Annotated in this window: 35 protein-coding genes and 1 pseudogene (1 of these 36 only partly in view); 14 read left to right on the plus strand and 22 right to left on the minus strand. The window is 60.9% G+C overall.

Features of this window, described 5'->3' with window-relative positions:
* The 3 genes in view from HQ912_RS00260 to HQ912_RS00270 are tightly spaced (at most 1 nt apart) and all read right to left on the minus strand, a layout consistent with a single transcriptional unit that may run on beyond the window.
* Positions 1-1,061, minus strand: the 5' portion of a protein-coding gene (locus tag HQ912_RS00260; protein ID WP_047230438.1) for a biotin/lipoyl-binding protein. It extends 1,036 nt beyond the left edge of the window; 1,061 of the gene's 2,097 nt are visible here — the first part of the coding sequence; the start codon lies at positions 1,059-1,061; its stop codon lies beyond the left edge, outside the window.
* A gap of 1 nt (position 1,062) precedes the next feature.
* Positions 1,063-2,382 carry an efflux RND transporter periplasmic adaptor subunit gene (locus HQ912_RS00265; RefSeq protein WP_076383242.1) on the minus strand — a complete coding sequence of 440 codons (1,320 nt, stop codon included), beginning with the start codon at positions 2,380-2,382 and terminating at the stop codon, positions 1,063-1,065.
* Positions 2,379-3,158, minus strand: a complete 780-nt coding sequence (locus HQ912_RS00270; protein ID WP_047230440.1) for an efflux RND transporter periplasmic adaptor subunit — start codon at positions 3,156-3,158, stop codon at positions 2,379-2,381. The genes HQ912_RS00265 and HQ912_RS00270 overlap by 4 nt, the downstream gene beginning before the upstream one ends.
* Positions 3,159-3,623: 465 nt before the next feature.
* Here HQ912_RS00270 and HQ912_RS00275 point away from each other — a divergent pair, with 465 nt between their 5' ends.
* Complete coding sequence (locus HQ912_RS00275; protein ID WP_076383241.1) at positions 3,624-4,313, plus strand: NYN domain-containing protein; 690 nt, start codon at positions 3,624-3,626, stop codon at positions 4,311-4,313.
* 162 nt (positions 4,314-4,475) lie between these two features.
* On the opposite strand, the gene HQ912_RS00280 is transcribed toward HQ912_RS00275, so the two are convergent.
* From HQ912_RS00280 to HQ912_RS00290, 3 genes are read right to left on the minus strand one after another with little or no spacing between them, the layout of a single operon-like run.
* Positions 4,476-5,843 carry an HlyD family type I secretion periplasmic adaptor subunit gene (locus tag HQ912_RS00280; protein WP_047230443.1) on the minus strand — a complete coding sequence of 456 codons (1,368 nt, stop codon included), beginning with the start codon at positions 5,841-5,843 and terminating at the stop codon, positions 4,476-4,478.
* Positions 5,833-7,989: a type I secretion system permease/ATPase gene (locus HQ912_RS00285; protein ID WP_076383240.1), complete on the minus strand. Its 2,157-nt coding sequence runs from the start codon at positions 7,987-7,989 to the stop codon at positions 5,833-5,835. The genes HQ912_RS00280 and HQ912_RS00285 overlap by 11 nt, the downstream gene beginning before the upstream one ends.
* Positions 7,990-8,027: 38 nt before the next feature.
* Positions 8,028-9,377, minus strand: a complete 1,350-nt coding sequence (locus tag HQ912_RS00290) for a TolC family outer membrane protein (protein WP_047230445.1) — start codon at positions 9,375-9,377, stop codon at positions 8,028-8,030.
* A 359-nt stretch (positions 9,378-9,736) separates the two neighbouring features.
* Here HQ912_RS00290 and HQ912_RS00295 point away from each other — a divergent pair, with 359 nt between their 5' ends.
* Positions 9,737-22,375: a retention module-containing protein gene (locus tag HQ912_RS00295; RefSeq protein WP_173406323.1), complete on the plus strand. Its 12,639-nt coding sequence runs from the start codon at positions 9,737-9,739 to the stop codon at positions 22,373-22,375.
* A gap of 139 nt (positions 22,376-22,514) precedes the next feature.
* Positions 22,515-22,853: a hypothetical protein gene (locus HQ912_RS00300; RefSeq protein WP_047230543.1), complete on the plus strand. Its 339-nt coding sequence runs from the start codon at positions 22,515-22,517 to the stop codon at positions 22,851-22,853.
* A gap of 286 nt (positions 22,854-23,139) precedes the next feature.
* Here the strand turns inward: HQ912_RS00300 and HQ912_RS00305 are convergent, their stop codons facing one another.
* The 3 genes from HQ912_RS00305 to lapG all read right to left on the minus strand — a co-directional run bounded on the left by HQ912_RS00305 (position 23,140) and on the right by lapG (position 27,296).
* On the minus strand, positions 23,140-23,499 hold the full coding sequence (locus HQ912_RS00305; protein WP_047230544.1) for a DUF6124 family protein: 360 nt from the start codon (positions 23,497-23,499) through the stop codon (positions 23,140-23,142).
* A 1,212-nt stretch (positions 23,500-24,711) separates the two neighbouring features.
* On the minus strand, positions 24,712-26,658 hold the full coding sequence (gene lapD, locus HQ912_RS00310; RefSeq protein ID WP_047230504.1) for a cyclic di-GMP receptor LapD: 1,947 nt from the start codon (positions 26,656-26,658) through the stop codon (positions 24,712-24,714).
* A 14-nt stretch (positions 26,659-26,672) separates the two neighbouring features.
* The gene (lapG, locus tag HQ912_RS00315; RefSeq protein ID WP_370695181.1) at positions 26,673-27,296 is read right to left on the minus strand and encodes a cysteine protease LapG; all 624 of its coding nucleotides are present in this window, start codon (positions 27,294-27,296) and stop codon (positions 26,673-26,675) included.
* 273 nt (positions 27,297-27,569) lie between these two features.
* Here lapG and HQ912_RS00320 point away from each other — a divergent pair, with 273 nt between their 5' ends.
* The 5 genes from HQ912_RS00320 to HQ912_RS00340 all read left to right on the plus strand — a co-directional run bounded on the left by HQ912_RS00320 (position 27,570) and on the right by HQ912_RS00340 (position 34,585).
* Positions 27,570-28,262 carry a GntR family transcriptional regulator gene (locus tag HQ912_RS00320; RefSeq protein WP_107321456.1) on the plus strand — a complete coding sequence of 231 codons (693 nt, stop codon included), beginning with the start codon at positions 27,570-27,572 and terminating at the stop codon, positions 28,260-28,262.
* 688 nt (positions 28,263-28,950) lie between these two features.
* Positions 28,951-29,727 (plus strand): DUF3050 domain-containing protein, encoded by a 777-nt coding sequence (locus tag HQ912_RS00325; protein WP_076383235.1) that lies wholly within the window; start codon positions 28,951-28,953, stop codon positions 29,725-29,727.
* A complete protein-coding gene (locus tag HQ912_RS00330) occupies positions 29,724-30,656 on the plus strand; it encodes a diiron oxygenase (protein WP_173406324.1) in 933 nt (310 codons plus the stop codon). Before HQ912_RS00325 ends, HQ912_RS00330 begins: the two co-directional genes overlap by 4 nt.
* Positions 30,657-30,666: 10 nt before the next feature.
* Positions 30,667-34,086 carry a non-ribosomal peptide synthetase gene (locus HQ912_RS00335; RefSeq protein WP_173406325.1) on the plus strand — a complete coding sequence of 1,140 codons (3,420 nt, stop codon included), beginning with the start codon at positions 30,667-30,669 and terminating at the stop codon, positions 34,084-34,086.
* 34 nt (positions 34,087-34,120) lie between these two features.
* Positions 34,121-34,585, plus strand: coding sequence for an SRPBCC family protein (locus HQ912_RS00340; RefSeq protein WP_047230510.1), 465 nt, complete (start codon positions 34,121-34,123; stop codon positions 34,583-34,585).
* An 872-nt stretch (positions 34,586-35,457) separates the two neighbouring features.
* Here the strand turns inward: HQ912_RS00340 and HQ912_RS28025 are convergent.
* Together HQ912_RS28025 and HQ912_RS28030 are read right to left on the minus strand one after the other, a co-directional pair.
* Positions 35,458-36,243 (minus strand): methyl-accepting chemotaxis protein, encoded by a 786-nt coding sequence (locus HQ912_RS28025; protein WP_371517439.1) that lies wholly within the window; start codon positions 36,241-36,243, stop codon positions 35,458-35,460.
* Positions 36,244-36,360: 117 nt separating this feature from the next.
* Positions 36,361-37,386, minus strand: a pseudogene (locus HQ912_RS28030) (cache domain-containing protein); the annotation flags it as partial.
* A 203-nt stretch (positions 37,387-37,589) separates the two neighbouring features.
* Between HQ912_RS28030 and HQ912_RS00350 the strand changes: the two are divergent.
* The 3 genes from HQ912_RS00350 (at position 37,590) to HQ912_RS00360 (ending at position 41,672) form a co-directional block, all read left to right on the plus strand.
* Positions 37,590-38,090 carry a sigma-70 family RNA polymerase sigma factor gene (locus HQ912_RS00350; RefSeq protein ID WP_047230328.1) on the plus strand — a complete coding sequence of 167 codons (501 nt, stop codon included), beginning with the start codon at positions 37,590-37,592 and terminating at the stop codon, positions 38,088-38,090.
* Positions 38,080-39,081 (plus strand): FecR domain-containing protein, encoded by a 1,002-nt coding sequence (locus tag HQ912_RS00355; protein ID WP_173406326.1) that lies wholly within the window; start codon positions 38,080-38,082, stop codon positions 39,079-39,081. The genes HQ912_RS00350 and HQ912_RS00355 overlap by 11 nt, the downstream gene beginning before the upstream one ends.
* Before the next feature lie 86 nt (positions 39,082-39,167).
* Complete coding sequence (locus tag HQ912_RS00360) at positions 39,168-41,672, plus strand: TonB-dependent siderophore receptor (RefSeq protein ID WP_076383229.1); 2,505 nt, start codon at positions 39,168-39,170, stop codon at positions 41,670-41,672.
* Positions 41,673-41,825: 153 nt separating this feature from the next.
* Here HQ912_RS00360 and HQ912_RS00365 read toward each other — a convergent pair whose 3' ends face one another.
* Positions 41,826-42,899: a fatty acid desaturase gene (locus HQ912_RS00365; RefSeq protein ID WP_047230302.1), complete on the minus strand. Its 1,074-nt coding sequence runs from the start codon at positions 42,897-42,899 to the stop codon at positions 41,826-41,828.
* A gap of 100 nt (positions 42,900-42,999) precedes the next feature.
* On the opposite strand from HQ912_RS00365, the gene HQ912_RS00370 reads away from it, so the two are divergent.
* Entirely contained in the window at positions 43,000-44,004 is a 1,005-nt protein-coding gene (locus tag HQ912_RS00370; RefSeq protein ID WP_047230303.1) for an AraC family transcriptional regulator, read from the plus strand.
* A 142-nt stretch (positions 44,005-44,146) separates the two neighbouring features.
* Here HQ912_RS00370 and HQ912_RS00375 read toward each other — a convergent pair whose 3' ends face one another.
* The gene (locus HQ912_RS00375) at positions 44,147-44,833 is read right to left on the minus strand and encodes a Crp/Fnr family transcriptional regulator (protein WP_047230304.1); all 687 of its coding nucleotides are present in this window, start codon (positions 44,831-44,833) and stop codon (positions 44,147-44,149) included.
* Positions 44,834-44,920: 87 nt separating this feature from the next.
* Here HQ912_RS00375 and HQ912_RS00380 point away from each other — a divergent pair, with 87 nt between their 5' ends.
* Positions 44,921-45,445: a DUF962 domain-containing protein gene (locus HQ912_RS00380; RefSeq protein WP_076383226.1), complete on the plus strand. Its 525-nt coding sequence runs from the start codon at positions 44,921-44,923 to the stop codon at positions 45,443-45,445.
* A gap of 130 nt (positions 45,446-45,575) precedes the next feature.
* Here HQ912_RS00380 and HQ912_RS00385 read toward each other — a convergent pair whose 3' ends face one another.
* The 9 genes from HQ912_RS00385 to dibA all read right to left on the minus strand — a co-directional run bounded on the left by HQ912_RS00385 (position 45,576) and on the right by dibA (position 56,204).
* Complete coding sequence (locus tag HQ912_RS00385) at positions 45,576-47,798, minus strand: GMC oxidoreductase (RefSeq protein ID WP_173406327.1); 2,223 nt, start codon at positions 47,796-47,798, stop codon at positions 45,576-45,578.
* Positions 47,795-48,307, minus strand: a complete 513-nt coding sequence (locus HQ912_RS00390; protein WP_173406328.1) for a sorbitol dehydrogenase — start codon at positions 48,305-48,307, stop codon at positions 47,795-47,797. The genes HQ912_RS00385 and HQ912_RS00390 overlap by 4 nt, the downstream gene beginning before the upstream one ends.
* Positions 48,297-49,667: a cytochrome C gene (locus tag HQ912_RS00395; RefSeq protein WP_173406329.1), complete on the minus strand. Its 1,371-nt coding sequence runs from the start codon at positions 49,665-49,667 to the stop codon at positions 48,297-48,299. The genes HQ912_RS00390 and HQ912_RS00395 overlap by 11 nt, the downstream gene beginning before the upstream one ends.
* Before the next feature lie 333 nt (positions 49,668-50,000).
* Positions 50,001-50,990: a sulfate/molybdate ABC transporter ATP-binding protein gene (locus tag HQ912_RS00400; protein ID WP_076383223.1), complete on the minus strand. Its 990-nt coding sequence runs from the start codon at positions 50,988-50,990 to the stop codon at positions 50,001-50,003.
* Positions 50,991-50,993: 3 nt separating this feature from the next.
* Positions 50,994-51,863 carry a sulfate ABC transporter permease subunit CysW gene (gene cysW / locus HQ912_RS00405; RefSeq protein WP_047230310.1) on the minus strand — a complete coding sequence of 290 codons (870 nt, stop codon included), beginning with the start codon at positions 51,861-51,863 and terminating at the stop codon, positions 50,994-50,996.
* 12 nt (positions 51,864-51,875) lie between these two features.
* Positions 51,876-52,694: a sulfate ABC transporter permease subunit CysT gene (gene cysT / locus HQ912_RS00410; RefSeq protein WP_047230311.1), complete on the minus strand. Its 819-nt coding sequence runs from the start codon at positions 52,692-52,694 to the stop codon at positions 51,876-51,878.
* A gap of 213 nt (positions 52,695-52,907) precedes the next feature.
* Entirely contained in the window at positions 52,908-53,921 is a 1,014-nt protein-coding gene (locus HQ912_RS00415) for a sulfate ABC transporter substrate-binding protein (protein ID WP_047230312.1), read from the minus strand.
* A 50-nt stretch (positions 53,922-53,971) separates the two neighbouring features.
* Positions 53,972-54,154: a sulfur starvation response protein OscA gene (oscA, locus tag HQ912_RS00420; protein ID WP_047230313.1), complete on the minus strand. Its 183-nt coding sequence runs from the start codon at positions 54,152-54,154 to the stop codon at positions 53,972-53,974.
* 142 nt (positions 54,155-54,296) lie between these two features.
* Complete coding sequence (gene dibA, locus HQ912_RS00425; protein WP_173406330.1) at positions 54,297-56,204, minus strand: phosphodiesterase DibA; 1,908 nt, start codon at positions 56,202-56,204, stop codon at positions 54,297-54,299.
* Between the two features lie 146 nt (positions 56,205-56,350).
* Here dibA and desA point away from each other — a divergent pair, with 146 nt between their 5' ends.
* Positions 56,351-57,535, plus strand: coding sequence for a delta-9 fatty acid desaturase DesA (desA, locus tag HQ912_RS00430; protein WP_076383221.1), 1,185 nt, complete (start codon positions 56,351-56,353; stop codon positions 57,533-57,535).
* Positions 57,536-57,671 lie beyond the last annotated feature (136 nt).

The raw sequence follows: 57,671 nt of genomic DNA on the forward strand, positions 1-57,671 counted from the left end.
CAGGCGCCGTATCCCCACACCAGCAAGCGACGACGCATTGTCGGCGTCCAGGGTTCCGGAGCCGGCGCGCCATAACCGAACAAGGCTTCACGCAAACGCCAGCGGCACAACGCAAACGCTCGCCCCTGGAGGTTATCCACTGCCCAGAAATCACTGAGAAGAAAATAACCGTCGAAGCGCATGAAGGGGTTCAGGTTGATGATCAACGTGGTGATCCAGGTGGCGCTGGCCAACATGAACGCGGCAGTGCGGGCCGGTCCGTCGGGCAACAGCGACCAGGCCAGCAACGCGATGCACGCCAGCAGCAATTCGGCCAGTACACCGCCGGCGCCGATCAGCAGCCGGGCACGACGATCATTGACCCGCCAGGCGTCGCTGACGTCGGTATAGAACATCGGCAACAGCACCATGAATGCCACGCCCATGCTCTGCACACGGCAACCGGCGCGCTTGGCCATGAAGGCATGACCGAACTCGTGGCACAACTTGGCGAAGAACAACGCCACCGCGAATGCCAGCGCGCCACCCAGGCTGAACAGGTGCGGAAACGTCGCCACGAAGCGCTGCCAGTCCCGCGACACCAGAAAAATGCCCACGCCCAGGGTCAGCGGCATGCCATACCGCAGGATGGCGGGCCCGTACCGCGCGAGAAAAGGCCAGGCGCGGTTGAGAAAAGCATCCGGGCGCCACAACGGAATGCGAAAAAACAGATACTGGTGCAGCAGGATCTGCCACAGGCTCTGACGCTGGGCGGCCGTCTTGAACTGATAGCTGTCGCGCTGTTGCGGGTCCATGGCGCTGATCAGATCGTGACCTCGCAAAAAGCCCAGCAATTGCTCCAGCGATTCATTATTGAGCGGAAGGCCCGGCTCACGGTTCGCGGCTTGCAGCACCTGTTCCGGCTCACCAAGGGACCAGTGCCGCAGCATGCGCATCGCCGCCGCGCCAAGCTTGAAATAGCGCCCGCGTACCGGATCGGCCAGGGTCCATTGAGGGGAGCCGTCCGGGTCCGGGGCGGCAGGGGACAATTGCAGGTCTGGCCGCAGGCTCGGCAGTCCCATGCTACAGACCCACGCTCTGGCGCAAGCCGGCCAGTGGTCGACGCAACAGGTACAGCGCCAGCGGGGCGCGATCGCCGAAAATTTTCGCCGTGCCCCGCAGACCGATGCGCGGCGCCGCGTCATCAAAACGCGCGTCCAGGCGATACGCCAGTTGCCCCGCAGCGGTGGGTTGCGCCTCGTAGGCCGAACGTTCGAGCCTGGCCAGGTGTCGCTGCAACGGATCACTGTCGAGGAACAACGCCACCTGGGCACCGGGGGCCAGGTCAATCGCGTCGCCCACCGCCAGCTCAATACGCAATTCGGCCTGGTTCGGGTCGGCGATTTCCATCAACCGCTCCCCCGTCTGCACCGGCTTGCCGAGCCAACGTTCTGCATCGGCAAATACCGCAATACCGTCCCGTTCAGCGCGCACTTCACTGCGTTTGAGCAACTCGATTGCATAGTCGCGTTCGGCGCGTTTCTGCTCGACGCGAGCGGCCAACAGATCAATCTTCGAGCTCGACTCGGCATCGGCAAACGCGCGCTGAGCGTTAGCCTTGAGTTCCGCCTCGGCCACGCCCAACACGCGCTCGGCCACATCGGCCTGGGCCTTGAGACTGGTGCTTTCGAAGCGCAACAGCAAGTCGCCGCTCTTGACGCTCTGGTTGGGTTTGACCAGGAATTGGGCGATCACCCCGTCCAAAGGTGCCGCCACCACCTGCCCGCCCAGCGGCACCACTTCGGCCGGGGCCAATACCGACTGTCGGACAGGAACCAGCAAGCCCAACAGCAGCACCGCCACCAAGGCGACCTGACGCTTGCGGGTCCAGCGCAAGCGCCACGGTTTGCGCGGTTGCAGCGCCAACCAGGCGTGGCTATAGGTGTCGCCCAGTTGCGACAGCAGCACTTGTTCAGAGGGGGGCCATGGCAGGTCACGGGCCAGCCACAAACCGCCGAACACCTGCCCCTGATGATCGATCAACGGCAGCCAGAACACCTGCCCCGCCGACAGGCTTCGCCAGTCCGCCTGAATGGAGTCGCTCACCCCATCGGCGGCAATTACCCGGGCCTGGTTCAGCAAGCCTTTTTTGAATAGCTGCGCCACCGCCTGCTCGACAAACGCCACGAACGGTGCGTTCGGATCCACGGCACTGACGCCGGTCACCGCCTGGACCTTGCCGGCGATCAACAGCGCGGCATGGCGGAACCCGAACAGGGCCTGACCATCGTTGACCAGGCTGTAACTCAGTTGCGCCGGGGTACGCGCAGCCCGCGTCTGGCGCTCCAGGTCGAGGAATCGGGCAAATACCTGTTCGGCGCTGCCCGTGATCGGCGCGTTCACTTGAACTCCGCGAAACGCGCCGTACCGCTCATGCCGGACAACAGCCCCTTGGCGTCAGGCAGCGTCGCCACCAGCAGCAAAGTCTGGCTGCCCTCGTCGATGCGCGCGCCAAGGCGTTTGACCGTCGCTTGCAGCGGCTGGCCGGTTTCATCGGGGACAAAGGTGAAGGACTGGCCCGGCTTGAGCCTGCCCATCCAGCGCGAAGGCACCAGCAGATGGATTTCCAGGGTGCGGTTGTCCACCACGTCCAGCAACGGCGCGCCGGCGGCCACGCTTTCATAGCGCTGGACCTCGCGCGCCACCACCTGTCCATCGAACGGCGCGATCACGCTGCAGCGCTTGACCTGGACCTGATAAACCTGGGACTGCGCCTGCGCTTCGCTGAGCCTGGCCTCGGCGCGTGCCACTTCGAAACGCCCGACCGATTTCAACGCCGCCAATTGCTTGTTATGGGCCAGTTCTTCACTGGCACCACGGCTCGCGGCCCGAGCTGCATTGAGCTGAGCCTGGTACGCTGAACAATCGAAACGCGCCAGGGTATCGCCCTGCTTGAACGACTCCCCCTCACTGAACGGCAACTCGACAATTCGTCCAGCCAACTCACTGGCAAGCACCGCCTGATCCCGTGCCCGAAGCACGCCACGCGCCTCATTGCCGCTCGGTGCACTGGCCCTGACGCCGCTCTCGAGCAGCGGATCATCGGAAACAGGCGTCTGCGCCTGCACCCAGCACGTTACAAAGACCAACCCCCAAACCCAACTACCTGAACGCCGCATAACCGTTACTCCCTGACGGATGGGCGGAGTCTACGACAGCGGTGGGGGGCGTCAAGGGAGTAGCAGGGAGGAGGAAGCAATCTCTTGTTTCAAAAAGACCAAAGAGGAGATCAAAAAGCGCTCGGTTTTTGCTGGGATGAGTCGGTATCAAATCCCACAGAATCTTGAGAGCTTCCACTCATACAAAACGGCTTTCGGTGATGGATCTCTCGTATTCTCCGCAGGAGCCCTCAATTTCGTAACAAACGCTGACAGATCAAACAAAGAATAAGTTTGACCTCCCACCGCACATACGCTCAACACTGATCTGCCGGTGAAAAAAGGTAAACCAAACAGCAGTTGACGCCATGTCACGCTCAACTTAGGATGGCTTTACTCAACCCCGTACGCAGAGATTCAATTTTCTGGCCGTTGGGGTGAAAAAACCGGCTTAGGCCGGTTTTTTCGTTTCTGGGGATTGAGCTTGTGCGAACCGCATTTTTTGTAGATGGCTACAACCTGTTCTATGGGCTGCTCGCGGACACACCTTACAAGTGGCTGGATCTGCGAAGTCTGTTGTCGCATATCGCGCATATCGAAAATCCGCAGAGCACCACTTCCTCGGTTGATTACTTCACCTCCTCGGTCAAACCGTCATTGGCCACCCGGGGTCAAGCATCAAAAGAAGCGCAAGACACTTATATTCGCGCCCTGAAGAGCACCCATATCTGTGTCCATTACGGTCACCATCAACTTGAACCTGCCAAGGCCCCTCGCTTTATTGATAGAAAGACGAAAGCGTCTCGCAACGACAAAGTCGACATCTGGAAGCTGGAGGAGAAAGAAACGGACGTTCACATAGCAATCAGCATGTATCGAACCGCTGCCAAGCAAACGAAACTGAAGCATCATGAACGGTTGGAGCAGTTGGTGCTTGTATCCAGCGACACCGACATGACGCCGGCCTTGAGAGCCGTACGAGAAGACTTTCCTGCAATAACCGTCGGCGTCATTCTTCCCCACAGAGCCGAGCTGAATCGCCCGTCTCCAGGTTCGCTAAAGCAGCACGCCCACTGGACACGCCGCGTTGTCACCTGTGAGGAACTCCAATCCCACCAGTTCCCCACCCGAGTACCCACCCACAAAGCCCCCGCTATCAAACCGGATTACTGGTAAACCCCTGCAGCCGGATATACCGACGCCCAGCTCCGATACCTCTAGTCCTACCGTGGCAAAGCACTATCGCGACACAGCCAGTCACCCTGTGGGAGCGAGCCTGCTCGCGACGACGTCAGCCCAGACAACTCAGCATTTGTGACGAGGAGGCCCGCTCAAACACTACCGCTCGTGCAACGCCTCGGCCCGCGCCTTGATGATGGGTTTGAGCAGGTAACTGAGTACGGTTTTCTTGCCGGTGATGATGTCCACCGAAGCCACCATGCCCGGGATGATCAACAGGGGTTTTTCAGGGGTGCCCAGATGACTGCGCTCGGTGCGCAGCTTGATGATGTAGTAAGTGGTTTTCTTGTCTTCGTCGGTGATGGTGTCGGCGCCGATCTGCTCCAGCTTGGCTTTCAGCCCACCGTAAATGGTGTAGTCGTACGCGGTGAATTTCACCGTGGCGTCCTGGCCGGGGTGCAGGAAGGCGATGTCCTGGGGACGGATTTTCGCTTCCACCAGAAGGGTGTCGTCCAGGGGCACGATTTCCACCAGGTCACTGCCGGGCTGGATGACCCCGCCGATGGTGTTCACCAGCAACTTGTTGACGATACCCCGCACCGGCGAGGTGACCAGTGTACGGCTTACCCGATCCTCCAAAGCCTTGCCGGTGGCCTGGGCCTTGTTCAGGTCGGTACGCGCCTCATTGAGTTGGGTCAGGGCTTCGCTGCGGAACTTGCCGCGCGTCTCATCGATCTTGCGCTGCACTTCCTTGATCGCCGATTCAGCGCGGGGAATCGCCAGTGTCGTGGCGTCGAGTTGCCCACGGGTTTCGACTTCAGCCCGCTTGAGCCGCAGCACTTCCACCGGTGACACCGCACCCTGGGCTACCAGCGGTTCGGACATGTTGATCTCCTGGCGTTGCAACGACAGGGCGGAGCGGTACTGCGACTGCTTGGAAACAAACTCGCGCAACTCCTGCTGACGCTGGATCAACTGCTCCTGCAACCCGCCGATTTCATCGTGCAGTTGCTGGCGGCGGCTGATGTACAGCGACTCTTCGCTGGCGGCCTGGCGCGGAACCGCCTTGAGCACGTCCTCCGGGAAGTTCAGCGGCCGGTCATCGACTTCGGCACTCAGCCGCTCGACCCGCAACAACATGGACAACCGATCAGCCTCGGTCTCCCCAACGTTGGAGACAAACCGAGTGTCATCCAGACGAATCAACGGCGCGCCGGCCTCGACGATCTGCCCTTCGCTGACAAACAGCTCGGCAACGATCCCGCCTTCCAGGTTCTGGATCTTCTGGATCTTGGACGACGGAATCGCCTTGCCGTCGCCCTTGGTCACTTCGTCGACCTGCGCGAAGTTGGCCCACAGCAACAGGAAGACAAAGAAGCCGATGATCCCCCAGATCGTCAGCCGCACCACTCGCGGAGCGTCTTCGATCAGGGCTTTGTTGACCTCAGGCAGAGGCTGGCCATGCAGCGAGTCCGAGCCCTTGAAATAGCGGCCCACGGCATTTTTCAAACCCGACTTAAGCAACACTGATCTGCCCCTTCTTCAACGCTTCCATCACCGCGGCTTTCGGGCCGTCGGCGAGGATCTGCCCACGGTCGATCACCAACAGGCGGTCCACCAGCGACAGCAAGGATGCCCGATGCGTCACCAGCAGCACGGTCTTGTTTTCCACCACGGCGGCCAGGCGCTGTTTCAAGCGTTCCTCACCGGTGTTGTCCATGGCGCTGGTGGGTTCATCCAACAGCAGGATGGGCGGGTTGAGCAGCAGCGCGCGGGCCAGGGCGACGTTCTGTCGCTGGCCGCCGGACAGGTTCTGCCCGCGCTCGCCAACTTGCAGTTCATAGCCTTGCGGGTGCAAGCGCGCGAACTCATGCACACCGGCAAGTTCGGCGGCCTGGAGCACCAGTTCGTCCTCGACGTAACGGGCGCCGGAGGTCAGGTTGTCCCGCAGGGTACCGGCCAGCAGCTGGATATCCTGCGGCACATAACCGATGTTGTAGCGCAGCTCGCTGACGTCGATCTGGCGAATGTCCACGCCATCCACCAACAGCGCTCCGTCGTCCGGTTGATACAGACCCACCAGCAACTTGGCCAGGGAGCTCTTGCCCGAGCCGCTACGACCGATGATGCCGATTTTTTCCCCGGGCTTGATCACCAGGTTGATGTTCTTCAGCGCAGCGTTCTGCTGGTTCGGGTAGGTGAAATTCAACTGACGGCATTCGATGGCACCCTGCAAGACCTTACGGCTCAACGGGCGCTCTTCGAAGTTGCGCTCCTGGGGCAGCTCCATCATCTGATCGACCGAAACCATGGTCACCCGCGCCTGCTGATAGCGAGTCAACAGACCCGACAGCGACGCCAATGGGCTGAGGGCGCGGCCACTGAGCATGTAGCAAGCGATCAACCCACCCATGCTCAGGTTGCCGGCAATGATCTGATAGACGCCGAAGACAATCATGATCACCCCGGCCAACTGCTGGATCAGCAAGGTGATGTTCATCGCCAGGCCGGACAGCATCTTGACCCGCAGCTCGAGGCGGCTGAGGGTGCCGATGGTTTGTTCCCACTGATACTGGCGCTCGCTCTCGGCGTTGTTGACCTTCACCGCATCCAGACCGGCCAGGGTTTCGATCAGGCTGGATTGACGCTCGGCGCCCAGGGCCATGGTTCGCTCCATGGTCGCCACCAGGGGCTTTTGCAAGGCGTAGCCGATCAGCAGGGCAATCGGAAAGGCCAGCACCGGAATCCATACCAGATGCCCACCGAGGATCGCGATGACCATGAAAATCAGCAAGGTGAACGGCAGGTCAATCAGGCTGGTAAGGGTCAGCGAGGCGAGAAAGTCCCGCAGGCTTTGGAATTCATGGATGTTCTGGGCAAAGCTGCCCACCCGTGCCGGGCGATACTTCATGGCCATGCCAACGATGCGCTCGAACAGCGTCGCCGAAATGATCAGGTCGGTTTTCTTGCCGGCCAGGTCCAGGCACAGGCTGCGCAACATCTTGAGGATCAGGTCGAACACATAGGCGCCGGTAATACCGATCGCCAGCACCCACAGGGTGGACTCGGCCTGGTTCGGCACCACGCGATCGTAAACGTTCATCACGAACAGCGGCGCCGCCATGGCGATAATGTTGATCAGCAAGCTGGCAGCGATGGCGTCGGCGTACAGCCAGCGCGAGCGCTTGAGCGTGTCGCGGAACCACGAACGCGCCCGAGGAATGAGCGTGCCGTGGTTCACGTCGAATTTGTGTTGCGGTTGAGCGAAGAACACTTTGCCGCTGTAGTCGTCGGCCAGCAGTTCACGGCTGACCGTCACTTCGCCGCCATCACTTTCGCTGAGCAGCAGACGCGCCTGGTCATCGCCGACCCAGCCGAGCAACACCGCGCTACGACCCTCCTTGAGCAACAGCAGGGCCGGCATGGCGATGGTCGGTATCTGCTCGAGCTTGCGTTGCAGCACCCGGCCTTGCAGACCGGCACGTGCTGCCGCTCGCGACAATAATTCGACGCTCAGCCGTTGCTTGGGCAACGGCAGGCCGGTGGTGAGCATCGCCGCGCTGGCCGGCTTCTGATGGAGCATGCAAAGCGCCAGCAAGCCGTCCAGCAATGGGTCGTCGTGCAGCGTGCGTGGATCATGGATGAGTTCGGCTCGACTGACTTCTGATTCCACGCTGGGCACTCTTTGCTGATCAAAACGGGATGGATGACTCAATTCATCCCAGGCAACTGGACCCTGGGCTTGACGTCATTCTGCACAACGGATGCCAACGGCGCGACAACCCCCTGACTTTTGAGCAACTGCCCCATGGTTGCCTTGATCCGATATTGGCTGAACAACTGCACGTTCTTGATCTCCGCCAGACGGCGGGAGGCGCTGAACAGCTCGTTTTCGCTGTCGAGCAAGTCGAGCAGGGTCCGCTCGCCGAGACCGAACTGCCGCTGGTAGGCGGTGCGTACGTTGGCGCTGTGATCGACGTACTGCTGGGCAATCGGTACCTGGGCGTTGGCGTTGTTGAGGGCGTTCCAGGCCAGGCCCAACTCTTCAGTCAGTTGACGCAGGGCGTTGTTGCGGATGTCCAGGGCCTGGTTCGACAGATACGACTTGGACTCCAGATCCGCCTTGTTGCTACCACCGGCGTACAGGTTGAAACGCATGCGCAGCATGGCTTGCCATTCGTTGTTGTGACCGTTCTGACCATCCAGATCGTTGTCGGCGGTACGGCCCAACTCGGCGTCGAAGCGGGGGTAGAAGCTCGACTTGGCGGCTTCGTACTGTTGCTCGGCGGCCGCGATGTCGGCTTCGGCGGAACGCAACACCGGGCTGTTCTCCAGCATCTGGGCACGGGCTTCGTTCAGGTTGGCCGGCAACAGCGCCAGAAAATCGGCGGGACGTTCCAGCTGGTCGGGCATCTGGCCCACTGCGCTGAGGTAGTTGGTCTCGGCGTCGGCCAGATTGGTCTGCTCGGTGATCAGGTTGTTGCGGGCCTGGGCCATGCGCGCCTCAGCCTGATCCAGATCGGCGCCGCTGCCCACGCCACGGTCTGTGCGCAGCTTGATTTGATCGAAGATGCGCTCGTGACTCTTGAGGTTTTCCTCGGCCAGACGTACGAACTCGCGTCGGGTCAGCACGTCCAGATAAACCTGGGCCACGGTCAATCCGGTGCGCTCGGACGCGTCCAGCAAGGAATAGGCACGGGCATTCACGGTGGCTTGTTGACGCCCCACTTCGCTGGACGTCGCAAAACCGTCAAAAACCATTTGCGTCAGGCGCAGGCTGGACTCGCTACGGTTCAAGGTTTCCCAATGATTATTGCTGCCCGAGCGGGTCGTCACACTGTCAGTACCTTCGCGACCGTACCCCGCCGCAAGGTCCACTCTAGGCAGGTAGCCGCCTTTAGCGGCCTTGAGTTGGTAGTCCGCCGCCAGTCGGCTGTTCACACCGGCCTGAATCTCAGGATGGACATCCAGCGCCTGTTGCATAGCCTGCGGCAAGGTTTGTGCTTGTACGAAACTGGCGGCGAGGGCGAAAGGTAAAGCCTTGAACAGGTGCAAACGCATGGTTGGATTATTCCCGAAACTCTTGTCTTGAATCACAGCGAAAGGTGGCGCTGCATCGGATGATGGCAACCGGGATGACCGTATGTCGGAAAGTTCGAAACAGGCAGTGAATCATGCACCGAAAGAACAGGTCGCCGCTTAAATATCAATGTGACATTACTGAAGCGATTGTTTAGGATGGCCAGCAGAAGGTCAATAGTTTGGCATAAACAAAAAAATCAAAAAAACCAAGCCAAAATATTGACGTCATGAAGCGTCAAAACAACCTTATTTAGCGAAGCAAGAGCGTCCAGACCGGCGCAGCCAGAGGCTGTTCGGTACATGGAAGTCTACTGAACGTGGCACCCGGAGAGTCTTCAATGAGCAGTGTTATTGCCGTCGTCAAAAGCATTGTTGGTCAGGTTTTCGTCGTATCCCCCGAAGGCATCCGGCGTGTGCTCATTGAAGGTGACCGCCTGTCCACAGGCGATCAATTGGACACCGGCGCTGCTGGCGCCGTTACATTGGAACTGGCCGATGGGCGCACGCTGGACCTGGGTCGCGACACCCAGTGGAGCGCCACTGCCCCGGACTCCTCCACCGATCTCGCCCAGGCCACTGCCCAGGCTGCGCCGTCGGTAGAAGAACTGCAGCAGGCCATTGCCGCCGGCGTCGACCCGACGACCGCCCTTGAAGCCACCGCCGCTGGCGCCACTGCTGCAGGTACGGGTGGGGCCGCCGGTGGCGGCCACAGCGTTGTGATGCTGGATGCCACCGCTGGCAGCGTCGACCCGACCATCGGGTTCCCGACTGAGGGTTTGAGCGCAGCCGTGGCCGCTGACGATGACATCACCGGCGGCGACACCGACGCCGATACCACTGCCAACGCGGTGCTTGATTCGACGTTGACCCTGAGCGCCACCCCGACCCTGACCGAGGCCGGCGGCGTGCTGGTCTACACCGCGACCGTCACCCAGGCGCCTCAGACCAACCTGATCGTGACCTTGTCCAACGGCGCAGTGATCGTGATTCCCGCCGGGCAACTGACCGGCAGCGTCAACGTCCCCCTGGCGCCGAACGACACTGTCTATAACGACCCTAGCCAGATCAGCGTCACCGTCACCGGCACTACTGGCGGCACCGGCATTGCCGTGACCTTGCCCACCACACCGGCAGTGACCCAGATCACCGACACCGTGGACACCACCACCGTCACTTTGACGGCCGGCAACACCGTCACCGAAGGCGGCCAGATCACCTACACCGCCACCCTGACCAACCCGGCCCAGACGCCAGTGACCGTAACCTTGAGCAATGGCTCGGTCATCACCATCGCTGCGGGCCAGACCACCGGCACCGTCAACGTCGACACCCCGGCCAATGACGCCTACAACAACGGCAGCACCGTCAGCACCACTATTACCGGTGCCACGGGCGGCAACTTTGAAAACCTGGTGCCGAGCACCACGCCTGCCGTGACGACGATCACCGATTCGGTGGACGCCACCGGCCTGACCTTGACCGCCAGCAACACCGTCACCGAAGGCGGCCAGATCACCTACACCGCCACCCTGACCAACCCGGCCCAGACGCCGGTGACCGTGACCTTGAGCAATGGCTCGGTCATCACCATCGCCGCCGGGCAAACCACCGGCACCGTCAATGTCGATACCCCGGCCAACGACGTTTACAACAATGGAAGCACCGTCAGTACCACCATTACCGGTGCCACGGGCGGCAACTTTGAAAACCTGGTGCCGAGCACCACGCCTGCCGTGACGACGATCACCGATTCCGTGGACGCCACCGGCCTGACCCTGACCGCCAGCGACACCATCACCGAAGGCGGTCAGATCACCTACACCGCCACCCTGACCAACCCGGCCCAGACGCCGGTAACCGTGACCTTGAGCAATGGCTCGGTCATCACCATCGCTGCCGGGCAAACCACCGGCACCGTCAACGTCGATACCCCGGCCAACGACGTCTACAACAACGGCAGCACCGTCAGCACCACCATTACCGGTGCCACGGGCGGCAACTTTGAAAACCTGGTGCCGAGCACCACGCCTGCCGTGACGACGATCACCGACTCCGTGGACGCCACCGGCCTGACTTTGACCGCCAGCGATACCATCACTGAAGGCGGCCAGATCACCTACACCGCGACCCTGACCAACCCGGCCCAGACGCCGGTGACCGTGACCTTGAGCAATGGCTCGGTCATCACCATCGCTGCGGGCCAGACCACAGGCACCGTCGCTGTCGATACCCCGGCCAACGACGTCTACAACAACGGCAGCACCGTCAGCACCACCATTACCGGTGCCACGGGCGGCAACTTTGAAAACCTGGTGCCAAGCACTACACCTGCCGTGACGACGATTACCGACTCGGTGGACGCCACCGGCCTGAGTTTGTCAGCTTCCACTGAAGTGGCCGAAGGCGGTTCGATTGTCTACACCGCGACCCTGACCAACCCCGCTGGCACTCCGGTCACCGTGACCCTGAGCAACGGCGCTGTAATCAACATCGCCGCCGGTGCCACCACCGGCACTGTGACCGTCAATGCGCCGACTGACGACGTCTACAAAGACGCTGGCAAAGTCGAAGTCAGCATCGATAACGCAACGGGCGGTAACTTCGAGAACCTCGTTCCGAGCACGACTCCGGCCGTGACTGATGTCACCGATACCATCGATACGTCAACTGTCAGCCTGACCGCGACTTCCTCCGTGGCTGAAGGCGGAACCGTCGTTTACACCGCTTCGGTCAACGCACCGGTCACCGGCGCTCCGTTGGTCGTAACGTTGAGCAACGGCCAGAGCATCACCATTCCAGTCGGTTCCAGCAGCGGTTCGGTCAACTTCGTGACCCAGAACGATGCCCTTGCCGGCGGCGACAACCTGAGCGTCAAGATTGATGATGCTCAGGGCGGCAACTACGAAAAACTGGACATCGATGCCACTCCGGCTGACACCACCGTTACAGATGTGCAGGACACGACTGGCCTGACCTTGAGTGCTACCGATTCGGTTGCTGAAGGTGGTCAAATCACCTACACCGCAACCCTGACCAACGCCGCTGGCTCGCCGGTCACCGTGACCTTGAGCAATGGCGCAGTGATCAACATCGCTGCCGGCGCCACAACTGGCACCGTCACCGTCGATGCTCCAAAAGACGACGTCTACAAAGACGCCGGCAAGGTCGAAGTCAGCATCGATAACGCCACGGGCGGCAACTTCGAGAACCTGGTACCGAGCACCACTCCAGCCGTCACCGATGTCACTGACACCATCGATACGTCGACTGTCAGCCTGACCGCGACTTCCTCCGTGGCTGAAGGCGGCACCGTCGTTTACACCGCTTCGGTTAACGCTCCGGTCACCGGCGCTCCGCTGGTGATCACCCTGTCGAACGGTCAGAGCATTACCATTCCAGTCGGCTCCAGCTCCGGCTCGGTCAACTTCGTTACCCAGAACGATGCTTTGTCAGGTGGTGATTCGCTGAGCGTCAAGATTGATGATGCTCAGGGCGGCAACTACGAAAAACTGGACATCGATGCCACTCCGGCTGACACCACCGTTACAGATGTGCAGGACACGACTGGCCTGACCTTGAGTGCTACCGATTCGGTTGCCGAAGGTGGTCAAATCACCTACACCGCAACCCTAACCAACGCCGCTGGCTCGCCGGTCACCGTGACCTTGAGCAATGGCGCAGTGATCAACATCGCTGCCGGCGCTACTACCGGCACTGTGACCGTCGACGCGCCGACTGACGATGTCTACAAAGACGCTGGCAAAGTCGAAGTCAGCATCGACAACGCCACCGGCGGCAACTTCGAGAACCTGGTGCCAAGCACCACTCCAGCCGTCACCGACGTGACCGACACCATCGACACCAGCACGGTTTCGCTCACTGCGACCGCGAATGTAGCTGAAGGCGGCACCGTGGTTTACACCGCCTCGGTCAACGCACCGGTCACCGGCGCTCCGTTGGTCATCAACCTGTCGAACGGCCAGAGCATCACTATCCCGGTTGGCTCCAGCAGTGGTTCGGTCAACTTCGTGACCCAGAACGATGCCCTTGCTGGTGGCGACAACCTGAGCGTCAAGATTGATGATGCCCAGGGCGGCAACTACGAAAAACTGGACATCGATGCCACTCCGGCTGACACCACCGTTACCGACGTACAGGACACCACCGGTCTGAGCCTGAGCGCTACCGATTCGGTTGCCGAAGGTGGTCAAATCACCTACACCGCAACCCTGACCAACGCCGCTGGCTCGCCAGTGACCGTAACCCTGAGCAATGGCGCCGTAATCAACATCGCTGCCGGCGCCACCACCGGCACTGTCACTGTCGATGCGCCAAAAGACGACGTCTACAAAGACGCCGGCAAAGTCGAAGTCAGCATCGACAACGCCACCGGCGGTAACTTCGAGAATTTGGTGCCGAGCACCACTCTAGCCGTCACCGACGTGACCGATACCATCGACACCAGCACGGTTTCGCTCACCGCGACCGCAAATGTGGCCGAAGGCGGCACCGTGGTTTACACCGCTTCCGTCAACGCGCCAGTCACCGGCGCTCCGTTGGTCGTGACGTTGAGCAACGGCCAAAGCATCACCATCCCGGTTGGCTCCAGCAGCGGTTCGGTGAACTTCGTTACGCAGAACGACGCTCTTGCCGGCGGCGATAACCTGAGCGTCAAGATTGATGATGCTCAAGGCGGCAACTACGAAAAACTGGACATCGACGCCACTCCGGCTGACACCACCGTTACCGACGTTCAGGACACGACTGGCCTGACGCTCTCGGCCACTGACACTGTTGCTGAAGGCGGTTCGATTGTTTACACAGCGACATTGACCAATGCCGCTGGCTCGCCAGTGACGGTGACCTTGAGCAACGGCGCTGTAATCAACATCGCTGCCGGCGCCACAACTGGCACCGTCACCGTCGATGCTCCAAAAGACGACGTCTACAAAGACGCCGGCAAGGTCGAAGTCAGCATCGACAACGCCACGGGCGGCAACTTTGAGAACCTGGTGCCGAGCACCACTCCAGCCGTCACCGATGTCACTGACACCATTGATACTTCGACTGTCAGCCTGACCGCGACTTCCTCCGTGGCTGAAGGCGGCACCGTGGTTTACACCGCTTCGGTTAACGCCCCGGTGACCGGCGCTCCGCTGGTGATCACCCTGTCGAATGGTCAGAGCATCACCATTCCAGTCGGCTCCAGCTCCGGTTCGGTCAACTTCGTGACCCAGAACGACGCCCTTGCTGGCGGCGACAACCTGAGCGTGAAGATCGACGATGCTCAGGGCGGCAACTACGAAAAACTGGACATCGACGCCACTCCAGCGGACACGACTGTCACTGACGTGCAGGACACCACCGGCCTGAGCCTGAGCGCTACCGACTCGGTTGCCGAAGGTGGTTCGATTGTTTACACGGCAACCCTGACCAACCCCGCTGGTACTCCGGTCACCGTGACACTGAGCAACGGCGCGGTAATCAACATCGCTGCCGGCGCCACAACTGGTACCGTCACCGTCGATGCTCCAAAAGACGACGTCTACAAAGACGCCGGCAAGGTCGAAGTCAGCATCGATAACGCCACGGGTGGCAACTTCGAGAACCTGGTACCGAGCACCACGCCAGCCGTCACCGACGTGACCGATACCATTGATACTTCGACCGTCAGCCTGACCGCGACTTCCTCCGTGGCTGAAGGCGGCACCGTGGTTTACACCGCTTCGGTTAACGCCCCGGTGACCGGCGCTCCGCTGGTGATCACCCTGTCGAATGGTCAGAGCATCACCATTCCAGTCGGCTCCAGCTCCGGTTCGGTCAACTTCGTTACCCAGAACGACGCCCTTGCTGGCGGCGACAACCTGAGCGTGAAGATCGACGATGCTCAGGGCGGCAACTACGAAAAACTGGACATCGACGCCACTCCAGCGGACACGACTGTCACTGACGTGCAGGACACCACCGGCCTGAGCCTGAGCGCTACCGACTCGGTTGCCGAAGGTGGTTCGATTGTTTACACGGCAACCCTGACCAACCCCGCTGGTACTCCGGTCACCGTGACACTGAGCAACGGCGCGGTAATCAACATCGCTGCCGGCGCCACAACTGGTACCGTCACCGTCGATGCTCCAAAAGACGACGTCTACAAAGACGCCGGCAAGGTCGAAGTCAGCATCGACAACGCCACCGGCGGTAGCTTCGAGAACCTCGTTCCGAGCACGACTCCGGCAGTGACTGATGTCACCGACACCATTGATACTTCGACCGTCAGCCTGACCGCGACTTCCTCCGTAGCTGAAGGCGGCACCGTGGTTTACACCGCTTCGGTCAACGCCCCGGTGACCGGCGCTCCGCTGGTGATCACCCTGTCGAATGGTCAGAGCATCACCATTCCAGTCGGCTCCAGCTCCGGTTCGGTCAACTTCGTTACCCAGAACGACGCCCTTGCTGGCGGCGACAACCTGAGCGTGAAGATCGACGATGCTCAGGGCGGTAACTACGAAAAACTGGACATCGACGCCACTCCAGCGGACACGACTGTCACTGACGTGCAGGACACCACCGGCCTGAGCCTGAGCGCTACCGACTCGGTTGCCGAAGGTGGTTCGATCGTTTACACCGCGACATTGACCAATGCCGCTGGCTCGCCAGTGACGGTGACCTTGAGCAACGGCGCTGTAATCAACATCGCTGCCGGCGCCACCACCGGCACCGTGACCGTCGATGCGCCAAAAGACGACGTCTACAAAGACGCCGGCAAGGTTGAAGTCAGCATCGATAACGCCACGGGCGGTAGCTTCGAAAACCTGGTACCAAGTAACACGCCAGCCGTCACCGACGTGACCGACACCATTGATACCAGCACGGTTTCGCTCACTGCGACCGCGAATGTGGCTGAAGGCGGCACCGTCGTTTATACCGCTTCGGTTAACGCGCCAGTCACCGGTGCTCCGCTGGTTGTGACCTTGAGCAACGGCCAGAGCATCACGATTCCGGTCGGTTCGAGCAGCGGTTCGGTCAACTTCGTTACGCCAAACGACGCCCTCGCTGGCGGCGACAACCTGAGCGTGAAGATCGACGACGCCCAGGGCGGCAACTATGAAAAGCTGGACATCGATGCCACTCCGGCGGACACCACCGTTACGGACGTGCAGGACACTACCGGCCTGACGCTCTCGGCCACTGACACTGTTGCTGAAGGTGGTTCGATTGTTTACACCGCAACCCTGACCAACCCCGCTGGTACTCCGGTCACCGTGACACTGAGCAACGGCGCTGTAATCAACATCGCTGCCGGCGCTACTACCGGCACTGTGACCGTCGACGCGCCGACTGACGACGTCTACAAAGACGCTGGCAAAGTCGAAGTCAGCATCGATAACGCAACGGGCGGTAACTTCGAGAACCTCGTTCCGAGCACGACTCCGGCCGTGACTGATGTCACCGATACCATCGACACCAGCACCGTTTCGCTCACTGCGACCGCGAATGTGGCTGAAGGCGGTACTGTCGTTTACACAGCTTCGGTCAACGCCCCGGTCACTGGCGCTCCGCTGGTGATCACCCTGTCGAACGGCCAGAGCATCACCATCCCGGTTGGCTCCAGCAGCGGTTCGGTCAACTTCGTTACACCAAACGACGCCCTTGCTGGCGGCGATAACCTGAGCGTCAAGATCGACGACGCCCAGGGCGGCAACTACGAAAAACTGGACATCGATGCAACTCCGGCGGACACGACTGTCACTGACGTGCAGGACACCACCGGCCTGAGCCTGAGCGCCACCGATTCGGTTGCTGAAGGCGGTCAGATCACCTACACCGCAACCCTGACCAACGCTGCTGGCACTCCGGTCACCGTGACCCTGAGCAACGGCTCTGTAATCAACATCGCTGCCGGCGCCACCACCGGCACGGTCACTGTCGATGCTCCAAAAGACGACGTCTACAAAGACGCCGGCAAAGTCGAAGTCAGCATCGATAACGCCACGGGCGGCAACTTCGAAAACCTGGTACCGAGCACCACGCCAGCCGTCACCGACGTGACCGATACCATTGATACTTCGACCGTCAGCCTGACCGCGACTTCCTCCGTGGCTGAAGGCGGCACGGTCGTTTACACCGCTTCGGTTAACGCGCCAGTCACCGGCGCTCCGTTGGTCGTGACGTTGAGCAACGGCCAAAGCATCACCATCCCGGTTGGCTCCAGCAGCGGTTCGGTCAACTTCGTGACCCAGAACGACGCCCTTGCTGGCGGCGACAACCTGAGCGTGAAGATCGACGATGCCCAGGGCGGTAACTACGAAAAACTGGACATCGACGCCACTCCAGCGGACACCACCGTTACGGACGTGCAGGACACCACCGGCCTGAGCCTGAGCGCTACCGACTCGGTTACCGAAGGTGGTTCGATTGTTTACACGGCAACCCTGACCAACCCCGCTGGTACTCCGGTCACCGTGACACTGAGCAACGGCGCGGTAATCAACATCGCTGCCGGCGCTACCACTGGCACAGTAACTGTCGATGCGCCAAAAGACGACGTCTACAAAGACGCCGGCAAAGTCGAAGTCAGCATCGATAACGCCACGGGAGGTAGCTTCGAGAACCTCGTTCCGAGCACGACTCCGGCAGTGACTGATGTCACCGATACCATCGACACGTCGACTGTCAGCCTGACCGCGACTTCCTCCGTGGCTGAAGGCGGCACCGTGGTTTACACCGCTTCGGTCAACGCCCCGGTAACGGGCGCTCCTTTGGTCGTCACCCTGTCGAACGGTCAAAGCATCACCATCCCGGTTGGCTCCAGCAGCGGTTCGGTCAACTTCGTGACCCAGAACGACGCCCTTGCTGGCGGCGACAACCTGAGCGTGAAGATCGACGATGCCCAGGGCGGTAACTACGAAAAACTGGACATCGACGCCACTCCAGCGGACACCACCGTTACCGACGTGCAGGACTCGACCGGCCTGAGCCTGAGCGCCACCGATTCGGTTGCTGAAGGCGGTCAGATCACCTACACCGCAACCCTGACCAACGCTGCTGGTACTCCGGTCACCGTGACACTGAGCAACGGCGCTGTAATCAACATCGCTGCCGGCGCCACCACCGGCACGGTCACTGTCGATGCGCCAAAAGACGACGTCTACAAAGACGCCGGCAAGGTCGAAGTCAGCATCGACAACGCCACCGGCGGTAACTTCGAAAACCTGGTACCGAGCACCACGCCAGCCGTCACCGACGTGACCGACACCGTCGACAACACCATCGTCAGCATCACCGGCAGCACCTCGGTCACCGAAGGCCAGGCCGCGACGTACACCGTGAGCCTGACGAACCCGGCGCAAACCGAAGTGACGCTCAAGATCGTCTACAGCGGTACCGCCGCCGACGGTACGGACTTCACCGGCGTCTACACCGTGAAGATTCCGGCCAATGCCACCAGCGCCACTTTCAACGTGGCGACGCTGGACGACAAGATCACCGAAGGTACCGAAAACTTCGTGGTCAAGATCGACTCGGCCACCGGCGGCAACTTCGAAAACCTGGCCGTCAGCGGCACCAACGGCAGCGTCAGTACCTCGATCATCGACAACGATGCACCGCCGGTACTGGACCTGGATGCCAACAACTCCAGCGGCAAGACCGGCGCCGATTACCAGGTGACCTTCACCGAAGGCACCACCGGTCCGGGCGTGTCCATCGGCGACACCGACCTGAAAATCACCGACCCGGACAGCACGATGCTGACCGGCGCCACCATCGTGCTGACCAACCGTCAGCCCGGCGATGCGCTGAACCTGGGTAACAGCGTCAACGGCATCAGCATCAACGCCAACAGCACCAACGGCACGGTCACCCTGACCCTGTCGGGCAATGCGACGCTGGCCGACTACATGCAGCAAATCAAGAACATCAGCTTCACCAACAGCAGCGACGACCCGAGCACCGTGCCGCGCATCATCACCGTGACGGTGACCGACGGCACAAACTACTCCAACACGGCCACCACCACCGTGAACGTGGTCGGGGTCAACGATGCGCCGGTCGCAACCGGCGGCGCGGTGACCGGTACCGAAGACACCTCGTTGATTCTTGGCTGGTCGACCTTTGGTGTCAGCGATGTGGACAGTTCGGCATCCAGCCTTGGGGTAAAAATCACCGGACTGCCCGCTGACGGCAAGTTGCAGTATCTGGACGGTGCAACGTGGAAGGACGTGGCCAACAACCAGACCTTCACCAAGGCCGACATCGACGCCGGCAAACTGCGCTTCACACCGGATACCAATGAGTCCGGCGCCAACGGCAACGCGAACGGCGTGGGCGATCAGAAATCCGATTACGCGCAGATCAAGTTCCAGCCAACCGACGGTCAGGCGCTGGGCACTACCGGCACCGTGAAGATCGACATCACGCCGATCGCTGACGCACCGACCCTCAACGTAGCCGGGAACGCCGTGACCTCCACTGGCCTGGTCAAGGAAGTCTGGACCGGTCTGTCGGGCCTGGGCACCGATGGCAGCGGCGCGCCGTCCGGTACGCTGAAGTCGGTGATCGATGCCGCCGGAACCCCCAACAGCAGCACCACCGTGAACAACGTGCAGTCCGACAGCAACGTGAATCCGGGCACCGCGTCGAAAACCTCGGGCCTGATTTTCCTCGAAGCTGGCAAGACCTACACCTTCAGCGGTACCGGCGATGACAGCCTGTTGGTGACCATCGGTGGCAAGGATGTCGCGGGCATCACCTGGGGAGCGGGCGGCAAGCTCAATGGCTCGTTCACCCCGACCACCAGCGGCTACTACACCCTGGACATCTACCACCACAACCAGACCGGCCCGGGCAGCTATGACGTGAACCTGTCGGTCAACGGCAGCACCCCGACCGACCTGAGCAGTGCCGGCGTGCCGCTGTACACCGGCGTGGCTGATCTGGTGAATGCGGGCGTGACTGTTTCGGACCTGCACGGCACCAATGGTGAAGGCTACTACGACGGCTTCAAGCTCAACGAAGGCGCCGAAGGCGGCAGTGTGAACCTGTCGAAGATCACCACGGCGCTGACCGATACCGACGGCTCCGAAAGCCTGAGCGTGAAAATCGGCGGGATCCCGGAAGGCAGCGTGCTGAGCGACGGTGCCGGCCACACGGCGACCGTGGGCAGCAATGGCGAGGCCTCGGTCACCGGCTGGAATCTGGGCAGCCTGACCCTGACGCCACCGACCTACTACAACGGCCAGTTCAACCTGACCGTAACCTCGACTTCCACCGAAGCCCTCGGCGGCTCGGCAACCACCACGGCGCAGATACCGGTCACGGTTCATCCGGCGGTCTACAACTCCGCCACGGCCACCTCTGGCAGTGACAACGTCACCGGCACCGACGGCAACGACATTGTGGTCGCCGACATCGGCGGGCTGACCGTCGTGCCAGGCGTCAACTACAACATCGCCTTCATGGTCGACAGCTCCGGCAGCATGAGCGCAGCGTCCGTCACAGCCGCCAAGGACTCGTTGACGTCGGTGTTCAACACCCTCAAGCAGAGCATGGGCGGCAACTCCGGGACGGTGAACATTTTCCTGGCAGACTTCGACAGCCAGGTGAATAAAACCGTATCGGTCAACCTCAAGGATCCGAACGCACTCGCGCTGCTCAAAAGTGTGCTGGATTCGATGGTGTCCGGCGGCGGTACCAACTACGAGGACGTGTTCAAGACCACGGCCAACTGGTTCAAGAGCAGCGAAGCCCTGAGCAACACCGGCGCGACGAACCTGACGTACTTCATCACCGACGGCCAGCCGACCTACTATCAGTCCGGCGAGCAGACGAACCCGACCTTGTATGGCGACGTGAAGCTCGACAGCCTGATCACCACGACCAACTACAAGCTGGGCCAGACGTTCAGCGCCGAGCTCGACAGCACGCATCGCGTTCAGGTCGACGCATCCGGCAATCTCACCCTGCTCACCTGGAAAAAATCCTGGGGCGGTTACTGGAGCAGTGAGGAATTGGGCACATTGCGCGCCCAAGGCGACGGCACCTATGAGTTGTCGTACCGCGACGGCACCGGCAGCAGCACCGGCTCGACCACCACCAGCAACTCCCTGAGCGCTTTCGCGCTGTTGAGTTCGGTATCTGGCGTGGAAGCCATCGGCCTGAACAAAGGCGTGACGCTGGATGACCTGAAGGACTACGACTCGGACAAGACTCCGCAGACCAACATCGATCCCAAGAACCTGGCCGACTCCATCATCGGACACACCGAAGCGACCCTGCCGGGCGCTGACACAGTCAACGGGGCAGACGGCAACGACATCCTGTTCGGCGACCTGGTGAGCTTCAATGGCATCGCCGGCGAAGGTTATCAGTCCATTCAGGCCTTCGTGGCCCAGCAGAGCGGTGTGGAAGTCAGCAAAGTCACCACCAGCAACGTGCACCAGTACATCACCGAACACTACAACGCTTTCGATGTGTCCGGTGCCAACGATGGCAATGACACACTGCTGGGCGGTGCCGGTAATGACATCATCTTCGGCCAGGGCGGCAACGACCTGCTCAACGGCGGCAAGGGCAATGACATCCTGCTCGGCGGCAAAGGCAACGACACGCTGATCGGCGGCCAGGGCAACGACACCCTGATCGGTGGTCTGGGTGGCGACACCTTCGTCTGGAAGTCCGGCGACACCGGCACCGACGTGATCAAGGACTTCAAGGCCAGCGAAGGTGACCGGATCGACCTGCGGGATCTGTTGCAGGGCGAAACCGGCAGCACCATCGACAACTTCCTGAAGATCAGCACGGTCGATGGCGTGTCGTCGCTGCAGGTCAGCACCTCCGGCAAGTTCAACGCGGGCGACGCCGCAGCGGCCACCCCTGATGTGACGATCAAGCTGGAAGGTAACAACTGGTCGAACATCAACCTGAACTCGTTGATCGCCGGCAGTGATCCGACCATCAAGGTCGATCACAACAACAGCTGACCGTGGCTTAACGGCCGCCCTTAGGGGCGGTCGTACCGGGCTGCACCCAGGATGACGATTTTGTCGCCACCCTCCATACTCGCGCACAGTTGGCCTATGCTGCCCAGCATGACGCCGCTTCATACATGAGGGATGCCCGATGTTTTATGTGCAACGCGATGCACAAGGCCTGCTGGTGCGCGTGGAAGCCACCGCTTATGCGGAGGCCACCGAAACCCTGCCGGCCGACAGCCACGAAATCCAGGACTGGTTCGCCAACCAGGCGGTAGAAAACAGCCTCAAGCAGCTCAAGCAGAGCGACCTGGAAATGATCCGGGTACTCGACGACTTGATCCAGGTGCTGACCAGCAAAGGCGTCATCCGCGTCACCGACCTGCCCCCCGCGGCCCAGGCCAAGCTAATGGACCGCAACCAGGCCCGGGAAGCCTTGGGCGGGTTGAGCCGGTTGATCGATGATGATGAGAAGGGGTTGATCTAAGCCTGGTTCATCGGTGTCGGGGCTGCCCTCATCGCGAGCAGGCTCGCTCCCACAGGGGGATGGGGCAAGTCGCAGATATTGCCGTCACGCAGTTCTTATGTGGGAGCGGGCTTGCTCGCGAAAGCGGTGGGTCAGTTTGCGATGATGTTGGATGTGCCGACGCCTTCGCGAGCAAGCCCGCTCCCACAATTGGATTTGTGTCAGGGCGCAATTTTCCATTCGCCAACAGGCCTCTTGTGGGAGCGAGCCTGCTCGCGATGGCCATCTTCAATCCGCCACAGGCCTGTCAGTTCGACGTTTGAACCTCAAGCCGATCCATCGCCCGCTCCACCAACAAATGCACCCCGTCGGCCATTCGGCTGATCGCCAGAATCACGCTGCGGCGCGAGCCGTCGACGTCATCAGCCAGGTCGGCGGCGATGGCGCTGATGGACAGCAGGTCTTCGGAGGCATTGGCCAGTAAGGTTTCGGTGTCGATGTTCGGGGATACGATGAAGAGCTGGCCTGCTTGGGCCTCGTCGACGGGTTTGGGTTTGAGATAGTAGTCGAGAGCGCGCTCGGCGGCTTCGTCGAGTTTTTTTGCTTGCAGGGTTTCGACTCGGGATTTGGATGAGGGCTGTGGAGGGTTAGGCGTAGCTTTGAACATGGTTTGGGCTTCCTATTCAATTCAGAGCCGCCCTGGCTCGCTTGCACGCGATGAAGGGTGGCAGCTATGTGCGAGTGTGCAAGACCGAGTAAGACAACGCCCAAAAACCTCGGCAGACCCGAAGGTCTCCCGCACACAGCTGCCATAAAACATGAGCACGAATGCACGATAAGTGGCTGGTGATATTGTTGGGCGTCTTTCTAACCGGCTTGCACGCCGGTGTCACCGTTTTTTCAGTGACAAACCCAGACTAGCCACGGGGCAGACGCCGGACAAGTTCACCAAGTTCGCCACAACTCGAAGGAAATCTCCTAGGACCTGACTTTTAGAGGGGGTGTATATCCGTTTCTGCGGTAACGGCTACTGGCGGTTCCGCTCTTACAGCGGGTCACTTTTGGAAGAGCGCCAAAAGTAACCAAAAACGCTTTGCCCCACCACTCGGCACCTCGCTTAGGCTCGGTGTGCCCGAACGAAGGCATTGCTCCGGGGGCCCGCCGCGAAGGGCCATCCATGGCCCAGCGCGGCTACCTCGGCATCCATGCCGAGGTGCCCCCTACGCAATGCCTGCGTTCGGCCAGCGTGGTTAACGGGGCGTCCCAGATCAAAAGCTTGGCGAGGCGGCCTGACAGCCGACCTGTTTTTTTGATGACCGCGTTCATCCTGTGGGAGCAAAGCTAGCTCGCGATGGCGGTGGTTCAGTTGATGAAGATGTTGGATGTGTCGGCCTCATCGCGAGCAAGCTTTACTCCCACAAGTGCCCGCTCAAACAGGTTTGATTGATGCACAGCCGCAAGAGCAGGTCGGCTATAAGGCCGCCTCGCGAGCAAGCTTTGCTCCCACAGGTTCTGCTCAAACAAGTCTGATTGGTGTACACCCGCCAAAGCCAGGCCGGCTGTCAGGCCGCCTCGCTTTTGATTTTGATCTGGGGGCCCCGTCAACCACGCTGGCCGAACGCAGGTATTGCGTAGTGGGCATCCCGGCATGGATGCCGGGATAGCCGCGCTGGGCCATGGATGGCCCTTCGCGGCGGGCCCACGGAGCAATGCCTGCGTTCGGGCATGCCGAGCCTAGGCGAGGCACCGAGTGGTGGGGCAAGACCTTTTGGTTACTTTTGGGGCGTTTGCCAAAAGTGACACGCCGTAAGGGCGGAACCATAAGCCGCCGTTACCGCAGCAATGGATATGTACTCAGTCAGAAGAATACAAGGCCGTCTCACCCCCAACGCCGAGGCTCCCCAACCAACTGCCCCTGCACCCCAAACAACCCCATCTCCCGAATCACCGCCAACTCCCCCTCCGTCTCAACCCGCTCGGCAATCAACGGCAAGTCAATACTGTGAGCAGCACGCTGGATCGCTTCAATAAACAGGCGCTTGTCACTCTCCTGATCAATGGCACGGATATAGCTGCCATCGATCTTCAGATAAGCCAACCCCAACCGCGACAAGTTGCCAATCATGCTGAACCGCCCACCAAAACGCTGCAGGCTCAGGGAGAAACCAAGCTCACGCAGGTGCCGAGTCAACTCCTCCAGCACCGCTTGCTCCGGCAGTTGCTCTTCACCAATCTCCAGGGTCAAGCGCGGCCCAAGGTTGGAATGCGCCCTCAGGATCTCAAAGACCTTGTTCAGCGCCTGCGGATCGGCCAACGTCGCCGAAGACAGGTTCAACGCCAGGGACTGGTCATGCCCGGCCATTTGCTTGAGCACCTGTTCGAGCATCAAACGATCCAGACGCGCGGTCCAACCGAAGCGCTCCAGCCATGGCAGAAAGCGCCCGGCGGGGATGGTCTGGCCCTGCTCGTCCAGCAGCCGTGACAGCACTTTGTAATGCAGCACCACCTGGGTGTCCTGGGCGGCCACCACCGGCTGGAAGTACAGCTCGAAGCGCTGATTGCTCAAGGCCTGGTCGAGCAGATTGTGCCAGGCATGATGATCGTCACCGACGCTGGCCGAGGCGCTGTGGTCCAGGCAGGCCCAACCCGGTTCGCCCTGGCTTTCGGCCTGGGCAAGGGCCTGGTCGCCGAGCTGGAGCACGGCTTGCGGCGAGTCGCCATGGACGAATGGAGCCAGTCCGATGGAGGCCACCGAAGCCACGTCGGTCGCACCGGTGGCATGCAGGCTCGCCAACGCGCTTTCGAGGTTCTGCGCCAGTTGCAGCGCTTCCTCGCGCACCAGCCCCGGCGCCAGCACGGCGAACTCCCCACCGCGGATGCGCGTCACCATGTTGTGGGTTTCAGGGTAGCGGGCGCATTCACGCTGCAATTGTTCGCCCACGGCCTTGAGCAACTGGTCGGTGCGCTGCCCGCCCAGCCGCTGGTTCAACCCGGCCAGGTCCTTGACCCGCAGCAACAGCAGATAACCGGAACTGGCCTGCTCGGGGTTGCTCACCCGGGCGTGGAGCTGCATTTCGAAATACCGCCGGTTGGCCAGTCCCGTGAGATTGTCCTGGTAAGACTCGACCCGCAGTTTTTCGCTACGCTCGGCCTGCTCCTGAAACAGCGCCTTGAGCTTCTCGACCATCTGGTTCATCGCCTGCACCACCCGGCGCAGTTCCGGGGTACGCGGCAACTCCGGCAGGCTCAGGAACTCGCGACGGGCGATGGCATGGGACTGGTGCACCATGTAATCCAGCGGCTTGAGCTGACGACGCAGCAGCAAGGCCCCCAGCACCGCGCTCACCGCGCCGCACAGCAGCAGCCAGCCCAGGCTGCCCAATGCGCTCTGCCACAGCTTGGCGAGGGCGAACATCGGGTGGCTGACCACTTCGACCCGCGCCGCCTGTTCCCAGCCACGGCTAACAATCGCATCGCCACCGGCCGGCTCCAGGCCGATGAGCTTGATGAACCATTGCGGCACGTTGCCGGCGTCGGGCGTGCCGGTACGCTCGACGAGGGTTTGGTCGGTGGCGACATCGACCACACGGATGGTTGCGTAATAGCCGCTGTCGAAAATCGAACTGACCATCAGCTCCACCATCGCCGGGTCGTCGATGTTCGGCGTCAGGGACAGCGCCAGCGCCGTGGCCGCGTCCTGGGCGTGGGAGCGCAACTGGTTGACGTACTGGGCCCGCGAGCTTTCCAGACTGACCATGAAGCTGCCGCTGAAGGCAACCACCAGGAACAGACAGATAGCGATCAACAGCTGTTTGAACAAGGACATCTGAGCGCGCGCTCCTAGTTAGTCGTCTCGACCGGAAAACCTTCGGCCTGCATTTTTTTCAACACATCCTGCCACCGGGACAGGCGCTTGGTGTCACCCACTTTCTTGTTGCCCTTGGCGCCTGGCAGCCACAATCCCTCGGCATTGAAAGAGTAGACCGGCAACAGATCGGTCCGCTGGCTGGCCGGCAGGATGCCGTCGATCAGGCTGTCGAGTACCAGCGGCATGGCATCGGGGGTTGCGTAGTAAGTGAGCACCATGTGCGCACGGTTCTGCCGCAACGCCTTGACGTAAGTGATGCGCAGCTTGTCACTGGACACCCCCAGACGACGCAGGCTGAAGTACTTGGCAATGGCGTAGTCCTCGCAATCCCCGGCCCCTTTCCACAAGGCCTGGATCGGGGTCTCCCAGTAATCGACCTGACGCCACAAGTCGATGTCTTCGACGTAGCGCACCCGTTTGTTGAAAAACAGGTTCACCACCTTGAGCTGCTCAAGCTCCGGCGTCTGCTTCTGGGTCGCCAACAATTGCTGCCAGGCATCGATCCGTTGCTGCCCTTCGCCCAACGGCCCATATAACGCTTGCGCCCGCCGGCTGATCTGCGCAAAGTCCCAGTCAGCCTGCAGGCCGCCCAGCATGAGGCCGGCCAGCAACAATGCCGAACACAGCCAGCGCAAGGACCTGGGAACAGGGAAAGGTGCAGCCAAGGGAAATACGTCCAAAAAGGGCCGTGGGAAATGCGTTGGATGGTGAAGCCTGGCCCGGCAAAAGACAATGGCAAGGTGCGATCACCACGAGCAGACTAAACTTTAGTTCAGGAACCGGGGCCGCGAGGTTTTGACGGCTTGGCAATCTGTAACTACTGTTGGCTTGGATCCAATTTTTGTTACTACCAGTCAGGGTGCGTTGTCGTGACACAGAAGCCCAAACCGCTAAGCACTATCCAGGTCAACGGGCCCATTCCCGCTGCCCAGGCCCGCTCAATCATCGAAGAATCCCTGCGCGAGGCCATACTCGACGGGCGCCTGCCCTGCGGCACCGCCCTGCGCCAGCAGGAACTGGCCGACCTGTTCGGCGTCAGCCGCATGCCGGTACGCGAGGCCTTGCGCCAGCTCGAGGCGCAATCACTGCTCAATGTGGTTCAGCACAAAGGCGCCGTGGTAGCCCCGTTGATCACCAACAATGCGATCGAAACGTACGCCCTGCGTTCGGTCCTTGAATCTTTCGCATTGCGCCTGTCCATTCCCCTCCTCGATGCCGAGGACCTGGCCATGGCCGCCCATTACATCGAGCAACTGGAAGCCCAGACCGACCACGCTGAAATCGGCAGGCTCAACCGGCTGTTTCACATGTCGCTTTATCACAAGGCACCCAACAGCAAACTGCTGGACCTGATCGAGCGCGAGCTCAATGAGGAAGAACGCTTCTTGCGCTTCCATCTGTCGTCCATGGGCCTGGGCAAACTGACCCAGGACGATCATCGCGCGCTGCTGGAGGCCGCTACGGCGCAGGACATCGACAGAGCGGTTGCCCTGCTGGAGCTGCATCTGGAAAAAGCCTGCGTCACCATCCGTCGCTATCTGGAACAACAACCAAGCCGTTGACCTGCCCTCCGCGCCCCGAGGGGCGCATCACTTTCTTACACATCCCTCCTACACGGTTTCTCGCCCGCCCGACGAGGCCGCAGCGTAGCCGCGCCCTGTCGCCCCCATCAGTTCAATGGCACTGCCATCGATTTGGGCCCACTCTTGCGTTTGTCGATTAAAAAACAGACCTGAAGAAGTCAGCGCCTGGCCGCAGCCAGGCGAATCGAAGCCAACACGCAAGGAGCACCGCCCAACCGGCGGGATGATCGGAAGTCCGTCCGATGTCCCCCCCATAAAACAACAACTTCTTATTTCCCTGTCCCCTGAAGTGCTCCGAGTGAGGCATTCACTCAACTTCTTCGATTCTGATACTTCTCTATCGGAAGGAGCGGCTTCGCCTGAATAAAACTTATATTAAAAGTTTTAATACCCCTCTTCGCGCCCAATAAATAACCCCATTTAAATAATTAAAAAAACACTTGCCGCTTACTTGTTCGGTGTATTAGCTTTTTATCCGTCGAGTTGTTATCGACCGCTTACATTTATGGCTTGGGCCTGAAAAACCTTGCCCGCACGCCATGAATGCGCAGTTAAGACGAGCACTTCAATACTTTCGAAACTTATGGACTCCGGTTCAGGAACCCGCTCGTTTTTATTAAAGCCCGGGTGACTTTTCCGAACAAACATCATTGATGAGGACGTTCCGATGCAGCCAACCAAAGAACAACTATCTCTGAAAAAACACGCCCTTGGCCAACACCCGGTTTTTTCTGAAATAACATCAATCGATCTGCTGCGCCGCTTTATGCAAAGCCATGTTTTTGCCGTGTGGGATTTCATGTCACTGACCAAACGGCTACAACGGGAGCTGACCTGTGTCCACTTGCCCTGGTTACCGCCGGCCGACCCACACGCTGCACGTTTGATCAACGAAATCGTCCTGGGCGAGGAGTCGGATGACCGCCCCGGAGCCGGCTATTGCAGCCATTTCGAACTGTACCTGGACGCCATGCGCGAGGTTGGCGCCGATACTCGCGCCATTGAGCAGTTCATCACCTTGCAACAGGAAGGCGTCAGTCCCGAAACAGCCTTGGAGAGCGTCGAAGTGGAGCCGGCGGCGGCCCGGTTCGTCCGCCAGACACTGCAAACGGCGCTGCACGCACCGGCCCACAGCGTGGCCGCCGCCTTCGTGCATGGCCGCGAGAGCGTCATCCCGCAGATGTTCCAGCGCATGCTGGACGCTTGGGGCATCGGCCTGGATCAGGCGCCGACGTTTCGTTATTACCTGCAGCGGCACATCGAAGTGGATTCCGAGGACCACGGCCCGGCAGCGGAAAAACTCTTGGCCCGACTGATCGATGGCGACCCGCAGCGCGAAACCGAGGTGCTGGCCGCTGCACTCGCCGCCGTCCAAAGCCGCACCGCGCTGTGGGACGGGTTACGCCAGAGCATGGCCCAACCGCTTGCGCAGGTGGCGCCATGAACGCTGTCGAATACCAATCCTTCGCCGACGCCTGGGAAAGCCGCGCGACCATCCGCACCCGGCCACGGCGCCGGGTCGAAGACGACGACAAGTTGATCTTCCCCATGAGCCGTCAGCCTCTGGTGCACAGCCAGACCTTCCTCAGCCACTGCCCGCAACTGCGCGATTTTGTGCTGGTCCAGAGCCTCTACAAGTTCATCAACGATGTGGTGATCTTCGAGACCGAGCTGGTGGACCACACCGCCCGGCGCATTGCCAAGAACAGCTTCGGCATCGAGTTCCCGTTCGCCTGCCGCTACGACGCGATGACGGTGGTTGTGGACGAGGATTATCACGCACTGGTAGCGATGGACTTCATGCAGCAGACCATCGACATGACTGGCATTGCGCCGATCCCGTTGCCCGATCAGATCGAGCTCAGCCGCGCCATCCCGGCGACGCTGGCCCAGGCACCGGAGCATCTGCGCAGCGCCGTGGAGTTGATCTGCATCGCCATCGCCGAGAACACCGTGACCAACGAGGTGGCAGCCTTCGCCCGGGATGATTCGGTCAAGGCGTCGATCAAGGGCCTGATGGCCGACCACTTGCTGGACGAGGGACGGCACTCCGGATTCTGGACGCGCCTGGTGCAAATCTACTGGCGCAGCGCGCCCGAAGCTGACCGCGATGCGATTGCGCGACTGATGCCCGGCTTCATCAGCCAGTACCTGGCGAGCGATCTGCAACAGGCGTTCGATTTTCAGCTGATCGCACACCTGCCCATCGACGAATCCGTGCGCCAGTCACTGCGCGAAGAGGCCAGTGCGCTGGCGTATCCCATCAATCGTTTTCACCCGTTGGTGGGCAATATCACGCGCTTTTTTCGCAGCAGCTCGATGCTGGCGTCCCCCTGCGTGCGTGACGCCCTGGCCGACTACCTGACCCCATGAGGATCCGCCCATGAGACGCCTCGAAATTGCCGTGTCTGGCACAAGCCAGGCCATGACCGACCTGGCCCAGGAGCTCGAACTGCACGGCCACGGTGTTGTGCATCTTGAATCAGCGAACCACCACACAGCGGTAGACCTGTTGATTGATGACGGGACGCTGCCCTGCACCCTAGACGCCCGCTCAAACCTTCAGGTGCGTGTGGCGCTCCAGGCTTTTCCCGGCCAGGCATTGCCACAGCCGGTGGTGGTTTTCCGCGACAGCGCGCATCGGCCGTTGTCCCAGGAAGTGATCGCCCCGCAAGGCTGCGGCAACGGCCAGTCTTTGCGACTGCGCGCCTTGGCGGCGGTGGTCGAGCACGGTGCGCGACTGGTCAGCCAGCTTTCCCGGGACGAAGCCTGCTTCGATCACTGGCCGACGGTGCAGACCGACGCCTGCGATGAATCGTTGCAGGGACTGGATGTGTTGGAGTCGCTGGCCTTCGAACACCACCTCAATCGGCCCGCGGTGCCTTGGCTGCTGGCTGCAGCCGAAGTGCCGGTCATGCATGACATCGAGCAGCGCATGCTCGATGACGGTACGCAAGCGGCCCTATGGGTCGACGGTCAGCTTGTCGACTACAAGTCCTTGCGCAGTCTGGCGTTGCGCTTGCAGGAGCCGATGCTCAAGCAACTGGCCGGGGCAAAACCTGGAGTGATTGGTGTCTGCCTGCCCAAGTCCGCACAGTTGTACGCAGCTATCCTGGCGGTACTGGGTTGCGGGGCGGTGTACCTGCCGCTGGACCCGCAGCACCCCGCGCAACGACGGCGCTTTATCCTGGAGAACGCCAACGCCGACTTACTGCTGCACGACGGTGACAGCGACCTGGGCGAGCTGTCGCTGCCGACGCTGGATGTACGCAAGCTGCCTTCACCCAAACCCGGCATCCCGGCCTCGCTGATCCGCCGCGTGGTGGACAGCGACGAACCGGCCGTGGCGATCTACACGTCCGGCACCACCGGCCAACCCAAAGGCGTGCTGCTCAGTCATCGCAACCTCAGCCATTTCTGCGCCTGGTATAGCGACTATGTCCGCTTACAGCGTGACAGCCGGGCATTGCAGTTCTCCACCATCAACTTTGACGCATCGCTGCTGGATATCCTGCCGACCTTCATCCAGGGTGCGACGCTGGTGGTGCCCAGCGAAGACCAGCGTCGCGACCCGCAGCAACTGGTGGCGCTGATTCAGCAACAGCGTGTCACTCATGCTTTCCTGCCGCCCGCGCTGCTGAGCGTGATGCCGCTGGATGCACCGTTGGGGCTGGAACATCTGATTACCGGCGGCGATGTCTGTGAGCCGTTCGTGATCGAGCAGCTCGCACCGCAGTGCAGTTTCCACAACATCTACGGCCCCACCGAAACCACGGTGCTGGTCACCACCCGGCAATTCGGTGTCGGTGACAACAACCGCAACCTCGGTGTGCCCATCGCCAATGGCCGGGTGCTGATTCTGGATGAGCAGCTGCAACCGGTGCCCCAAGGCACACCGGGCGAGCTGTACATCGCCGGGCCTGGGGTCGGCCTCGGCTATCTGAACGACCCGACGTTGACCGCGAGCCGCTACCTCAACCTGACGCTGCCCGACGGGCCAACGCTGCGGGTATATCGCACAGGCGATATCGCCCAATGGACCGACCACGGCATCGAACTGTGTGGTCGGCGCGATAACCAGGTGAAGATCCGTGGCTTCCGGGTCGAACCCGAGGAAATCGAGCATTGCCTGCGCGACAGCCAGTTGTTTCGCCAAGTAGCGGTGGGGGTCGATGACCGACGGCGGATCCTGGCGTTTCTGGTTCACCCTCGGGAAGAGCGGGCCGGCGCTGCCCTTCAGGCTTTGCGCGAGCATGTACAAAACGCGCTGCCCAGCTACATGCACCCGGCGGCCTACGTGCAATTGCCCAGCCTGCCCTACACCAGTAATGGCAAAGTCGATCGCCGGGCCTTGCTCGCCACGGCGGTGCAAGTGCAGGTCGGCAGCCATCGGCGCCAGCCGCAGAACGTTCTGGAAACGCAGCTGCGGCAACTGTGGGCCGAGTTGCTGGAGCTGCCGGTCGACGACATCGCCACCGATGAAAGCTTCTTCAATCTCGGTGGCCATTCGATCCTGCTGTCACAACTGTTGCTGGGGGTCCGCGAAGCCTTCGGGCGCAGCCTGTCGATCAATCGCTTCATCGAAGCACCTACGCTGATCACGCTGGCGAAGTTACTGGACGATCCTGCGCAAAACAGCACATCGACCCTCAGCCCCCAGGCCTTGATCGATGCGCAAGCGGAACTCAACCTCGATCCCCTGCCTGTCAGCCGGTGTGGTGATGTGCACAAGGTGGTGGTGACCGGCGCCAACAGTTTTCTTGGGGTACACATCGTCGAGGCCTTGCTGGCCTGGGGCGCCACCGAAGTCGCGTGCCTGGTGCGCGAATCCGGCGGACAAAGCGCGGCCGAACGCTTTGCCCAGGCCCTGCGGGACAATCGGCTGAACCACCTGGACCTGAGCCGCGTCAGTGTCTACGCCGCCGACATCACCCAACCGCAATTGGGTTTGCCAGACGACGTCTATGCCCGCATCGACCGCACCTTCGGCGCGTTGGTGCACAACGCCGCCCACGTCAATCATGTGCTCGACTACGAGTCTTTGGCGCGGGACAACGTGGAGCCGATCTTCGAATGCCTGCGCCTGTGTGAAGGGCGCAGCAAGAAGATCTTCAACTTCGTCTCTACGCTGTCGGCGTCCAGTGCGCTGGATGCCGACGGCCAGGTCCTGGAGCAGCCCGCCGCAGAGACGCCGCCGATCTACATCAAGAACGGCTACAACCTGTCCAAATGGGTCGGCGAACGGATCCTGCAGCGCGCTCGGGATCGCGGGGTGTGGGTCAATCTGTTTCGCCCCGGCAACATCAGTTTCAACAGCCTGACCGGGGTCTGCCAGCCCCACAAGAACCGGTTGATGTTGATGCTCAAGGGCTCGATCCAGCTCGGTCAGGTGCCGGATCTGTCCCTCAACTTCGACCTGATGCCGGTGGACTTCCTGGCGCGCTTCATCGCCTTCCACGCCAGTCGTTATCAGCCGACGCAGGCGGTATTCAACCTGCACAACCCCGAGCCCTTGAGCTGGGACGCTTATGTGGCGTCGTTTCGTGACAGCGGCCGGGAATTTTCCCTGGTCAGCGTCGCCGACTGGCAACGGCAACTGGGCCGGGTCGATGCTGACAATGCGCTGTTCGGCGTACTGGGTTTCTACCTCAACGGTTTCGAGGAAGACATCGGCGACATCTCGTTGATCAACCACGCCAACGCCCGGGCCGGTGTACGGCAGATGGGTGCCCGCTACCCGGAAAAATCCCCGGCCCTGCTGCGCCGCGGCGCTGATTACCTCAAGGCCATCGATTTCATCTGAAGCACCCCTCAACTGTAAAAAAAGGAGCAAGACCATGAATGCACTTCAACCCGACACCTTGATCAAGAACCCCCACGCCTGCGAGGTCGAAACGTCAGTGGAAGTACCCGCCAACGCGGCGAGCGTCTGGGCAGTGGTGGGCAATTTTGCAAGGTTCGATCGATTCATCCCGGCACTTGAGCACATCGAAATGACCGGCGAGGGCGTGAGGTCCCTGCGCAAGAAGTTTTTCCGCGACGGGCAGAACCTGGTGGTGGAACAGCTCAACAGCCATGATGACCAGGCCATGCACATGACCTGGACGCTGATCTACAACACCCTGGGCATCGATAACCTGTGGGCGGCAATGCGCGTCGAGCCCCTGGCGGACAACCGCTGCCGCGCTACCTGGACCATCATCGCCGACCACACCGATGCCCATACCCCGTCCGGCTTCCGAGATTTCCTGCAAGGGTTTGCCGATGAGGCGATGGGGAATGTGCAAGTGATGTTCAAGTAAACCTTGTGGGAGCGAGCCTGCTCGCCAAAGCGGCGGGTCAGCTGGCGATGATGTTGGCTGTGCTGTCGCCATCGCGAGCAGGCTCGCTCCCACACTGATTTCGGTTGGGCGCAAGATCCAGTCACACCGCCAATCCCCTGTGGGAGCGAGCTTGCTCGCGAAAGCGGTGGGTCAGCTGGCGATGATGTTGGCTGTGCTGCCGTCATCGCGAGCAGGCTCGCTCCCACACTGATTTCGGTTGGCCGCAAGATCCAGTCACACCGCCAATCCCCTGTGGGAGCGAGCTTGCTCGCGAAAGCGGCGGGTCAGCTGGCGATGATGTTGGCTGTGCTGTCGCCATCGCGAGCAGGCTCGCTCCCACACTGATTTCGATTGGCAGCAAGATCCAGTCCCACCGCCGATTCCCTGTGGGAGCGGGCTTGCTCGCGAAAGCGGTGGGTCAGCTGGCGATGATGTTGGCTGTGCTGTCGCCATCGCGAGCAAGCTCGCTCCCACAGTTTTGGTTCCGGGGTGGGCGCAAGATCCAGTCACACCGCCAATCCCCTGTGGGAGCGAGCTTGCTCGCGAAAGGGGTGGGTCAGCTGGCTGATGATGTTGGCTGTGCCGCCGTCTTCGCGAGCAGGCTCGCTCCCACACTGATTTCGGTTGGCCGCAAGATCCAGTCACACCGCCAATCCCCTGTGGGAGCGGGCTTGCTCGCGAAAGCGGCGGGTCAGCTGGCGATGATGTTGGCTGTGCTGTCGCCATCGCGAGCAGGCTCGCTCCCACACTGATTTCGGTTGGCCGCAAGATCCAGTCACACCGCCAATCCCCTGTGGGAGCGAGCCTGCTCGCGATGGCGGCGGCACGGTTGGCGGTGAGGTCGGCTGAGATCAGATCTTGAAGCTGTCCACCAACTGCTTCAGCCGATTGGCCTGTTGCGACAGGGCATCGCAATCCTTCAGGGTTTCATTGAGGTTGGCGACGCTTTGCTGGTTCAGCAGGTTGATGTGGCTGACATCCATGTTGAGGGTTTCCACCACGGCGGTCTGTTCTTCGGTGGCCGCGGCCACCGACTGGTTCATGCCGTCGATTTCACCGATGCGCTGCGTCACGCTGACCAGCCGCAGACCCGCCTGGTTGGCCACTTCCACACTTTCTTCGCTGGAAAGCTGGCTGGCGTTCATCGTCGTCACCGCTTCACGGGAACCGACCTGGAGCGAGGTGATCATCTTGTGGATTTCTTCCGCCGACTCCTGGGTGCGGTGCGCCAGGTTGCGCACTTCATCGGCCACCACCGCAAACCCACGCCCGGCTTCACCGGCACGGGCCGCTTCAATGGCAGCGTTCAGCGCCAGCAGGTTGGTTTGCTGAGAGATGCCCTTGATCACGTCCAGGATGTGCCCGATGTTGTCGGTGCTGGCGTTCAGGGTTTCGATCTGGGTGCACGAGAGGCTGATCTTCTGTGACAGCTCGGTCATGGCCTGGATGGTTTTTTCCACCACCTGGCGTCCGTCATCGGCTTGTTCGCTGGCACCGCTGGCCTGTTGCGAGGCGTCGGCGGCATTGCGGGCGATTTCCTGGGTCGCGGCGCCCAACTGGTTGATGGCCGCCGCCACGCTGTTGGTGCGGGCGCTCTGTTCGTCGGAGCCAATGAGCGAGGCATTGGACGAAGTCATCACCCGCTGCGACAGGTCATGCACTTGCCGAGTGGCGGAAGACACTTCCGAGATCGACGCGTGAATCCGCTCCACGAATTGGTTGAACGAGCTGCCCAGCTCACCGAACTCATCCTTGCCCTGTACCACCAGACGCCGGGTCAGGTCGCCTTCACCTTGGGCGATGTCCTGCATGGCGCGCCCCATGGTGGTCAATGGACGCATCAACACCTGGATCAACAGGCTCAGCAACAACGCAATGGCCGCCACCGCCACAAACATCGCAATCAGCGCCGAGGTACGGAAATGGCTCAGCGGTGCGTAGGCCTTGTCTTTGTCGATCGACAGACCGATGTACCACTGGGTATTCGGCAGGCCTGCGACGGGGGTAAACGAAAGAATGCGATCCTGCCCATTGAGCTCAACCTCCTGGATACCTTTCTCGATGCGCACTGGCGTACCGGGGTAGATGTCCTTGAGGTTCTTCATCACCTGGTCCTTGTCCGGGCTGACGATGACCTGGCCGTCGCCGCTGACCAGAAACCCATGGCCGATGCCGCCGAAATCCACGGAGTTGATGATTTTCACCAGGGTTTCCAGGCTCAGGTCGCCCCCCACCACACCGAGCAACTCACCGTTGTGCTTCACCGGCAGGGCGATGGTCACCACCAGGCCGCCGACCGCAGCCAGGTAGGGCGGGGTCAGCATGGTTTGATCGATGGTGACTGCCTGTTTGTACCAGGGGCGCTGGCGCGGGTCGTAGCCGTCGGGCATTTTTGCGTCAGGGCGCTGGGTGAAGACGCCGTTGGCCTGACCCACGTAAGTGAACTGGAAATTCGACGTCAGCGCCGGCTGATCCACCAGCCCCGGCAGATCGGCACCCGCGCCCTGGTGCGCAATATTCTGCGCCAGGTTTTCCAGCACCAGCACCCGGCCGCTCATCCAGTTCTGGATGCTGCTGGCCGTCAGGTCGCCGGACTGCTGGATGGAGGATTCGAGACTGCTGCCAATGGTTTTTCGTTGCAGGTAGTCGTTGTAGAGCGTGAACAGGGCAAAAGCCAGAACGACCACACCAGAGGCGGCCAGAAGGATTTTATGGCTGAACTTCAGATTCATCGACAGGCTTCTTATGCAGGGAGTGGGGGTGCATTCCGGTTGCAGCATTCATGTCACAGCGCGGGCGGACTTGTGATCTGCTCCACTTTGGTGCACGCATATAACGCTGTCGGCAAAAGTTAAAAAAATATGAGCCCTTTAAACAAATGGGCGACGGAAGGACACGGTGCGTCGAACGGTGGTTGCAAATTCACTGACCCCTGATGACAATGCGACCTATTATCATTTGCGACATCCAGGCCTTCGCGTTCATGTCATCTCCCGAGTTTGCAGTACAGACGCTCTACAGCAACCATCACGGCTGGCTTCACACATGGCTGCGCAGCCGCTTGGGCAATGCTGCCGACGCAGCGGACCTGGCCCAGGACACTTTCGTGCGCCTGCTGCAACGCACCGAACGCCTGGAGCTCAAGTCGCCCCGCGCCTTTCTACGCACCATCGCCCAAGGCCTGGTGATCGATCATTGGCGCCGGGAAGAAATCGAACGCGCTTACCTGGAATCCATCGCCCACCTGCCACCCGCCCAAGCCCCCGACACCGAAGCCCAGGCCTTGATCCTGGAGCTGCTGGAAGCCATCGCCAGAATGCTCGAGGGCCTGAAGCCGAAAGTGCGCAGGGCATTTCTGTTGGCCCAGTGCGAAGGCCTGACGTACAAGCAGATTGCCGAGCAGATGGGCATTTCCTTGCGCTCGGTGGAACGATACGTCGCCGATGCGCTGTATCACTGCTATGTGTTGCGCTATGAAAGCTGAGCCTGTGGATAACGTGTTGAATCGACGCAGCGGCCCATCCCAACAGGTAGTCAGGCAAGCGATCAACTGGCTGCTGCGCCTGCGCAACCATGCTGCCAATCCGGCCTTGCGCCAACAATGCGAGGTCTGGCGCGCCGCCCATCACGAACACGAATTGGCCTGGCAGCGGGTGCAAGCGCTGCACAGTGAGTTGACCTCGAACCTGCGGGCGGTCCCCGGCGCCCACGTCGCTCTCGACACCCTGGAAAACAGCGCCCAGCGACTCGGTCGGCGCCAGGCCTTGAAACTGTTGTCGGGGGTGGCGCTGATAGGCTCCGCCGCCTGGCTGGGCAAGGACCTGGGCTGGCAGCCGTGGAGCGCGGATTTCGCCACTGCCACCGGCGAACATCGAGGTTTCCAGTTGCCCGACGGTACGCGGCTTGAACTGAACACTGACAGCGCCGCCGACCTGGACTACACGACCGAGCATCGCCTGATCAGCCTGACGCGAGGTGAAATCATGCTCACCTGCGGTCGCGATCCCGCGCGGCCGCTGCTGGTGCGCAGCCGACATGGCCTGTTCGAAGGGCTGGACGGGCGCTTCGTGGTGCGGCAGGACAATGCCTGCACACGCCTGAGCGTCACCCGTGGCAGGGTCGCGATCCTTTCACACCGTGGCGCCGATGGTGCCCCGCTACAGGTGAGCGCCGGGCAGAGCTATCTGCTCAGCTCATCGACAGCGACCATGGCGCCGCCGCTGGATATGGACATCGGCGCCTGGGCGGAGGGTTTGCTCGTGACGCGCAACATGCGTCTGGAGGACTTCCTCAACGAGGTAGGACGTTACCGCCAGGGCTATCTGAAATGCGCCGCGTCGATTGCGGACCTGCGCTTGTCAGGCGTTTTCCGCCTGGAAGACACCGACAGGTTGCTGGCCGTCCTGCCGCGCACGCTCCCCGTTCAATTACGCTATCGAACCCGTTGGTGGGTCACGGTGCAGGAATCGGTCTGATTTTTTTTGGCGGGTTTTGCGCGCAAGTCCGGCTAGGACAGTAAGCAACGCTTATCTGCCCTTAGCGACTCCAACGGAAACCCACAATGACTGAGTGCGTAAACCTCAACACCCCCTTTGGCTGCTCCTCGCAAACAGGCCTGTTGCGCCATGCCATCCGTGCTGCACTGTTCTGCACGGTGTTGAGTGCGGGCGCCGTGCCAATGTTCGCCGTCGCGGCGCAAGACGGTGTCACCACCGCGCGCCAGAGCTACAACATTGCCGCCGGCCCCCTGAGCGATGTGCTGAACCAGTTCGCTCGTCAGGCCGGCATCACCCTGGCAAGCACTCCGCAGCAGACGAGCGGTATCCAGTCCCCGGGACTGCACGGCGAGTATTCGACGGACCAGGCCCTGAGCCATCTTCTCAGCGCTTCAGGCCTGACCGCCGTCAGCCCGGATGGCAGCAGCTATGTGCTGCAAACCGAGGCCTCGGGCGGCACGTTGGCGCTGCCGACCACCGACATCAAGGGGTTTGCCCTGGGTAACGCGTTGGGCAGCATGGCGGGCTACAACGCCACCCACAGCCAGGTCGCCACCAAGACCAGTACCGCCCTGCGGGAAACCTCGCAAAGCGTCTCCGTGGTCACCCGCGAGCAAATGGACGACCAAGGCGCGCAAACCGTCTCCCAGGCCATGCGCTACACCCCAGGGGTATTGACCAACCCCTACGGCGCGACCCATCGCTACGACTACGTGGCGATGCGCGGCTTCAACGATGGCTCGGTGGACAACATCTACCTCGACGGCCTCAAGTCCATGGGCGACAGCGGCACCTACAGTTCCATGCAAGTCGACCCGTACTTCCTTGAGCGGGTCGACATTCTCAAAGGCCCGTCCTCGGTGCTCTACGGGCGTAGCTCGCCCGGCGGCCTGGTGGCACTCACCAGCAAGAAACCGCTGTACGAGGCCTATCACCAAATCCAGGCCACGGTCGGCACCCAGGGCCAACGCGGCATGGGCTTCGACTTTACCGGGCCGGTGGATGACGACAAACGCATCGCCTATCGCCTGGTGGGCCTGGCGGATACGTCCGACACGCAGTTCGACCACACCAAGGAAAAGCGCTTTGCCCTCGCCCCCACGGTGAGCATCGACTTTACCGAAGACACGTCGCTGACACTTCAGGCCTACCTGCAGCACGACCCCGACGGGGGTTATCACGGCGGCATGCCAGCCGACGGCACCTTGCATCAGCGCAACGGCAAGCGTATCTCGGAAAATTTCTTCGAAGGCGAGCCGGGCGTCGATGGCTATGAACGTGATCAGCAGTCGTTCGGCTACCAGTTCGAACACCGTTTCAACGATGTCTTCACCGCCCGGCAGAACTTCCGTTACCTGGACTCCCAAGTCACCAATGATCAGGTCTACGCCTACGGCTGGACCACGCCGACCAGCAACGAGCTGAACCGCTACTACACCGGTGCCGAAGAAAAACTGCATTCGTTCATCGTCGACAACATGCTGCAGGCTGAATTTTTCAGCGGGGCGACCAAGCACACCGTGCTGATGGGCGCTGACTATCAGCGGCGCAAGACCGTGGTGGATTGGACCAGCGGCAGCCTGGCCCCGATCAACGCCTTCGACCCGGTCTATGGCAACTCGGCTATCACCTACTTCAGCCCCACCAGCTACCTGCGACGCCTGGAACAGACCGGTGTCTACCTGCAAGACCTGATCGAGATGGATAAATGGCGTTTCTCCCTGGGCCTGCGTCAGGACTGGGTGAAAACCTCGGATGAAAACCGCATCGCTGAGTTCGGCCGCCCGGAAGGCACCGAGATCAACGACAAACGCAGCAAGCTCACTGGCCGTGCCGGGGCGCTGTACCTGTTCGACAACGGCCTGGCGCCGTACGTCAGCTACTCCGAGTCGTTCAACCCCAACTCCTACGCCGACAGCGCCGGCAACCCGCTGTCGCCGACCGATGGCAAGCAATGGGAACTGGGCCTGAAGTATCAGCCACCGGGTACGGATGACCTGTACACCGCCTCGCTGTTCCGCATCGACCAGGAGAACCTGGCGACCAAACTGCCCCAGGAAAACTTCTACCGCGCCGTCGGTGCCGTTCGCTCCCAGGGCCTGGAACTGGAAGCGCACCTGCAACTGACCGAGCAGTTCAAAGTGCTGGGCAGCTACACCTTCACCGATATCGAATATTCGAAATCGATGATCAGCACGTTGAGCACCACCACCGACATCATCGAAAACAAGGGCAACTCACCGACCCAGGCCCCACGCCACATGGCTTCGGTGTGGGCGGACTACAAGTTCGACAGCGGCGCGCTCGATGGCCTGCGACTGGGCGGTGGCGTACGTTATGTCGGCTACAGCTGGGCCGATGCGGAAAACACCATGAAGGTGCCGTCCTATACGTTGTTCGATGCGTCGGTGGGGTATGACCTGGGCAAGGTCGGCTTGAAAGGCGTGGACGTGCGCCTGAACGCAAACAACCTGACCAACGAAACCTACGTCGCCTCCTGCGCCAGCCTGAGCTACTGCTACCTGGGCGAAGAACGCAACGTGGCGGCGACGGTGAGTTACCAGTTCTGACCCGTTCTCTTTGGTAACTCATTCTCTGTGGCGAGGGAGCTTGCTCCCGCTGGACGCGAAGCGGCCCTGTTTTTTGGGGGGCTGCTGCGCCACCCAGCGGGAGCAAGCTCCCTCGCCACAAGGTTCGGTTTTTACTTCTCGAACCTGTTTGCGTCAAACCCGCACCGCATCCCCTTCCTCCCGCACCACACCCTCTTCCCGCACAAACCGGTTCGCCCGCCCAAACGTGCCGAAATCATTGAACCGCACGCCCATCTCACGCATCACTTTGTGGGCCACCGGCACCGTCATCTGGCGGATGTAGAACGGCTCTTTGACCACGAAATGATGGACCCCGTGGCTACTGCCGAAGTTGAAGCAGAACGCCTGCAATGGCCACAGCCACCAGGGGTTGAGCACCTGGGTTTGCTGGATGACATTGCCCGGCTCGATGTCGCCGTAGTAATGCATGTTCGAGCTGATGAAATGCAGGCAAAAGGTGCGCAGCACGTTCGGGCCGATGATCACCACCGCTGCGATGTCGATCACGTGCATCACTGCCAGCGTGGTTGCCGACCAATCAATCGACGTGCCAAGCAAATAGGCGACAGCGTTGGCCCCATGGAAACCGAGAAACACGTACCACGCGCCCCAGTGCAACAGCGCCAGCGGGAAATACACCTTCAGCGTGCGCTTGAGGATGCTGCGCTTGTGCGCCCAGGTCTTGGCCCGCAGCAAGCGAATGAAGGCCGACATCACGTTGTCGCCCACCATCAGCAAGCGCGCCAGCCCCCAGGGCTCGCCATTGGTAATGGCCCGCTCTTCCAGGTCGGCCTCGCTGCCGGACACTTTGTGATGATTGAGGTGCAAATGGCGGCGGATCCACGGGTTGATGGTGCTGGGCCGCGCCAGCCAGACCAGGCCCATCATCAGGTTGTGGGGTACGCGTTGCTTGCGAAAATACATGCTGTGGATCAGGTCGTGTTCCAGCTCGTGGGTCAGTGAAGCGAAAAAAGCGTTGAGCAGCAGGCATGCCCAACCGGCCAGGTGACCGTTGATGTAGAGCAGCGCCGAACCGACCATCCCGGCCAGGGCGAACGCCAGGATGCCCGCGCCCAACGCATCCTGATGACGCAGGATCGGGTAGCGCTGGCGCAGTTCTTCGCCTCGGGCCAAGACTACCTGGCGAATATGGGCCGATCGCTGTTGTGCATTCAATCGCTCGGGGCTTGCGCAAGTGCCGTGCATGGCTTACATCCTCTTCTATCGATGTGCTCATCCTGCCGGGCGATGCCCCCTAGGGTGGTAGCCGTAAACGCCAACCTGTTGACCGCAAGCGCCAATCGCCATGACTGAACCCACCTCCCTCGCCAGTTGGACCCGCGCCCTGCGCAAACAGCTTGATGCGTTGGGCCTGGACAGCCATGCCCTGTGCCTGGAGGCCGGGCTCGATCCGCAGTTGATGGACGACCCGAATGCCCGTTATCCGCTCTCGGCCACCACGCGCCTGTGGGAACTGGCCGTGCAGGCCAGCGGTGATCCGGCGATCGGCCTGCGGGTTTCGCGCTTCGTCAGTCCCACCACGTTCCACGCTCTGGGTTATGCCCTGGTGGCCAGCGGCAGTTTGCGAGAAGTGTTTGAGCGAATCGTGCGTTATCACCCGGTGGTCAGCGATGCGTTGATGCTGCAACTGAGCCGCTGCGAAGACCGATACCGCTTCACGCTCGACGTGCCCCAAGGCCGGGCGACGCCGGCCTTTGAAGCCATCGATGCGTTCGCCGCGATTTACGTGCGCACGTGTCGCAACCGACTGGGCCGCGATTACGCGCCGCTGGCGGTGTACTTGCGGCGCCCGGAACCGACGGACCCCGGCCCCTGGCATAAAGTGTTCCGTTCACCTGTGTATTTCGGCGCCGAGCAAGATTGCCTGGAATTCAGCCTCGTCGATTTCGACAGCCACCTGGACGACGCCAATCCGGAGCTGGCTGAACACAACGAGACGGTACTCAAGCGCACCCTCGCCCAGCTCCAGCCGCTGACCTGGGAGCGCAAGGTGCGAGCCGCTATCGAGGCCCAACTGCCCGAAGGCGAACCCAGCGCCGAGCGCATCGCCCAGGCCATGCACCTGAGCCTGCGCAGCCTGCAACGGCATTTGGCCGATGAAGGCTGCCGCTTCGACACGCTGCTTAACGAATGTCGGGAAAACCTGGCACTGCTGCACCTGCGCGACCCGCAGTGCTCACTGAGTGAAGTCGGTTATCTTCTGGGCTTTGCCGATGCCAGCAGCTTCAGCCGGGCGTTCAAGCGCTGGACCGGAATGACGCCGGGGCAGTTTCGGGATGGGTTGCGCTAGGGGTTTGCGTTGGCTGGGCCGGCCCTATCGCGAGCAGGCTCGCTCCCACATTGTCTTGAGGTGAACTCAACATTCAGGCCCGCCACCAACGCTGTGGGAGCGAGCCTGCTCGCGATAGCGGTGGATCAGTCGATACAGGCCTTCAGATCGTGGTCAATGCCCGCAACCGCTCGATATCCAGGATTTCAATCTCACCATAAGCCAGCTGCACAATGCCCTGGGCCTGAAGGTCCTTGAGGATCTGGTTGGTGGTCTGGCGCGACAGTGAGAGCATGAGCGCCAGTTGCTCCTGGGGCAGTTGCAAGACCCGTCGCGCCGGTTCGATTTCGCCGTAGCCTTCGGCGATCATCAGCAGGCGATTGGCAACACGTACCGGGGCGGGCATCAGGCTCAGGTGTTCGAGATTGATGAAGGTCAGGCGCAGTTTGTGGCTCATCAGCCGCGCAATATCTCGCCAATAGACCGGATGTTCTTGCAGAAACGCCATCAACGGCGCCTGAGGCAAGTGCAGCAAGGTGCACTGGCCCACGCTCACCGCGTCATGGGTGCGCGGCTGGCCATCGAACAGGCAGATTTCACCAAACCAGTGGGGGGCTTCCACCACACTGAGCAGCGCTTCCTTGCCCTGTTCGTTCACTGCGCCGATCCGTACCGCGCCCTCCAATACGGCGTACATCCCGCAGGGTGGGTCACCGCGCTGAAACAGCCGATGCCCCGGCACCAGGCGGCGCACCCGCGACATGCCCAACAGACTATTCTGTAACTCAGCGGGCAAGTGGCTGTACCAGTGACCGGCCAACAGGTGCGAGTGCCAGGGATGGGTATTCATGGAAACTCCGGGACAAGTGTCGGCTAACTGACAGAACGCCTCGTGGAACCCGGGCATCATGCAGGCATCACCTCAGGAGGAACAACAATGAAAAGCCTCGTTGATCATCTCAGTCAATACGCTGCCTACCACCGCGACCCACGCAACATCGCCACGCACTTCATCGGTATTCCGCTGATTTTCGTCGCCGTCGCCGTACTGCTGTCACGGCCGGGTTGGCCGGTGGGCGCGGTCCTGGTGTCGCCGGCGCTGCTGATAGCGGTAGCCAGTGCCTGGTTCTATCTACGCCTTGAGTTGCGCCTGGGGGTGCTGATGACGGTACTGCTGGCCCTGGCGCTATGGCTGGGCCAGGTGCTCGCCGCGCAAAGCACCTTGGTGTGGCTGGGCAGTGGCCTGGGGATGTTCGTGGTGGGCTGGGTGATCCAGTTCGTCGGTCACTATTACGAAGGCCGTAAACCGGCGTTCGTCGATGACCTCACCGGGTTGATTGTCGGGCCTCTGTTCGTGGTGGTGGAGGCGGGTTTCCTGCTGGGGCTTCGTAGCGAACTGAAGCGGGCCATTGAAGAACGCGCCGGGCCCGTGGCCTTGCGTCACCAACGCTCGGCCGTCTGAATCTGTGGGAGCAAGGCTTGCCCGCGAAGGCATCGCCTCGGTCTATCAAGCTACACCGAGGTGTTTGCATCGCGGGCAAGCCTTACTCCCACAAGCTCGCTCCCACAAGAGTCAGGCCTTACCGCTCAGGTTACAGCGCACCAAACTCGACCCGTATCGTCAGCGCGCCGGTGTTATCTTTCAAGCCAGACCCATGTTGCCCGGTCAGGTCATCGTTGATGCACAGTTGCAGTTCCCCTTGCTGGTCGCTCGGAACCTGCGCCAGATCACCCACCAGGAACGGCGTTCCATCGTTGCCCACACGACCGATCAAGGCGCCTTCGGCGGCACCGGGCAAGGCATAGCTGCTGTAGTCGATGTGCCGCGAACCACCGTTTCCATCGACATTGCCGCCCTGCGGACTCGCGCACCATAACCCCCTGACGTAGCGAACCACGCGCGGTATCAACCCGTTGATCTGCACTCCAGTGCCCTGCCAGGCGATGTTGGATTGGACCTGCATGGTCACCGCCTTCAGGTCGTTGGCCACGGTGTCCCCGGCTTGGAACGACAGCGCCGCAATCGTCAGGCTCGGGTTCGAGGTGCCCGTGCTGGGGAACACGCCATCGCCCACCAGAAACAGGTTCTTGTGGTCCCAACTGCGCTGGTATTTGTCCACCACCGACTTGGCTGGATCATCGCCCATGCGATAGGTCCCCATCAGGTGTCCGGCGCCCTGGAAGCTGTAATCTTCGCCTTTGTAGTTGAAGGTCCCTTTGCCAATGGGTGCTGTCAGTTCCACGGCGCCAAGCAGGTCCTTGATGATGTGGCTCGCCAGTATCTTCGCCTGCCTGAAACCTTCCTTGGTGTAATCGGACAGGTCGTAGTGGATTTCCGGCCGAAGAATGCCGAGCCCGTCCTTGTAGTTATCCGTCGAGGGCACGATGTAGCTATTGGACTGGTCGGGATGGTCTTCCACCTGTTCCACCAGGAAGCCGATCCGAAACTGGCGGATGAACAGTTCGTTGAGTTTTTTGATCAGTGCCGTGCCGTACAGCGCTTCAGTGGGCGGCGGCGGTGTCTCTTTCGCCGGCAATGGATTGGTGCGACTTATGTTCTTCCCGTCGATAAAATCGGCCACGGTGACGTAAGGATCGCCAACCGGCCAGTTCCAGCCTTCATTGCCAATTTCGATGCGCCATGCCGCTCGCTGGCTGCGGAAGGCACCGTCACGCAGGCCCTCGATGCCCGCCGTGGACACCGGGCCACGATATGGGAAAACCGTCTTGCCTTCCGGCATCAGCCCCCACGCCAGGTAAATCGGATGATCGGACAGGCTGCGTCCCACCTGCCCGCTGCTGTTGGCCACACCTTTAGGCCAGTCCGGGGTTTTGGAGTTGAGCAACAATTTAGGGGTTTCGATGGCATGGGCCGCGATCACGTAACGCTGCCCGATGGCCACACCGTTTCCCGTCTTCGGTCCCTCGCCAAGCTGATATTGAATGAATTCGATGCCATTGATGTTCTTGTCCGGGCCCACGGTCACTTTGCTGGCCACGGTCCGGTACATGACCCGGACGTTGCCGGTGGCCCGGGCCTTGTTCATGGTCACCGTGGCGTCGTACTTGGCCTGGATCGGGCAGATCGGCGTGCAGTTGGTATTGCCGGCACACACCCGGCGCCCGGCGTAGGGCTGGGAATTGCGCCCCGCCGGGGTCGGACTGACCACCAGCGGCAAGCCGTCGAACGTCTGCCCGGTCACGGCGCTGACAAAACTGCCGTCAACCAGTGACAGCGGAATGCTGTGCATCGGGAATGAATAGCCCTCGGGAAAGGTCATGCCCAGATAAGCCTGGTCGGCGACATTGGCCGACACACCGATTTCCGCCTCGGCCCGGCAATAGGCACTTTGCAAATCGTCGTAGCCGACCGGCCAGTCCACCCCGACGCCGTATTTGCTCTTCAGGCGAAAATCGTTCGGTACCATGCGCAGGCACGTTCCGACCCAATGCCAGGTCGTCCCGCCGCCCACCCGTTCATAGGTGCTGTTGAAGGGCAACGGGCCTTTCTGCACCAGGTAACTGATTTCCGGTTTGTCCCAACCCAGGATCAGATCGGCGATGGTTGCCCGCGGGGCATTTTCCTTGGTCGGGTCGCGCGGTGTGTCCAGGGTCGATACCGGAGGATAGGGCGACTCCGGGGTTTTCAGGGTCGCCGTGTAGAAGCGCTCCAGATACTGCGTACGATTGGCAGGGATCTCCGGGCCCGATTCGAGCACCAGCACATCCACGCCAGCCATGCCCAACTGATAGGCAATGATGCTACCGGCCAGGCCCGCACCAACGATGACCACCTCTGCTTGTTCGGTACTCATGACGAAGCTCCTTGCTGCGCGTTGGCGGCTACCCCGGTGTAATCCTCAAGGCTGGGCGGCGTCGTGTTCCAGTAGCCGAAGAACATCTCGCTGTAGCCCATAGGGTGAGCCTGGGCGGCTTTCCAGGCCCATCCATTGATATAAGCCTGGTCGGACACCACCGTCTGCTCATCCTTTTTGAAACTCGCCGCGTCATAGGGTTGGTACCAGACGCCCAGCAACCACAGCTTCATGATCGAACGCGCGGCTTTGGCGGTCTGCGTGTCGGCCGGTAGCGCTCCGTCCATCAATACCGCTTGGGCGATCTGATCCGGGGATTGATTGTCCCCCGCCAGGTTGGCGTATTGAGTCAGCAATGTACTGAGCACATCAGGCGTGATTCTTGGCGTGATGAATTCAAGAAACAGCGGAGGCAAACCCACCTGGTCGATCGCCGGTGCCAATCGCTCAGTGGAAATGCCAGTCAGGACCGATGAAAGGCCTACGAAATTTTCCAGATCACTGCTCATGCTTGACTCCTTGTCCAGTCGTGGACTGCGCGCGTTCGAGCAAATAGGTGAAATCCGCGAAGCTGGTGCGCGGCGATTCGGTGACATGGGTAGCCGCATTGCCATGACACGCCATGCAACTGGAAGACGCTTGGGGCACGGTGCCCTGGATGTAGGTTTCCAGCGTGGCGTTGGCCAGGAACAACGGGGCAGGATTGCCCAGCGGGTTGGCGGCTGATATCTGACAGTTGGGCTGTGGTGCCGACGGCCACTGGGTACTGATCAATTGATAGTTCGCCCAGACGCTCTGTGGGTTGACCGTACGCAACAGCGCTTGATAGGTGGCGTTCAGGGTTTTGGTGGCTTCGGTCAGCGGTATCTCACGCACGATCTGCGAGGGGGTTGCCTTGACCGCCGGGTTCCATGGCCGGGGCGGCGGCTGGTTGATATCGCTTTGGCTGGCAGCGTTGTAGAACAGATAAGGTCCCACCCGTTGGGCCGGGGGGGTGGTCTGTTCGGGTACGTTTTTTACATGTTCAAAGGTCGACCAGACCCACTGCGCGGCGCTGTCGGTCTTGTGAACGATGTGCAGTCCCACCAACCCCACCGGTTCGGACTTGCACGACTCCCCGACAATGGGTCCTTTGCTCGGGTCGCTGTTTCCCGGTGTATAGACCAGCGCATCGACGGTGTGAAAATCCTGCGGACGATCATTGGCGCCCAGCACTTTCCACGATGCTTTCACCATCAGCGCGCCGACGTCCTGTGTCTTGGCCGAGCCGCAACTGAAAGCCACGGCGTTGGTCGGGTTTGCGGCAAAAAACTTCTGCTGGCCTTCGATGCTGTACAGACCATTGTCGACAATGGAATTGAACATCGATCGGTTGACCACGATTTCGTTGCGCGTATAGGTACCGTTCTGATCCACCAGCGGGCCGCTCTCGAAAGGCTGGATAAACTCATCCAGCACATCGGGCACCTTGCCCATCTGCTGCAACAGGCGCCCGGACTTGAGCGACTTGCACGCTTCGGGAAGCGTCGCCGGCGCGTCCCAGGCCAACGGCGCCTGACCCTTGGCCCGGAAGATCTGGTAGCTCTCTTTCCAGCTTTCCCACACCGTTGCCCCATCCTGTTTGCCGATGGGGGTACCGGTATTTGGATTGCCGTTGTCCAGCGCCGGCCAGTTCAGGGCAATGAAGGTCTGCCATGACAGGTCATCGAAATCGCGCTGAAGGCTGGCCAGCGTGGGATGTTCCTCGGCAACCGTGACATCGAAGGGTATCTGCGGTGACAACGAGGGGGTGGCGCTGACGGATGGGCTCAATAAAACGCTTAGCAAGGCACAGCCAAACGGGCCATGCCGACTGACTTCCATTCTCATGCTTTATCTCCTTGGCATCAGGGCGCCAGGAGATAACACCGGTCCGTCATGAACTCTCACTGCCTCCTGGCACGTCAGAGTCTAGGTAGGGATTTAGATGGGAAAAGGTATTGGTGTAGAACCAATCGAAGCAACGTTGGGCGGGGTTATTCAGATTCTGATCGGGGCGTGAGTGGGACCGCCATCGCGAGCAGGCTCGCTCCCACAGGAGACTGGGGCTGGGCCGCAGATGTTGTGGCCGACACCGCTCCCACAGGTTTTTTGGGTTGCCCACAGACTTGTGGTCAAGCCCATTCCACTGTGGGAGCGAGCCTGCTCGCGATGCTTTTGATCTTAAAGGTTTGAGACTTTCTGCCAGACCTTCGGCTTGAAGAACAGCGTCTCGCCCTTCGCCAGGCCCACCAGACTGTCGTGGTCCTTCACCACTTCAGCTTCGATCAGATCGCTCTGGCCTTCCACCTTCAGGGTCACCCGGGTGGTGGCGCCCAGCGGGCGAATGTCGCGCACTTCGGCGGCGTGGTGATCCTCCAGTTCCGAACGCGACAGCGAGACTTCGTGAGGGCGGAACAGCACATGCCGGTCTTCACCCAAGTGCAGGCGGTTCGAGTCGCCGAGGAAGTGGTACACAAAATCACTGGCCGGGTTTTCGTAGACATCGCCCGGCGAGCCGATCTGCTCGATCACGCCCTTGTTCATCACCACGATCCGGTCGGCGACTTCCATGGCTTCTTCCTGGTCGTGGGTCACGAACACCGAGGTCAGGTTGATGTCCTCGTGCAACCGCGCCAGCCAGCGCCGCAGTTCCTTGCGAACCTTGGCGTCGAGGGCGCCGAAGGGTTCATCCAGCAGCAGCACTTTAGGCTCCACCGCCAGGGCACGGGCCAGGGCGATACGCTGACGCTGGCCGCCGGACAGCTGCTCCGGGTAACGGTCGGCGAGCCAGTCCAGTTGCACCATGTTCAACAACTCGTGGACCTTGGTCGCGATCTGGCTTTCGTTCGGGCGTTGGTTCTTGGGCTTCATGCGCAAGCCGAAGGCAACGTTGTCGAACACCGTCATGTGGCGGAACAGGGCATAGTGCTGAAATACGAAACCGACGTTGCGATCACGCACGTCGTGGCCGGAAACGTCCTCGCCGTGGAACACGATGTTGCCCTGGTCCGGGGTTTCGAGGCCGGCGATGATCCGCAGCAAGGTGGTCTTGCCGCAACCCGACGGCCCCAGCAGGGCCACCAACTCGCCGCTCTGGATGTCCAGGCTGATATCGTCCAGGGCCTTGAAGGCGTGGAAATTCTTGCTGACGTTACGAACTTCGATCGACATGACTTATTCCTCCGCGGCGCTGGCGCGCAGGCGGTTGATTCGGTTTTCGCTCCACTGCTTGAGCAGCAGGATCAAGAGCGCCAGGATCAGCAACAGGCTCGCCACAGCGAACGCGGCCACGTGGTTGTATTCGTTGTAGAGGATCTCGACGTGCAAAGGCAGGGTGTTGGTGACCCCGCGAATGTGCCCGGACACCACCGATACCGCGCCGAATTCGCCCATGGCCCGGGCGGTACACAGCACCACGCCATAGATCAGCCCCCACTTGATGTTCGGCACGGTGACATGCCAGAACATCTGCCAGCCATTGGCACCCAACAGCCGCGCGGCTTCTTCTTCCTGGGTGCCCTGCTCCTGCATCAGCGGGATCAGCTCACGGGCCACGAACGGCACGGTGACGAAGATCGTCGCCAGCACGATGCCCGGCAGCGCAAACACAATCTGGATGTCGTGATCCGACAGCCACGGCCCGAACAGGCCCTGGGCGCCGAACATCAGCACATAGACCAGGCCGGCGATCACCGGCGACACCGAGAACGGCAGGTCGATCAGGGTCACCAGCATGCTCTTGCCACGGAATGAATATTTGCTCACGCACCACGCGGCGCTGACACCAAACACCAGGTTCAGCGGCACCGAGATCAGCACCGCGATCACCGTGAGCTTGAGCGCCGACAGGGCATCGGGTTCGAAGATTGCGGCGAAGAACGCCCCCAGGCCCAGCTTCAGCCCCTGGGAGACCACGATGAACAGTGGCAGCAGCAGGAACAGCGCAAAGATCAACCAGCCAAGACCGATCAGGACTCGCCGCGATGTTGCACTGCCGCGGCGGGCGGCGTTGGTGGAGGCCGCGTAAATAGACGATTGGGACATGTTCGCGCCTCCTTATGGGGTTTCGATGCGCCGCTGCAGCAGGTTGATCAGCAGCAACAGGACGAAGGAAACCACCAGCATCAGCACGCCGATGGAGGTGGCGCCGGTGTAGTCGTATTGGTCGAGCTTGACCATGATCAGCAGCGGCAGGATCTCGGTTTTCATCGGCATGTTGCCGGCGATGAAAATCACTGACCCGTACTCACCCACGCCACGGGCAAAAGCCAGGGCGAAGCCGGTCAACCAGGCCGGCAACAACGCCGGCACAAGGACGTGGCGGAACACCTGCCACGGCTTGGCACCGAGACAGGCGGCGGCCTCTTCGACTTCACGGGGGATATCGGCCAGCACCGGCTGCACCGTGCGCACCACGAACGGCAGCGTCACGAAGGTCAGCGCCAGGGTGATGCCCAGCGGGGTGTAGGCGATTTTGAAACCCAGGTCGGTGGCGAACTGGCCGACCAGGCCGGTCGGCGCATACAACGCCGTTAGCGCAATACCGGCCACGGCGGTGGGCAGGGCGAACGGCAGATCGATCATTGCATCGATGATCTTGCGACCGGGGAAGGTGTAGCGCACCAGCACCCAGGCCAACAGCGTACCGATCACACCGTTGATGATCGCCGCGCACAGAGCAGTGCCGAAGCTGAGCTTCAAGGCCGCCAGCACCCGTGGCGCGGAGATGATCGCCCAGAACTGTTCCCAGGTAAGTTGGGCGGCATGTACGAACATTGCCGCCAGGGGTATGAGCACAATCAGACTGAGGTACACCAGGGTGTAGCCCAGCGTCAGCCCGAAGCCGGGTATGACGGGGGATATGCGACGCGACATAAAGGTCCTTGGTTGAGAACGCGCAAAAACTGTGGCGAGGGGATTTATCCCCGTTGGGCTGCGAAGCAGCCCCAAAGCAGCCGACTCAATTCACCTGAGCATAAAGACATGCCAGATTCAGGGCCGCTTCGCGCCCCAACGGGGATAAATCCCCTCGCCACAGATTCAGTGTCCGGCCTTAGCTTGTAATCAGCTCATTCAGGCCTGCCCAGCTTACTGCGCCTGATAGATCTGGTCGAAAATGCCGCCATCGTTGAAGAATTTCGGCTGGGCGGTTTTCCAGCCACCGAAGTCCTTGTCGATGGTCACCAGGTCCAATTTCGGGAACTGCCGGGAGTACTTGGCGGCCACGTCCTTGTCACGTGGACGATAGAAGTTTTTCGCGGCGATTTCCTGGCCGGCCGGGCTGTACAGGTGCTTGAGGTAGGCTTCGGCGATCTCCAGGTTGCCTTTTTTCTCGGCATTCTTGTCCACCACCGCCACCGGCGGCTCGGCGAGGATCGACAACGACGGCACGACGATGTCGAACTTGTCCGCGCCGCCGTCTTCTTTCAGCGCCAGGAAAGCTTCGTTTTCCCAGGCCAGCAACACGTCGCCCTGACCGTTGTTGACGAAGGTAATGGTCGAGCCACGGGCGCCGGTATCGAGGATCGGCACATGCTTGAACAGTGCTTGTACGTATTGCTTGGCCTTGGCTTCGTCACCACCGTTGGCCTTGAGGCCATAGGCCCAGGCGGCGAGGAAGTTCCAGCGAGCACCGCCGGAGGTCTTCGGGTTCGGGGTGATGACCGACACGTCATCCTTGATCAGATCGCCCCAGTCCTTGATGCCCTTGGGGTTGCCCTTGCGCACCAGGAACACGATGGTTGAGGTGTACGGTGTGCTGGCTTCCGGCAGGCGTGTTTGCCAATCCGCCGGCAGGGACTTGCCCAGCTTGGCGATTTCGTCGATGTCGCCAGCCAGAGCCAGGGTCACCACGTCAGCCCGCAGGCCATCGATCACCGCCCGACCCTGCTTGCCCGAGCCACCGTGAGATTGCTGGATCTTCACGCTATCGTCCGGGTGCGCTTTCTTCCAGAAACTGGCGAATTCGGCGTTGTAATCCTGGTACAGCTCGCGAGTCGGGTCGTAGGACACGTTAAGCAACTCGTAATCCTTGGCAAAAGCGGAACCTGCAAAAACAGCGCTGGCCAAGACGGCCAAGGCATAACGGCGAATTGACGGCATGGTGAAAACTCCTGGAATTCCGGTTTTTTATGTTTGTGAAGTGTTGGTCTTCAACCCGGTTTGTGGCTCGGCTGCTGCAACCGGAATTTTTCCTTGCGCTCGATCTGGACGACTTGCGCGTTGTGCACGGTGATTTCCACCGCACCAAAACGAAGGTCCCGTAAGGCATTGAGGATCTCGCGCAACAGAGTTGCTTCGTCCTGACCGTCAACGCTGCGTAGAGATGCGCTCATGCTATTGCTCCTTGAATGCCTGGAAGTGGGCGGCACCGTTTGTGGCGTAGGAGCAATACTAGATAGGCTTAGATATTCTTAAAAAGACTATTTAAGAATTTTTATATAACCAAAAACACAAACAGCCGATGTGCAAAGGCAATTAATTGATTGCGGGCGCGCGATCCCAATCCAGCTGGTGCGCGGCAACGGGTCGCCCGAACCAGTAGCCCTGCCCCATCCCACAGGCATGTTCCAGCAGAAACGCTGCCTGCTCGCGCTGCTCGATGCCTTCGGCTTGCACTTGCATACCCATGCTGCGGGCCAGGGCGATGATTACCCGGACAATCGCTGCGTCGTCCTCATCCCACGGCAACCCGGCCACAAAGCCCTGATCAATCTTGAGCTTCTGGACGGGCAAGCGTTTGAGTCGCAGCAACGACGAATAACCGGTACCAAAATCATCGATAGCCAGTCGCACCCCCAATTCCCGCAGACGGTGCATTTGCTCCAGGGCCACTTCCGGATCGTCCATCACCGCGCTTTCGGTCACTTCCAACTCCAGACAGGCCGGGTCCAGGCCTGAAACGTGCAGCACCCGCGCGACCTGTTCGTACAACTCGCGACGGGCGAACAGCCGACTGGAAACGTTGACCGCGACAAACGATAACGCCACCCCGGCCTCCTGCCATTGACGCATTTGTCGACAGGCCTGCTCCATGACCCAGGCATCGATTTGGGCGATCAGCCCGGTGCGCTCAGCGATGGGAATGAACTCGGCCGGCGAAACCAGCCCGCGTTCGGGATGTTCCCAGCGCACCAAAGCCTCGACACCGATCAGGCGGCTGGTCGCCAGATCGTGTACCGGCTGGTAATGAACCCGCAGCTCCTGCTGCTGGAGCGCGCGTCGCAGTTCGAAGGCGATCTCGACCCGTTGTTGGGCATGAGCGGTGAGTTCTTCGGTATACAGGGCGTAGCCATCGCGCCCGGCACTCTTAGCCTTGAACAACGCGGAGTCGGCATTGCGCAGCAGTTGCCCCGCGCTGAGGGCATCCCCAGGAAACAGGCTGATGCCCACGCTGGCATTGATGAACAAGAGCTGGTTTTCGAGGCGCAACGGTTCTTTCAGGGCATCGATAATGCGCTGGGCCAGCACCGCCGCCTGCGCCGGCTGCGAGCAATTTTCCACCAGCACCGCAAACTCGTCGCCCCCCAGCCGGGCCAAGGTCACGCCTGGCGCAAACAACCCCCGGAATCGCTCCGCCACGCTTTTGAGCAATTGATCGCCAACGTGATGCCCCAGGCTGTCGTTGATGTTCTTGAAATGGTCCAGGTCCACCAGCAACAAGGCGCAGCCGCGTTTGTGCAACTGCGACGACGCCAGCGCCTGCTCGGCGCGATCAGAAAACAGCAGGCGATTGGGCAGACCGGTCAGCGGATCGTGGTGGGCCAGGTACGCCAGTTCGTGCTCCGAATCCTTGATCGCGCTGATGTCCGAAAACACCGCGACGTAATGGCTGACCTGACCGTTATCGTCGCGAACGACGCGGATCGTCTGCCATTGCGGGTAGATCTCACCGCTTTTACGTCGGTTCCAGATCTCGCCGCTCCACTCGCCACGGCTGCCCAGGGACGCAAACATCTCCTGGTAGAAATCCGCCCCGTGACGGCCAGACTTGAACAGGTTGGGCCGCCGGCCCAACACCTCATCCCGGGCATACCCTGTAATCGTCATGAAGGCGCGATTGACGTGCACGATCAGGCCGTTCGGGTCCGTCACCAACACCCCTTCGCGCGTGCAATCGAAGACGGCGGCGGCCTGGCGCAAACGTTCGCCGTCGGCACGGTGTTCGCCTTTTCCGAAAAGCCGGGATATCCGCACACCCGCCAGGAAAACCAATCCGGCGCTGACCAGGACCCAGGCATATCCGTTGATCAACTGCCAGCGAAGCTGATCGGCAGATTGATCGAAAAAGCTGCTCAATAAATAACCAACCAGCTGCAGCCAGACGACCGACAGCACGAGATAAAGCAGCGCTCCACGCATGGCGCTGCGGTGATAGACGGTCATTCGGCGATCCATGTCCCCACAAAAAGGTGGGAATTATAGAGTAAGAAACATCCTGCCACTGTTATCTGAAAGGCCGACTGGTTTTATCTGTGCGGCAGGTGATAATGCAACGGCTGTTTCTATCTTTATCGAGGGCCCTATAGCCTATGTGGTACGAAGGTTTTCTTGGCTTGTCGCCCTGGTCACTGGTGGCAGTCACCCTACTGATGACCCATGTCACGATCATTGGCGTCACGGTCTACCTGCACCGTTATTCGGCTCATCGCTCCCTGGAGCTCAACGCCGGCCTCAAACATTTCTTCCGCTTCTGGCTGTGGTTGACCACGGCGCAGAACACCCGCGAGTGGACCGCCATCCACCGCAAGCACCACGCCAAATGCGAAACCGTCGATGATCCCCACAGCCCGGTGATCAAAGGCCTGTCCACCGTGCTGCGCAAAGGCGCCGAACTCTATCGCGCCGAAGCGGAAAACCCCGAAACCCTGCGCATCTACGGCAAGAACTGCCCTGATGACTGGATCGAGCGTAATCTCTACAGCCGCTTCCCACTCATGGGCGTGGCGATCATGGGCGTCATCGACCTGCTGCTGTTCGGCACCATCGGCATCACCATCTGGGCCATCCAGATGATGTGGATTCCGGTCTGGGCCGCGGGCGTGGTCAATGGCCTGGGTCATGCCGTGGGCTACCGCAACTTCGAATGCCGCGACGCGGCGACCAACCTGGTGCCCTGGGGCATCCTGATCGGTGGCGAAGAACTGCACAACAATCACCATACCTACCCCAATTCGGCCAAGCTGTCGGTACGCAAATGGGAGTTCGACCTGGGCTGGGCCTGGATCCAGGTATTCAGTTTCCTGCGCCTGGCCAAGGTCCAGCGCGTCGCGCCGATCGCCCACCGTGTCGAGGGCAAGGGGCATCTGGACATGGACACCGCCATGGCGATCCTCAACAACCGTTTCCAGATCATGGCCCAGTACCGCAGGCTGGTCATCGCGCCGCTGGTCAAGCAGGAACTGGAAAAGGTCGATCACTCGGTCCGCCACCAATTCCACCGGGCCAAACGCCTGTTATCGCGGGAAACCAGCCTGCTGGATGAGCGTCACCACGCGCGCATCCAGAGCATGTTGGAACACAGTCAGGCGTTGAAGGTGATCTACGAAAAACGCCTGGCCTTGCAGCAGATTTGGGCCAAGACCAGCAGCAACGGCCACGACATGCTCGCGGCCATCAAGGAATGGATCCACGAAGCCGAGGCCAGCGGCATCCAGTCCCTGCGCGACTTCGCTGACCAGCTCAAGACCTACTCGCTACGGCCTGCAACGGCCTGATAAGCAACCCCGCCAGCCGGCGGAATGCTGTTCACTTAAAAAGATGGCGCTTCTCCTTGAGTGGGGAAGCGCCTTTTTTTGGGGGCCTTGTGATTGAGCAGACGTCGCACATTGGCATAGCTGCCGGGACAGCCAT

The sequence above is a fragment of the Pseudomonas sp. MPDS genome (assembly GCF_013283895.1).
Classification (GTDB): domain Bacteria; phylum Pseudomonadota; class Gammaproteobacteria; order Pseudomonadales; family Pseudomonadaceae; genus Aquipseudomonas; species Aquipseudomonas rhizophila.

Excerpts from the sequence above, each read along its gene's own strand:
- cysT (WP_047230311.1), bottom strand. The coding sequence starts at position 52,694 with ATGTCGCGTCGCATATCCCCCGTCATACCCGGCTTCGGGCTGACGCTG.
- HQ912_RS00395 (WP_173406329.1), bottom strand. The coding sequence starts at position 49,667 with ATGAGAATGGAAGTCAGTCGGCATGGCCCGTTTGGCTGTGCCTTGCTA.
- HQ912_RS00370 (WP_047230303.1), top strand. The coding sequence starts at position 43,000 with ATGACTGAACCCACCTCCCTCGCCAGTTGGACCCGCGCCCTGCGCAAA.
- HQ912_RS00375 (WP_047230304.1), bottom strand. The coding sequence starts at position 44,833 with ATGAATACCCATCCCTGGCACTCGCACCTGTTGGCCGGTCACTGGTAC.
- oscA (WP_047230313.1), bottom strand. The coding sequence starts at position 54,154 with ATGAGCGCATCTCTACGCAGCGTTGACGGTCAGGACGAAGCAACTCTG.
- HQ912_RS00380 (WP_076383226.1), top strand. The coding sequence starts at position 44,921 with ATGAAAAGCCTCGTTGATCATCTCAGTCAATACGCTGCCTACCACCGC.
- HQ912_RS00360 (WP_076383229.1), top strand. The coding sequence starts at position 39,168 with ATGACTGAGTGCGTAAACCTCAACACCCCCTTTGGCTGCTCCTCGCAA.
- HQ912_RS00390 (WP_173406328.1), bottom strand. The coding sequence starts at position 48,307 with ATGAGCAGTGATCTGGAAAATTTCGTAGGCCTTTCATCGGTCCTGACT.
- dibA (WP_173406330.1), bottom strand. The coding sequence starts at position 56,204 with ATGACCGTCTATCACCGCAGCGCCATGCGTGGAGCGCTGCTTTATCTC.
- HQ912_RS00415 (WP_047230312.1), bottom strand. The coding sequence starts at position 53,921 with ATGCCGTCAATTCGCCGTTATGCCTTGGCCGTCTTGGCCAGCGCTGTT.
- HQ912_RS00400 (WP_076383223.1), bottom strand. The coding sequence starts at position 50,990 with ATGTCGATCGAAGTTCGTAACGTCAGCAAGAATTTCCACGCCTTCAAG.
- HQ912_RS00295 (WP_173406323.1), top strand. The coding sequence starts at position 9,737 with ATGAGCAGTGTTATTGCCGTCGTCAAAAGCATTGTTGGTCAGGTTTTC.
- HQ912_RS00290 (WP_047230445.1), bottom strand. The coding sequence starts at position 9,377 with ATGCGTTTGCACCTGTTCAAGGCTTTACCTTTCGCCCTCGCCGCCAGT.
- HQ912_RS00365 (WP_047230302.1), bottom strand. The coding sequence starts at position 42,899 with ATGCACGGCACTTGCGCAAGCCCCGAGCGATTGAATGCACAACAGCGA.
- HQ912_RS00340 (WP_047230510.1), top strand. The coding sequence starts at position 34,121 with ATGAATGCACTTCAACCCGACACCTTGATCAAGAACCCCCACGCCTGC.
- HQ912_RS00330 (WP_173406324.1), top strand. The coding sequence starts at position 29,724 with ATGAACGCTGTCGAATACCAATCCTTCGCCGACGCCTGGGAAAGCCGC.
- lapD (WP_047230504.1), bottom strand. The coding sequence starts at position 26,658 with ATGTCCTTGTTCAAACAGCTGTTGATCGCTATCTGTCTGTTCCTGGTG.
- HQ912_RS00305 (WP_047230544.1), bottom strand. The coding sequence starts at position 23,499 with ATGTTCAAAGCTACGCCTAACCCTCCACAGCCCTCATCCAAATCCCGA.
- HQ912_RS00385 (WP_173406327.1), bottom strand. The coding sequence starts at position 47,798 with ATGAGTACCGAACAAGCAGAGGTGGTCATCGTTGGTGCGGGCCTGGCC.
- lapG (WP_370695181.1), bottom strand. The coding sequence starts at position 27,296 with ATGCTGGGCGGCCTGCAGGCTGACTGGGACTTTGCGCAGATCAGCCGG.
- HQ912_RS00335 (WP_173406325.1), top strand. The coding sequence starts at position 30,667 with ATGAGACGCCTCGAAATTGCCGTGTCTGGCACAAGCCAGGCCATGACC.
- desA (WP_076383221.1), top strand. The coding sequence starts at position 56,351 with ATGTGGTACGAAGGTTTTCTTGGCTTGTCGCCCTGGTCACTGGTGGCA.
- HQ912_RS28025 (WP_371517439.1), bottom strand. The coding sequence starts at position 36,243 with ATGACTTCGTCCAATGCCTCGCTCATTGGCTCCGACGAACAGAGCGCC.
- HQ912_RS00300 (WP_047230543.1), top strand. The coding sequence starts at position 22,515 with ATGTTTTATGTGCAACGCGATGCACAAGGCCTGCTGGTGCGCGTGGAA.
- HQ912_RS00270 (WP_047230440.1), bottom strand. The coding sequence starts at position 3,158 with ATGCGGCGTTCAGGTAGTTGGGTTTGGGGGTTGGTCTTTGTAACGTGC.
- HQ912_RS00350 (WP_047230328.1), top strand. The coding sequence starts at position 37,590 with ATGTCATCTCCCGAGTTTGCAGTACAGACGCTCTACAGCAACCATCAC.
- cysW (WP_047230310.1), bottom strand. The coding sequence starts at position 51,863 with ATGTCCCAATCGTCTATTTACGCGGCCTCCACCAACGCCGCCCGCCGC.
- HQ912_RS00325 (WP_076383235.1), top strand. The coding sequence starts at position 28,951 with ATGCAGCCAACCAAAGAACAACTATCTCTGAAAAAACACGCCCTTGGC.
- HQ912_RS00355 (WP_173406326.1), top strand. The coding sequence starts at position 38,080 with ATGAAAGCTGAGCCTGTGGATAACGTGTTGAATCGACGCAGCGGCCCA.